This window comes from Pelagicoccus mobilis (assembly GCF_016595505.1).
In the GTDB taxonomy this organism is placed as follows: Bacteria; Verrucomicrobiota; Verrucomicrobiia; order Opitutales; family Opitutaceae; genus Pelagicoccus; species Pelagicoccus mobilis.
Genome location: NZ_JAENIL010000058.1, coordinates 1 through 40,680 on the forward strand (window position 1 = coordinate 1; position 40,680 = coordinate 40,680).

Annotated in this window: 37 protein-coding genes and 3 tRNA genes; 7 read left to right on the forward strand and 33 right to left on the reverse strand. The window is 54.9% G+C overall.

The features are described from left to right. Positions 1–14 precede the first annotated feature (14 nt). The 13 genes from pheS to glgA form a co-directional block, all read right to left on the reverse strand. Positions 15–1,055, reverse strand: coding sequence for a phenylalanine--tRNA ligase subunit alpha (gene pheS, locus JIN87_RS22985; protein WP_200357982.1), 1,041 nt, complete (start codon positions 1,053–1,055; stop codon positions 15–17). 189 nt (positions 1,056–1,244) lie between these two features. Next, the gene (gene rplT / locus JIN87_RS22990) at positions 1,245–1,616 is read right to left on the reverse strand and encodes a 50S ribosomal protein L20 (RefSeq protein ID WP_200357983.1); all 372 of its coding nucleotides are present in this window, start codon (positions 1,614–1,616) and stop codon (positions 1,245–1,247) included. Positions 1,617–1,702: 86 nt separating this feature from the next. Beyond that, positions 1,703–1,897, reverse strand: coding sequence for a 50S ribosomal protein L35 (gene rpmI, locus JIN87_RS22995; RefSeq protein ID WP_200357984.1), 195 nt, complete (start codon positions 1,895–1,897; stop codon positions 1,703–1,705). A 206-nt stretch (positions 1,898–2,103) separates the two neighbouring features. Next, a tRNA-Thr gene (locus tag JIN87_RS23000) sits at positions 2,104–2,179 on the reverse strand. Between the two features lie 48 nt (positions 2,180–2,227). After that, positions 2,228–2,303, reverse strand: a tRNA-Lys gene (locus JIN87_RS23005). Positions 2,304–2,391: 88 nt separating this feature from the next. After that, positions 2,392–3,696 carry a bifunctional folylpolyglutamate synthase/dihydrofolate synthase gene (locus JIN87_RS23010; protein ID WP_200357985.1) on the reverse strand — a complete coding sequence of 435 codons (1,305 nt, stop codon included), beginning with the start codon at positions 3,694–3,696 and terminating at the stop codon, positions 2,392–2,394. Positions 3,697–3,739: 43 nt separating this feature from the next. Beyond that, positions 3,740–4,600 carry an acetyl-CoA carboxylase, carboxyltransferase subunit beta gene (gene accD / locus JIN87_RS23015; RefSeq protein WP_234033579.1) on the reverse strand — a complete coding sequence of 287 codons (861 nt, stop codon included), beginning with the start codon at positions 4,598–4,600 and terminating at the stop codon, positions 3,740–3,742. 47 nt (positions 4,601–4,647) lie between these two features. Beyond that, positions 4,648–5,367, reverse strand: a complete 720-nt coding sequence (locus JIN87_RS23020) for a ComF family protein (RefSeq protein ID WP_200357986.1) — start codon at positions 5,365–5,367, stop codon at positions 4,648–4,650. A 157-nt stretch (positions 5,368–5,524) separates the two neighbouring features. After that, positions 5,525–6,481, reverse strand: coding sequence for a cysteine synthase A (gene cysK, locus JIN87_RS23025; protein WP_200357987.1), 957 nt, complete (start codon positions 6,479–6,481; stop codon positions 5,525–5,527). Positions 6,482–6,521: 40 nt separating this feature from the next. After that, a complete protein-coding gene (locus JIN87_RS23030; RefSeq protein WP_200357988.1) occupies positions 6,522–7,634 on the reverse strand; it encodes a hypothetical protein in 1,113 nt (370 codons plus the stop codon). Between the two features lie 209 nt (positions 7,635–7,843). Then, positions 7,844–9,190, reverse strand: a complete 1,347-nt coding sequence (locus JIN87_RS23035) for a TIGR01777 family oxidoreductase (protein ID WP_200357989.1) — start codon at positions 9,188–9,190, stop codon at positions 7,844–7,846. Continuing rightward, complete coding sequence (locus tag JIN87_RS23040) at positions 9,180–10,601, reverse strand: cryptochrome/photolyase family protein (RefSeq protein ID WP_200357990.1); 1,422 nt, start codon at positions 10,599–10,601, stop codon at positions 9,180–9,182. Before JIN87_RS23040 ends, JIN87_RS23035 begins: the two co-directional genes overlap by 11 nt. Positions 10,602–10,670: 69 nt before the next feature. Further along, complete coding sequence (gene glgA, locus JIN87_RS23045; RefSeq protein WP_200357991.1) at positions 10,671–12,110, reverse strand: glycogen synthase GlgA; 1,440 nt, start codon at positions 12,108–12,110, stop codon at positions 10,671–10,673. 85 nt (positions 12,111–12,195) lie between these two features. Between glgA and JIN87_RS23050 the strand changes: the two genes are divergently transcribed. From JIN87_RS23050 to JIN87_RS23060, 3 genes are all read left to right on the forward strand, one after another. After that, complete coding sequence (locus tag JIN87_RS23050; protein WP_200357992.1) at positions 12,196–14,697, forward strand: ribonuclease R family protein; 2,502 nt, start codon at positions 12,196–12,198, stop codon at positions 14,695–14,697. A gap of 182 nt (positions 14,698–14,879) precedes the next feature. Next, positions 14,880–15,413, forward strand: a complete 534-nt coding sequence (locus JIN87_RS23055) for a hypothetical protein (RefSeq protein WP_200357993.1) — start codon at positions 14,880–14,882, stop codon at positions 15,411–15,413. A gap of 65 nt (positions 15,414–15,478) precedes the next feature. After that, on the forward strand, positions 15,479–15,880 hold the full coding sequence (locus JIN87_RS23060; protein ID WP_200357994.1) for a hypothetical protein: 402 nt from the start codon (positions 15,479–15,481) through the stop codon (positions 15,878–15,880). Between the two features lie 93 nt (positions 15,881–15,973). Here the strand turns inward: JIN87_RS23060 and JIN87_RS23065 are convergent, their stop codons facing one another. The 11 genes from JIN87_RS23065 to JIN87_RS23115 all read right to left on the reverse strand — a co-directional run bounded on the left by JIN87_RS23065 (position 15,974) and on the right by JIN87_RS23115 (position 26,101). Then, entirely contained in the window at positions 15,974–17,398 is a 1,425-nt protein-coding gene (locus JIN87_RS23065) for a trypsin-like peptidase domain-containing protein (protein WP_200357995.1), read from the reverse strand. A 96-nt stretch (positions 17,399–17,494) separates the two neighbouring features. Continuing rightward, complete coding sequence (gene lpxD, locus JIN87_RS23070; protein ID WP_200357996.1) at positions 17,495–18,535, reverse strand: UDP-3-O-(3-hydroxymyristoyl)glucosamine N-acyltransferase; 1,041 nt, start codon at positions 18,533–18,535, stop codon at positions 17,495–17,497. Between the two features lie 129 nt (positions 18,536–18,664). After that, a complete protein-coding gene (locus JIN87_RS23075; RefSeq protein WP_200357997.1) occupies positions 18,665–19,270 on the reverse strand; it encodes an OmpH/Skp family outer membrane protein in 606 nt (201 codons plus the stop codon). Positions 19,271–19,306: 36 nt separating this feature from the next. Then, positions 19,307–21,832, reverse strand: coding sequence for an outer membrane protein assembly factor BamA (bamA, locus tag JIN87_RS23080; protein ID WP_200357998.1), 2,526 nt, complete (start codon positions 21,830–21,832; stop codon positions 19,307–19,309). Continuing rightward, entirely contained in the window at positions 21,813–23,225 is a 1,413-nt protein-coding gene (dnaB, locus tag JIN87_RS23085) for a replicative DNA helicase (RefSeq protein WP_200357999.1), read from the reverse strand. The genes bamA and dnaB overlap by 20 nt, the downstream gene beginning before the upstream one ends. A gap of 27 nt (positions 23,226–23,252) precedes the next feature. Continuing rightward, on the reverse strand, positions 23,253–23,771 hold the full coding sequence (gene rplI, locus JIN87_RS23090) for a 50S ribosomal protein L9 (RefSeq protein ID WP_200358000.1): 519 nt from the start codon (positions 23,769–23,771) through the stop codon (positions 23,253–23,255). Positions 23,772–23,830: 59 nt separating this feature from the next. Further along, positions 23,831–24,277 (reverse strand): single-stranded DNA-binding protein, encoded by a 447-nt coding sequence (locus JIN87_RS23095; RefSeq protein ID WP_200358001.1) that lies wholly within the window; start codon positions 24,275–24,277, stop codon positions 23,831–23,833. A 32-nt stretch (positions 24,278–24,309) separates the two neighbouring features. Next, positions 24,310–24,606: a 30S ribosomal protein S6 gene (locus tag JIN87_RS23100; protein WP_200358002.1), complete on the reverse strand. Its 297-nt coding sequence runs from the start codon at positions 24,604–24,606 to the stop codon at positions 24,310–24,312. Continuing rightward, positions 24,587–25,192, reverse strand: coding sequence for an aminoacyl-tRNA hydrolase (gene pth, locus JIN87_RS23105; protein WP_200358004.1), 606 nt, complete (start codon positions 25,190–25,192; stop codon positions 24,587–24,589). Before pth ends, JIN87_RS23100 begins: the two co-directional genes overlap by 20 nt. A gap of 76 nt (positions 25,193–25,268) precedes the next feature. Continuing rightward, the gene (locus tag JIN87_RS23110; RefSeq protein ID WP_200358006.1) at positions 25,269–25,823 is read right to left on the reverse strand and encodes a 50S ribosomal protein L25; all 555 of its coding nucleotides are present in this window, start codon (positions 25,821–25,823) and stop codon (positions 25,269–25,271) included. Positions 25,824–26,026: 203 nt separating this feature from the next. Beyond that, positions 26,027–26,101, reverse strand: a tRNA-Asn gene (locus tag JIN87_RS23115). 160 nt (positions 26,102–26,261) lie between these two features. On the opposite strand from JIN87_RS23115, the gene JIN87_RS23120 reads away from it, so the two are divergent. Further along, a complete protein-coding gene (locus JIN87_RS23120) occupies positions 26,262–27,764 on the forward strand; it encodes a M48 family metalloprotease (RefSeq protein ID WP_200358008.1) in 1,503 nt (500 codons plus the stop codon). A 16-nt stretch (positions 27,765–27,780) separates the two neighbouring features. Here the strand turns inward: JIN87_RS23120 and hemN are convergent, their stop codons facing one another. Both hemN and hpf read right to left on the reverse strand, forming a co-directional pair. After that, a complete protein-coding gene (gene hemN, locus JIN87_RS23125) occupies positions 27,781–29,178 on the reverse strand; it encodes an oxygen-independent coproporphyrinogen III oxidase (protein WP_200358010.1) in 1,398 nt (465 codons plus the stop codon). Between the two features lie 33 nt (positions 29,179–29,211). Then, positions 29,212–29,589, reverse strand: coding sequence for a ribosome hibernation-promoting factor, HPF/YfiA family (hpf, locus tag JIN87_RS23130; protein WP_200358012.1), 378 nt, complete (start codon positions 29,587–29,589; stop codon positions 29,212–29,214). A 124-nt stretch (positions 29,590–29,713) separates the two neighbouring features. Between hpf and JIN87_RS23135 the strand changes: the two genes are divergently transcribed. After that, complete coding sequence (locus JIN87_RS23135) at positions 29,714–30,691, forward strand: helix-turn-helix domain-containing protein (RefSeq protein WP_200358014.1); 978 nt, start codon at positions 29,714–29,716, stop codon at positions 30,689–30,691. Here JIN87_RS23135 and JIN87_RS23140 read toward each other — a convergent pair. From JIN87_RS23140 to JIN87_RS23150, 3 genes are all read right to left on the reverse strand, one after another. After that, complete coding sequence (locus JIN87_RS23140) at positions 30,658–31,281, reverse strand: carbonic anhydrase (protein WP_200358016.1); 624 nt, start codon at positions 31,279–31,281, stop codon at positions 30,658–30,660. The two genes, JIN87_RS23135 and JIN87_RS23140, sit on opposite strands and share 34 nt — an antisense overlap. 72 nt (positions 31,282–31,353) lie before the next feature. After that, entirely contained in the window at positions 31,354–31,743 is a 390-nt protein-coding gene (locus JIN87_RS23145) for a VOC family protein (RefSeq protein WP_200358018.1), read from the reverse strand. 146 nt (positions 31,744–31,889) lie between these two features. After that, on the reverse strand, positions 31,890–34,385 hold the full coding sequence (locus tag JIN87_RS23150) for a DEAD/DEAH box helicase (protein ID WP_200358020.1): 2,496 nt from the start codon (positions 34,383–34,385) through the stop codon (positions 31,890–31,892). Positions 34,386–34,549: 164 nt separating this feature from the next. Here JIN87_RS23150 and JIN87_RS23155 point away from each other — a divergent pair, with 164 nt between their 5' ends. Continuing rightward, the gene (locus tag JIN87_RS23155) at positions 34,550–35,248 is read left to right on the forward strand and encodes a DUF502 domain-containing protein (protein ID WP_200358022.1); all 699 of its coding nucleotides are present in this window, start codon (positions 34,550–34,552) and stop codon (positions 35,246–35,248) included. Next, the gene (locus JIN87_RS23160; RefSeq protein WP_200358023.1) at positions 35,238–35,858 is read left to right on the forward strand and encodes a hypothetical protein; all 621 of its coding nucleotides are present in this window, start codon (positions 35,238–35,240) and stop codon (positions 35,856–35,858) included. The genes JIN87_RS23155 and JIN87_RS23160 overlap by 11 nt, the downstream gene beginning before the upstream one ends. On the opposite strand, the gene JIN87_RS23165 is transcribed toward JIN87_RS23160, so the two are convergent. The 4 genes from JIN87_RS23165 to JIN87_RS23180 all read right to left on the reverse strand — a co-directional run bounded on the left by JIN87_RS23165 (position 35,855) and on the right by JIN87_RS23180 (position 40,381). Next, complete coding sequence (locus JIN87_RS23165) at positions 35,855–37,780, reverse strand: sensor histidine kinase (protein ID WP_200358025.1); 1,926 nt, start codon at positions 37,778–37,780, stop codon at positions 35,855–35,857. The two genes, JIN87_RS23160 and JIN87_RS23165, sit on opposite strands and share 4 nt — an antisense overlap. Positions 37,781–37,795: 15 nt before the next feature. Further along, positions 37,796–38,440 (reverse strand): response regulator transcription factor, encoded by a 645-nt coding sequence (locus tag JIN87_RS23170; RefSeq protein ID WP_200358027.1) that lies wholly within the window; start codon positions 38,438–38,440, stop codon positions 37,796–37,798. 200 nt (positions 38,441–38,640) lie between these two features. Beyond that, on the reverse strand, positions 38,641–39,885 hold the full coding sequence (locus JIN87_RS23175) for a nucleoside monophosphate kinase (protein WP_200358029.1): 1,245 nt from the start codon (positions 39,883–39,885) through the stop codon (positions 38,641–38,643). A gap of 37 nt (positions 39,886–39,922) precedes the next feature. Then, positions 39,923–40,381, reverse strand: coding sequence for an acetolactate synthase (locus JIN87_RS23180; protein WP_200358030.1), 459 nt, complete (start codon positions 40,379–40,381; stop codon positions 39,923–39,925). Between the last annotated feature and the right edge of the window lie 299 nt (positions 40,382–40,680).

A 40,680-nucleotide genomic window follows, 5' to 3' on the forward strand; every position in this document is an offset into this window, starting at 1 on the left:
CCGCGCTACTGGAATTAAGCGAACTGCGATAGGAATCTCGCGTCGTTCTGGTAGAAATAGCGGATGTCGTCGATTCCGTAGAGGATCATCGCGATGCGCTCGATCCCCATGCCGAAGGCGAAACCGGAGTACTTTTCTTGGTCGATGCCAACAGAATCGAACACCGCGGGCTCAACCATACCGCAACCAGCGATCTCAACCCACTCGCTGCCGAGCTTGGCCAAGTGAGCGGATGAGAAGTCGACTTCGAAGCTTGGCTCCGTGTAAGGGAAGAAGTGAGGACGGAAGCGCGTCTTGGTTCCCTTTCCGAGCAGACGCTCGAAGAAGTAGTCGAGGATAGCCTTGAGGTCGCGAACCGTTACGTCCTCGTCGATGAAGAGGCCTTCGATCTGGTGGAAGTTCGCGCTGTGCGTGGCGTCCACGGTATCGCGACGGAAGCAACGACCAGGAGAGATGATACGCAGGGGTGGCTTCTCCTTGAGCATGGTGCGGATCTGCACTGAAGAAGTGTGCGTCCGAAGCAAGTAACGCTCGTCATCCTTTTTGGATACGTTTCCGAACTGGGCGTCGTTTGGCAGGTAGAAGGTATCCTGCAGATCACGTGCCGGGTGGTCGGACGGAGTGTTGAGCGCGTCGAAGCAGTAGTACTCGGTTTCGACTTCGGTTCCTTCGGTAACGGTAAATCCGATTTGCTTGAAGATGGAGCAGATCTCCTCGCGCACCTTGGTCAGCGGATGCTGGCTGCCGAGCGCGTCATTAGGAGCTGGAAGAGAAGGATCGATCGCTGGACCGATGCGAGCGGCGAGCTCGGCTTGTTCGATACCGGCAAGCGCCTCGTCGTAGAATCCCTGGATCTGGTTCTTGGCCTGATTGATCAGCTTACCAAAAGTCGGGCGATCCTCTTTCGGGACCTTCCCCATTCCCTTCATCACCTTGGTGAGAGCGCCGTTGGGGCCAGTGATTTCCGCTTTGGTGGATTCGAAGCCAGCACGAGAAGTGACGGCTGCCACCTTTTGCTTGGCGGATTCTACGATATTCTTGAGTTCTTCTTCCATGAGAAGGGGTGGATTTCGGTTGGGAGTCAGGAAGGTCGCTTTTTGTCAGCCGCCCTCCCCTGAAATGGTAGGGATTGAAAAATAAAAAAAAGGAGTCCGAGCAGATACTCGAACTCCTTCTAGTGAAAGGAAAAATGTGATGTCCGAGCTCCTTTTTCGAAGCTTCGGAAAACGCTATCTCCGGGTGCCTTACGCTGCAGCCTTAGCCTTCAGGGCTTCCTTGGCCTTTTCGACCAATCCCTTGAATGCAATCGGGTCGTTTACAGCGATATCAGCGAGGATCTTACGATCGAGAACGATTTCCGCAGCCTTGAGGCCTTCGGTAAATCGGCTGTAGCTCATATCTTCAGCACGACAAGCGGCGTTGATACGAACGATCCAAAGCTGACGCCATGTGCGCTTCTTAGCGCGGCGATCGCGGTATGCGTATTGTAGCGCGTGTGCTACTGATTCCTTAGCATAGCGGAACAAGCGAGACTTGTTACCGAAGTGGCCCTTGGCCTGCTTCAGCATCTTCTTGCGACGCTTGTTGTATGCGGGTGCGTTTGTTGCTCTAGGCATGTTGTATTAGCTTTCTAATATTGGATTTCGTTAGGTCGCCTAATTAGAGTTTACCCAATCGAAATAATTCTCGTCGTAACAGGGACTTAGAGGCCGTGGGGCAAACCGCGCATGAGGTCGGCTTGGCGTCCATCGGAGACTGACTTGTCCTTGTTGAGGTTGCGCTTCTGCTTCGTAGTCTTCTGGTGCAGATGGTGACGCTGGCCAGGAGAACGACGACGGAGCTTTCCGGTTCCGGAGAGCTTGAAGCGTTTTGCGATAGATTTCTTGGTCTTTTGCATGACTTTGAAGGAACCGAAGACAAAGATAGAAAATCCCCCGCCTGTAAAGGGGAAAGCTAGGGAATTTTCACTCCTGCGAGATCCTTGTAGGAAGCGGCCTTGTGCCGCGATCAAATCGAGCAATCGCGGTACAAGGCCGCTTTACATAAAGATCGATTCCAACACGAAAAAACCGCCAGTCGAGAGACTGACGGTTTTTAGGAAAGTGGAGCCGGCGATGGGACTCGAACCCGCAACCTACTGATTACAAATCAGTTGCTCTACCAATTGAGCTACGCCGGCAATGTACTGTGCTTATCGGCTCGAGACCGATTAAACTTAACTTCTATTTGGTACCCCCCCGGGGACTCGAACCCCGAACCAATTGATTAAGAGTCAACTGCTCTACCGATTGAGCTAGAGAGGCGTCAAATGGAAGGCCCCGAAAATCTAATTTCGGAACCATCTGTCAACTATGTTTTCGGAATTTTTCCAATTCCCTTCGGAAGCCCCCTCTAAAAATCCTGCAGAGCTCCCTGACCAAGAGGACTTTCCTCGTAAAAACGGTCCCAGATCTCGCCGATCAGATAAATTGATCCACTTACCACAAGCGCCCGATCCGTCTCGCGATCCCGTGAACAAACGCCTTTCGAAGGGAAAAGCTCAGCCACTGTCGCTTCCCCAACCTCCCCTTCGAATCCGTCCGGAACAAACGCCGCCAGCTCCTCGAACCCACAAGCCCGGTCCTGCTCCGGCATCACAAAGGTGAGGCTGTTGGCAAACTTCGCCGCCACCGGCACCAACGCTGCCGCGCGATAAGCGCCCATCACCCCCATCACGACATCTGGCTTCGCTCCTCCGCTACGCCTAGCCAGATCAGCTAGGCTATCCTCCAACCAGCGTGCCCCTTCCGAATTGTGCGACACATCGAAGACGATCTTCCGCCCTTTGAGCTGCGTCTCCTCCCAACGGCCCGGCCAAGCGACCTTCATCAAACTTTCCTTCGCCTTCTCCTGATCCAAGCCGAAACGCTCCGCGACAACATCCACAACCGTCAACGCGATCGCGGCGTTAATCCTTTGATAGCGTCCGTGCAGGTTCGTTTCCGGATAGGATTCCAACTCCTCGCCGAACCGATCCGCCACGCAATACAGCTCGCAGCCCCTCTCATCGCAAATCTCCCGGATCGCAGTCATCGCCTCCGGCTCGAGCAAACCAGCCACTACAGGAACGCCCGGCTTGATTATCCCGCCCTTCTCACGAGCGATCTTCTGCAGCGTATCCCCCAGAATCTCACAGTGGTCCAAGGCGATCGAAGTGATCACGCTTACTTCCGGCGTCAGCACATTTGTCGCGTCCAAACGTCCGCCAAGCCCCACTTCCACAACCGCCACATCCACTTCTTCCCGAGCGAAGTGCATAAACGCCATAGCCGTCATGAATTCAAAGAAGCTCGGATGCAGCTCGGGATCCTCTTCCGCAATCCGTTCGGCCAGCGGCTGCAGCTCTCTAACATACTCGAGAATCTGCGACTCCTCGAGAATCCGACGGTTTACCTGAATCCGCTCCCCTTGCCGCACCAAATGCGGAGAGGTCGACAATCCCGCCCGAAATCCCTGGTCACGAAAAACGCGCTCCAGCATCGCACAAGTCGACCCCTTGCCATTGGTCCCCGCCACATGGATGCAGGGATAGTTACGTTCCGGATGCCCTAGCACCTCTGCGAACCGCACCATTCGGTCGATTCCATATTTCGATCCGCGGTTCTTCAGCGAATACAGCCAATCGCGGGTAATCTCGTAGGAGCTAAGCTCTGGCATGACAAAAAAGAAGGAGCGACCTCGGCCGCTCCCTAGTAAATTGTTACGCGCTCTCCGGCTCTTTCTTCGAGTAGAGCGCCGAAAGGATATCTCTCAGCCGATCCCTCATCTCCGTGCGAGGCACGATTTGGTCGATCAAACCACGCTGAAAAAGGAACTCCGCCGACTGGAAGCCTTCCGGGAGCTCTTCATTCGTGGTTTCCTTGATCACGCGAGCGCCGGCAAAACAGATGCGAGCGCCAGGCTCAGCGATGATGACGTCACCCAAAGTCGCGAAACTCGCTGTCACGCCGCCTGCAGTCGGATCCGTCAAAATCGAAATGAACGGCAACTTCGCATCAGCCAAGCGGCCAAGCGCCGCGCTCGTCTTAGCCATTTGCATCAGACTGAGAATCCCTTCCTGCATGCGAGCGCCTCCAGATGCGGAAACCACGATGCAAGGGATCTTTTTCTCCGTCGCGTACTCGATGGCGCGAGTGATCTTTTCGCCAGCAACCGAACCAAGCGAACCGCCCGCAAACTGGAAATCGAACACGGCGAGCGAAACCGGAATCCCATGGATCTTGCCCACGCCAGAGATGATCGAATCGTTTTCGCCCGTCTTCTTCTGGTAAGCAGCCAGGCGATCCGGATAAGCCTTCGAATCGACGAACTTCAGCGGATCTCCAGCCGCCATGTTCTTCTCCAACTCGGTGAAGCTCCCCTCGTCGAGCAGATGCCCGATCCGCTTGCGAGCGGTGATCGGAAAATGGTAGCCGCTCTTGGCGACGACATTCTGGTTTTGCTCCAGCTCCTTGTTGTAGATGATTTCGCCGGATAGAGGACACTTCTTCCACATGCCTTGCGGAATGTCCTTCTTCTTAACGATTACGGTCGAATACTTCGGTTTCTGGAATAGCGCCATGGTGATTGAGCAATGAGTTTAATTGATTTCGGGTCGCCAAATTCAGCTTAGCCGTGCCCTACAGTGAGAACGTCTATCGCACGAGCTCCCGCACGTCGCAGAGTCGCGGCGCATGCATTGACAGTGGAACCTGTGGTAAAGACGTCATCTACGATAATATAGCGTTGGGCCGGGTCTATGGCACGGTTTTGGCGCAATGAAAAGGCATTTTTGAGGTTCCGAATCCGCTGCCGCCTGTCGAATTGAGTCTGGGAAACGGTATCCAAGGAGCGTTCGAGCACATCTCCCGAAGCGCAGGACGGGAACAGCGAAACAAGCTCAGCAACGATCAGCTCGCTCTGATTGTACCCCCGCTCCCTCAACTTTCTGGGATGCAAAGGCACCGGCACCAACACCGCGTCTTTTACATATCCCGGCAAACCAACAACCCTGTCCGCAAGTCGCCGAATGTCCCGCAATGCCCACAACCCGTTTCTATACTTCAGGGCGTAAAGCAATTCCCTCAACGGCCCTCGAAACAAAGCCATCGAACTCCCCTGCCTAAACTCCGCCAGCAGATGCTCGCAGTGCATGCAATGCTCCCTGGATTCCGTCTCGCCAAAAAACGGAAAACCGCAGGTCAAACACTTGGGATCAGCGATCAGTTGCAGCGAGGGAGAACACCCCCTGCAGATCCCAGCATACTCCGATTCTTCCACCGCACCGCCACAGCCAACGCACTGACTCGGGAACGCGACTTCAAGGGCAGCCTCATAGGCCTGGGTCAAAATTCGGGGAAACTTCAAAACACAAAAAAGCGGACTTCCCGACCAAACAGGAAGCCCGCCAAAAAATCAATAGATGCCTTTCACAGGTAGCGTCCGCTGTCCCCAGCGGACAAACTCGTGACCGCTGCAAACAGCGGCCGCGACCCTTTAAAGCAGCTTAAGCCGTCGCGTTCGCAACTTCGCTACGCGCCTTTTCGCCGAGCGGAGTGGAGATGTAGCGCTCACCGGAACTTGCCGCGATCGTGACGATCGTCTTGCCCGCCATCTCCGGACGCTTCGCGAGCTGAACTGCCGCCCAAACGTTCGCGCCGGAAGAGATACCAACGCTGATCCCCTCCTTGAGAGCCATATCCTGCGCAGTCTGGAACGCGTCTTCGTTCTCAACTGTGATCACGTCATCGATGATCTCCTTGTTGCAGTTCTTCGGGATGAACCCTGCACCGATACCCTGGATCTTGTGAGGACCTGGAGAACCACCGGAAATCACCGGGCTGTTCGCTGGCTCGACCGCAACAGTCAAAAGCTCCTTGCGGCCCTTGATCACCTCGGACACGCCAGTAATCGTACCACCAGTACCCACACCGGCAACAAACGCATCGATCTTGCCCTCAGACGCCTCCCAAATCTCCTCCGCGGTCGTTTGACGATGCACTTCCGGATTGGCCGGGTTCTCGAACTGCTGCGGCATGAACGCCTTTTCGCCGTATTCCTCAAGAAGCTCATTCGCACGCGCGATCGCTCCCGGCATTCCCTTCGGACCTGGCGTCAAAACGAGTTCAGCACCTAGCATTTTCAGAAGCACGCGACGCTCCATGGACATTGTCTCAGGCATGGTGAGAATGAGCTTGTAACCCTTGGCCGCAGCCACGAACGCAAGCGCAATCCCGGTATTGCCCGAGGTCGGCTCGACGATGATGCTGCCTTCGCTCAGCTTGCCCGCCTCTTCCGCGGCTTCGATCATCGCCTTGCCGATACGGTCCTTAACGCTGGAGAGCGGGTTGAAAAATTCACATTTGACGTAAACGTCTGCAACACAGCCTTCTGTCAGGCGGTTGAGTTTGATCAGTGGGGTATTGCCGATAGCGGCAGTAACGTTAGGGAATGCTTTTGCCATAGAGCGGCTTATATGGGTTTCTTACTTTGTTTAGTCAACATTACAGAGACGCGGTTAAATCCCTATCGCGCTCAGCCCCCTCCGACTGATTCCCAACAACATCCCCCGACTCCAAAAGCCCCACTTCAGAGAACCAAGTGGGCATTTCCCCGAGAATACTCAGATTAATGCAAGTACGCACAACTTTGCTGCGCCGAGCCTCTCCATCTTCCGAACTGGACGACTCACTCTTGATCGAATCTCCCAAGCAAACGACCAGACCAAACACGAGCTTCAGGCGGATCAGACGCTCATTCATATTCGTATCCGCCAGCGTCACGTTCTCCTTTCCAACCTCCCTCAAAAGTAATATCGACTGGAAAACCACTTGGCTAATCCACTCACGCTCACGCTCGTAAACCCAAAGAAAACTCTCAACGACACTAGAGTACCCAGCCATGAGCTCGTTGACGGCTTCCATACGCAAGCGAGAGATAGACTGGGCCAAGTTCAACGACGAACTCTCCCCATCCTGACTCAGCCCAAGCTCGCGAAACCGGCTCGCACTCATGCCATCGTAAGCTCGCCAGGATTCGCTAGCCATTTGAACTCGCTTCTCGATCTCAGAAGTTCCGACATATCCAAGGTCATTGGCCCATTCTGCCCATTGCTCATCTATGACTTGGTGCCACTCCTCCGCCACCTCGCTCTGGCTCTGATCCTTTTCCAACTTAGAGCACTCCGCAACATCACATGCAATGCGATCAAGAGCGACGCGACTCGCGACTACGATTTCATTGAATCGCCGCGACGAGTCCTTCATCGCCTGCTCGTACAGGTCTGTAGCCTTTTTTTCGATACGCTCTCTCTCCTCTCGAAACGACTGAAGGCGAGAGTCTAAGTATAGCTTCTTGCTATCCTCAATTTTCCGAGCCTCTCGAGTCGAAAGAACACTATTGGCTGCAGCATTCCTCATCGCCGTAAAGACAGTCGCAACAAACACCAAGCCGAATGCTACCACAGCCACAACGCCCGTCGCATCCGACCAAAAATTGGGAGCGATAAAACTCACAATGCCTACTGCCAACGCAAGCAGAAGCACAACCATAGCAATAGCCCCTCCCATGCTCCGCTGCTGATTTACGTTACCCTTTCCTACCGTCGTTGTATTCATCCTTAGTCCCAAATCCACACGGATCCCCAAAATCCGCAAAAAGGAAACAGTATCAAAAAACACCCTTGAACCGCAATCGAGTGATAGGCCTAGCCTCCCCTCAACGCTACTCACATTCTAGGCCCGTACTAGCGCTCCTCCCTACATCAGAAACAGCCTAGACCAAAGCAGGCGTCCCCAATACAGTTCCTAGGAAATCGCCCCGACGTTCAAAGAACACGAGTCAATAGCCCACTGAGCTCCGGATCCACAAAGGAATATCCTAGCGAATCCAGAATCTCCGGCTTTACCCGACAACTCGACAACAACGCCTCATCCGCCATCTCACCCAACGCGCCTTTCAGCGCCAATGCAGGAGCAGGAAGCATAGCTGGCCGTCTCACCCCACGCCCCAAACAGCGAGCGAACTCACCTTGACGCATTGCCTCCGGAGCAACGAGATTAACCGCCCCTCGAGCCCGCGAATCAGACAACAGCCAGCCAACAGCACCAATCCAATCCTCGACAGAGATCCACGGAAACCACTGTCTGCCGCTCCCCAACGGACCTCCTAAACCAAGGCGAAACGCTGGCAGCATCTTTTGCAACGCACCCCCTCGCGGATCGATCACCACTCCAGTCCGAAGCAAACAAACACGCGTATCCAACGACTCAGCACGGATTGCCTCTTTCTCCCAAGCCTTGCACAATTCAGCTAGAAAACCATCTCCCGGATTTGAGCATTCGGTTCGTTCCGCTTCAGGATCATTCCCATATATTCCCACACCCGATCCACTGAGAAAAACGCCGGGCGGAGATTTCAACGTCCCCATCACATCTACCAGGAAGCGAGTTGAATCCACCCGACTAGACCAAAGCCGCTTTTTACGCTCTTCCGTCCATCGCCCAGAGCTCAAGTTCTCGCCCGCAAGGTGGATCACCGCATCCATTCCCTCCATCGCCCCCCTGTCAATCTCACCTCGATACGGATTCCACACGATATCGTTTTCGTCACGCCCACGCCGAGTCACAACAAACACCTCGTGCCCAAGTCCCCCAAGCAGGGCACGCAACTGCGTCCCCAGAAAACCACTACCCCCAGTGATCGCGACCCTCATGGGCCGAGACTCCGGCAAAAGCTTACCCAATTCCAAATCCCGTTTCGTAATCCAGTGACGATAATCAAAACTCCTCTGCAACTGCTTCAGCACATAACTCTTCCCTAAGCCACCAAACGGAAGCTCAAACTCGATCACATCACGCAATTCACTTTCACCCTCACTCACGGGTACGAACCGGTGCTCATGCCTCCAGGATTTAAACGGCCCCTTTTCCTGCGTATCCGTGAACCCTTTACCGTCTTCACACTCCACATGCACTGCGTTCCAGCGCTTCTTCCCAAGAGGAGTACTTACATTCAGTTCCACCCTTTTCCCAACTTCCAGACCAGGATCCTCCCGCAGCACCTCCAACGTCTGCCAAGGAGGAGCTAGCCGAGTGAACGCGCCCTTCCGGCCATGCCAATCGAACAGTTCCTTGGCAGATGCGGGTACGCGACTTCGTTTTTCAAACTTCATTTTCCTTCATCCGAGCATAGGCCTCCAAAGCTCTAACGCGAGCCTCCGGATGACTAACGATCGGCAAAGGATAATTAACGCCTAAAACGACACCAGCAGCCTCCAAAACGTCAGCCGGAGCCTCCCACGGCTTGAAAAGGAACTTGTCTGGCAATCCAGCCAACTCAGGAACCCATCGCCGCGTGTACTCACCACTCGGGTCAAACCGTTCCCCTTGGCCAATCGGATTAAAAATCCTGAAGTACGGAGCCGCATCCGCCCCGCAACCAGCCACCCATTGCCACCCCATCGTGTTGTTCGCCAAATCAGCGTCGAGCAAGGTATCCCAAAACCAAGCAGCCCCCACCTGCCATGGCTGAAGCAAGTGCTTAACAAGAAATGAAGCCGCCACCATCCGCACCCGATTGTGCATGGTTCCCGTTTTCCAAAGCTCCCGCATCCCAGCGTCAACGATGGGATACCCCGTACGCCCTCTCCGCCAAGCTTCAGCCCAGTCGCCCTTAAATTCCCACGGAAATCTCGAAAACGCAGAGTTCAAAGGTTCCTCTGTCGTATCCGGAAAATGATACAGCAAGTGAGCCGAAAACTCCCGCCAAACCAATTGCCTCAAAAACGGCTCATGTTCCTCCAGACTCAACATACGCCAAATCTGCACCGGAGAAATTTCGCCAAAGTGCAGATGTGGAGAAAGTCGTGAAACAGCATCCTCATTCGGAAAATCACGCCCCTCCGCATAACGAGCGATCCCCCTCTCTACAAACCCTTCAAACAAAGCCTTCGCTCCCGCCTCGCCAGGCGTCCAAACACTACCAAAGCCATCCGCCCAATCCAATTTCGGCAGAAGCTCCAACGATTCGATCTCGCTCCCAAGCGTTTCAAAGCCATGACTCTCTAGCTTCTTTGGTTCCGGCAAGATCTCACGCACAGCGATCGAACGCAGATGCTTCCAGAAGGGCGTAAAGACGCGAAACGGTTTTCCGGACTTGTTCGCTATTTGCAACGGAGAGTGCAGCAAAGCTCCGTTAAAACTCCTCGGTCGCAGCCCCGCGTCAGCAAGCGCTTTCTTCAAGCGAGTATCGCGGTCGATTGCAGCGGGCTCGTATCGCCTGTTCCAATACACTTGGTTCGCCCCAGTTCGTTCACACAACTCCAAGAGGATCGACTGAGAGTCGCCCGCGAGGACAATCAAACTGCTCCCTAAAGCCGCAATCCGGTCCGACAACGCTTCGAGAGAATAATGCAGCCACCAGCGACTCGCCCCACCGGGCGCCCACTTCCCCTCCCCTTCCTCATCGAAAACAAACAAAGGAATAACGGGAGCTCCAGTCTGGACAGCATGAGCCAAAGCGGGATTGTCCGCGACGCGAAGGTCCTGACGAAACCAGACAATAATTGGGGGCTGCTCAGACATGCCATTACTCTGCATCCTGAGCAGCCCCCCTAACAAGGCTTAAGCTAAACTTAGCCTACGCAATTCGATTCAAACGCAGTCCTGATACAACGCTTCGTACTCGGCAGTAACTCGCTTCCACGAAAAGTCGCGCTTCATCGCTCGCTTGATCGCATGCAAAAACGCCTTCTGATCATTGTACAGCGACAGCGAATCTTCCAGAGCTTGAGCATACGCCTCCTCATTTGGCTCGAAGACGATTCCCGTCCCCTCCTTCGGATCGCTCACGATATCAACCACGGTATCCTTCAGACCGCCCACTCCGGAAACGAGCGGAAGCGTGCCGTAGCGTTGGCTGTACATCTGGTTCAAACCGCAAGGCTCGAACACGGATGGCATGATAAAGTAGTCCGATCCCGCTTCCACCAAGTGCGACATTTCCTCGTCGAGCACGATGCAAACCGCGACATGCTCAGGATGAGATTTCGCCCAGCGTCTCAGCGCCTTTTCATAAGTCGGATCACCCTTGCCGAGCAGAACGATACGGCAGTCGTTCTTCACAAAGAAATTCATCCGCTTCAAAAGAAGATCCACTCCCTTTTGCTCAGTAAGACGAGCTACCAAACCATAAACAGGCCCTTCTCCCTTCTTCAGCCCCACCTTATTGAGCAAAGCCTCCTGGCAAAGAGCCTTTCCTGAGAGGTCGTTAGCTCCGTAGTGATTCAGCAGATACGGATCTTTCCGTGGGTTCCAAACCTCAGTATCGATGCCGTTCGCGATGCCGACTAGATCCTCTTCGCGCACCTTCAATGCCCCTTCCAAGCCGCAGCCAAAGCGTGGGGTCAAAATCTCGCGAGCGTAGTTCGGACTGACAGTCATGATCTTGTCGGCGAAGAAAATACCTCCCTTGATCATGCTGATTTGCTCGTAAAACTCGAGACCATCGATCGCATTGAACTCCTCTGGCAAATTAGTGAGCTTGAACGAGGAACGTGGATACAAGCCCTGGAACGCGAGATTGTGGATCGAGAAGAAAGTCTTGAGCGCGAGCGTCATGCCCGTCTCCTGCTCCGCCATGCGAAGAAAGAGCGGCAGCAAACCGGTTTGCCAATCGTGGCAATGCAAAATGTCCGCCTTGATATCCAGCAAACGCATCGCTTGTACCACCGCCTTGCTGAAATAGATAAAACGGGCGTCGTTGTCATCGTAGTCCCGCTCACGCGTACCGTACAGGTTCGAGCGATCGAAGTACTCGTCCCGGCGGATGATGTAAAGCGTCTGACGCTTCCCCAGAGAGATCGCCCAAACCTCGCCACGCAAAAATTGCTCGCCTAGCTCGACCTGAAGCACCACCTTCAACTTAGCGCTCTCAAACTCCTTGGATTCGATGATCTTTCGATAGCCAGGAAGGAAGAACGAAACTTCGTGCCCTACGCCGGCCAGCGACTTAAAGAGGGAACCGCAGACGTCTGCCAAGCCCCCAGTCTTCACATAGGGGAACATCTCGCTTGCTGCATGAACTATTTTCATAGATGAGTCTGATCTAGAGGTTAGGGCTACGAATCCAATAATAAACTGAACGCCCTAGGCCAATATCGGCCAAATACACTATTCAATGAAATTAAGGGAACGAATCATCGCCCTATTGCAAGCAGAGGACTACGCTCCGCTCGATAAATCAGGAATCTCCGCCGAACTTGGACTCGGCAAAAAAGAGCGACGCAACCTCGATTACGAAATTCGCCTGCTCCTTTCGAAAGGCGACATCATCCGAATCAAAGGCGATCGCTTCGCCATTCCCAAAGATGTCGACCTCGTAACCGGCACCATCAAGTTTCGCCAAAAAGGATCGGCCATACTCATACCGGACGGAAAAAAGTCCGACCCGAACCCGACGCCCATCCAAATCGCCGCCGAAGACACTAGCGTCGCCATGCACGACGACAAAGTTGTCGTACGCATCGCGGACGGGCCTCCCGATCAACCCGTCTGGAAACGCCCCCGCAAGCAAGCGGACCCTCGAGCTTCCGAAGGTCCATTCGGACGCGTCATCCGTATTCAGAAACGAGCCCGCGACACCGTCGTCGGCACTCTATGCAAAACACGTTTCTTCCATTACGTCGCACCCGACGATCCACGCATCATCCACGATATCTACGTCCCTCCCCCCGAAGAATCCGGCTTGGACCCGATTCCCACCGTAGGCAGCAAGGTCGTAGCCAAACTCCACGAGTGGGAACAGCGTCACGTAAACCCAGAAGGGGAACTCATCCTCAACCTCGGCCGCACCCATGAGCCACAAGCCGAGCTCATGGCCGTGCTTCACAAGTACAACCTCGATCCGGAGTTCCCCGAGGATGTCCTCAAGGAGGCCAGCGTCGTCCCTCCAAAAGTTACGGAAAAGCAACGAATCGGTCGACGCGACCTTCGGGAAGCCTTCACCTTCACCATCGACCCAGACGACGCAAAGGACTTCGACGACGCCATTTCGCTCGAGTATCCAGACGACAAGCACGTCAGAGTGGGCATCCACATCGCCGATGTCGCCGCCTACGTGCGAGGCGGCACCAAACTGGACAAAGAAGCCTTCAATCGCGGAAACTCCACCTACCTCGTCGGCATCGTAATACCCATGCTGCCCCGCTCCCTCTCCAACGGCATCTGCAGCCTCGTGGAAGACGAAGACCGACTCACAAAAACAGTCTTCGTCACCTTCGACAAAAAGAAACGCAAGATCGTCGACGTCGACTACGCCAACACCGTCATTCGCAGCAACAAACGCCTCACCTACAAGCAAGCCTACGCCCTGCTCAAGAACGACGATTTGCAAGTCGCCCGCGACCTGCAGCTCCCCCCGGCCCATCAGACCGGCTCCACCGGACGAGCGCTCAACAGCCTCACCGACGGCGAACTCGCCAAGCTCCAGAAGAGCGTCCGCGAACTCTGGAGCTTCGCCTCCAAGCTTCGAGACGAACGCTTCAAAAACGGTAGCCTAAACCTCGACATGGAAGAGACAAAGATCTTCGTCGACGAAAAAGGATACGCCGACCGTCTGGAGAAGATCCACAACGACGAGTCTCACCAACTCATCGAAGAGTATATGCTTCTCGCCAACGAATGCGTCGCCCGCGAGATGAAACGCAACCGCCTCCCCAGCATCTACCGAGTGCACGAAGATCCAGACGAGGAACGCCTCAACGATCTTCGTGAATACATGGCGACCTGGGGAATCGAAACCGGAGACCTCAACAACCGCAAGGATCTCATGAAGTTGCTAGAGACGCTGGGAGGCCACCCGCAAAGCCGCCTGCTCCGCACCCAAGTCCTCCGCTCGCTCAAAAAAGCCTGCTACAAGTCCACCCCAGACGGCCACTTCGGACTCGCCAAAAACGACTACCTACACTTCACGTCACCAATTCGTCGATACAGCGACCTCGTGACGCACCGGGTCTTCAACCACTTCCTGGTCAAAGTCAGAGGCGAACCCGCACTCAACGATTCCACACCGCGCTACAACGCATCCAAAGCAGGCAGCGTTGCCGAACACCTCAGCCACACCGAGGTCAACAGCGTCGACGCCGAGCGCGAATCCATCAAGGTGAAGCTGCTCGAGTTCTTCGAACGAGAGCTCGACAAGAAAAAGAAAACCGCCTTCGACGCGATCATCACCGAAGTCCGAAACCACGGCATGTTCATAGAACTCACCGAATCGAACGCCTTCGGCATGGTCCACATCTCCGCCCTGCGCGACGACCTTTATCGCCTCAACGCCAGCGGCACCGCCCTCATCGGCCGCCGCAAGCACAACGCCTACTCCCTCGGCCAAACCATCCAAGTCGAGGTACACAAGGTCGACCGCTTCAAGCGCCAAGTCGATTTCCGCCTCTGCGACAAGCAGAACCCGAACAATCCCCAGCCCAAGGTCATGCCCGTCCATCCGGACGACCTTGGTAGTGAGATAGCCTTCAAAAAGTCGGACAAAGGAAAATCCAAACGGCACAGCCGCGGCAGCTCACCCAAAAAAGGAAAAGCGAAGCCCGGAAAACCGACCAAACGTGGGCGTTCCGCCGCCAGCGCGAAACCCAAACGCAAAGCCTCCCGCAAACGGAAGCGGTAGTCGCCCAAAGAAGGGCGGCTTCGGAAAAGCCGCGCCAGCAAATCCCCGAAAGTTTTTTGGAACTTTCTTAGACGAAGCCTCGGCCTCGCGGCGTTCACCCTGCACAAACGCGCCAAACTTTCGAAGGCATCACGCCGCTTCGACCTTGCGGTCAGAGCCCACCATCCTTCGTTTTGAAGAGCATGAGACACTACTCTTACCAAGAACAATTCAAGCAACTCTACGCCAAATCAGTGGAGCTCTACCGGTCCGGAAAAATGGACAAGAGCGCCTGGTTCGACGCGGACGAGCTCGCGTTTATCGAAGCGAACGGCTGGCGCGTTCAGGACTTCTTCGACTACGGAGAAGACCAAGTGCATGGCGGCGAACCCTCCTACGAGATCGCCCAGTCCATCGAGCAAGTACGTCGCGACTACTTTCTCCACATCCAAAAAGGCGTGCCTTCGGAAAACCGAATCCAAGCCTCCAGCCTCCCCGGCAAACCAGAATCTCTCGACGGCATCCAATGGCTTCCACGCATCATCCAAAAGGCGATCGGCAAGCTAAAAGGAGAGCTGAACGACGAGATCATGTACAGCTGCGGCGGCGACCGCCATTTCCTGCAGACCCATGACATCCACCCCGCGGAATTCCTCCGTCTGGTGTGGGCGAACATGGATAATCACCAAGCGATTGTGGACTTCGTAAAAGCCCGCAGCCCGCTTGCCCAAGCCTAGCCCCTCGAAACGCGGAGCAAAATTTTTGGTAACCGCTTTCTTCGTTTCGAGTATTACATCGTATCATGACCAAGAAAACTCTACTAATTTGCTCCGCTCTCCTCGCCGCTCCGCTCGGCGTCGCATTTGCGGATTCCGCGGAAAAAACCGCGGTCAAGAAACAGCCTATCGCCGAAACAGAAATGTATCAGGACGCGATGGCAGACCTAGCCACCGCATTCAGCCTGCCCAAGGCGATTAAGGCCGTCAGCGAGGAGTCCGCCTCGGACTTCGTCTCTTCCAATCCGCTCGCTAAAACCAGCATTTTGAACGCAAAGCCGAACATCCTGCTCGCCCGCCTCAAGGACAAGGTCGAACCCGGAGTTTCGGAACGCAAGGCCCAGGAAACCAGCAACGCAGCAGTGCTCGTGAGCTCGCCGGAAGGCAAAGCCCCAGCACACTCCACCATCAAAATCAAAAACTCCTAGCTCACCCGCTAGTCAGTCAAAAAAACGAAAGAAGGTGCAGGATCAGATCCTGCACCTTCTTTGTTTTTAAAAGCCAATTCAGATCGGCCGCGTCTACTCAACTTCGATGCCGATCCAGCGATTCGCCCCGCGATAGGAGATCAAGAACATGTTTTTGCCCTCTGGGTTCAACGCTTCCGCCGCATCCTCATAGGTGCTGACGTCCTTACCGTTGATCTTCTTGATAACCATCCCCGGAGCTAACATCCGTACGTACGGGCTATTGGCGTCAATCGCTGTCACGACCACGCCATCAGCGCCTTCGTCCAGTTCGTGCTCCTCGCGCAACTCCTCCGTGATCCCCTCAACAGTAACCCCCTTCAAAAACGATGAAGAAGACGAGCCATGTGAAATAATACGCCCATCCGATCCCCGCTCAGCGAGAACCACCTCCAAGGACTTCCGCTCTTTGTCGCGGATCAAGACGATCTGCACTTCGTCGCCCGGCTTCCGAGCAGCGATCCGAACCCGAAGGTCGTTCGGCGAATCGATGCCCACACCGTCCACCTCGACAATAACGTCGCCCGACTGGATTCCAGCGTCCGCCGCTGGAGTCCCAGCGTTCACTTGGTTTACCAAAGCCCCTTTCAAGCCATCGATGCCGAAAAACTCAGCCTTGTCCTCGTCGAGTCCTTCAATGCCCACTCCCAAAAATCCGCGTGAAACCGAGCCACTCTGGATCAGATCAGTCATAACTGAATACGCGAGATTCACAGGTACCGCAAATCCGATCCCGATGTTGCCCGTAGAAGCGCCGTCAGTCTGGATCAAAGTATTGATACCGATGAGGCGTCCCATCGCGTCAACCAATGCGCCACCTGAATTCCCAGAATTAATCGGAGCATCAGTTTGAATGAAGTTTTCGAACCCACCGCTAATCACTCCCATATCTTGTCGTTTCGTAGCGGATACGATTCCCATCGTCACCGTCTTGCCGACCCCTAGCGGGTTGCCGATCGCGAAGACGACGTCGCCAATTTCAATCTCGTCGCTATCCGTCAAGCGGATCGTCGGGAAGCTCTCCTCGGACTCGATTTTCAAAACCGCGATATCGGTGCTCGGATCCGTACCCACAAGCTCCGCGTCGTAGATCTTCTGGCTATCAAGCTGCACCTTGATTTCGTCCGCCTGAGAAATCACATGATTATTCGTGATGATGTATCCATTCTCGGATACAATAACGCCGGATCCCAATCCGAACTGCGGTGCCTGCTGGCGGCGAGGAGTGATCCCAAAAAGTTGCTGCATGAGCAACTCTTCCCGAGAGTAACTACTCCCCAGCGATTTCGCATAAACGCTCACCACCGCCGGTCGCGCGTCGACTAAGGACTCCGAGTAACTGACAACACCTCCATTGAGCGAGCGATCGAGTGAAGTGTCATCAAATTCAACCAGCCCCTCCACATCGACGTCATCCTGGGCCTGGAGTGCAGGCGAGACGGCGAGCAGGGCGAGACTGAAGCAAGTTAGAATGGGCATAGACTTGGTCATAAGTGATTTCCGACAATATTGATCTGATAAAGTTTCCAGAAAGCGGAAGCGTTCTCGCCTTCAGCTGCTAATGAAAAAACGAATCTAATCTTTCAGCAATTGCGACTCGAGTTGCGTCACCCGCTTAAAAAGATCGGGCAAGCGGCGCGTCAAAATGCGAATCCGCTGGTAGGCCATTAGCGGCATCGCCGGCGAGCCTCCATATTTCTTCCCGCCTTCCAAATCAGAATAGGCCACACACTCACCAGCCAACTGCGCGCCCGCCCCGATCGTGAGATGACCAGCAGAGGCAGCATACCCCGCAAATACGACGTAGTCCTCCAAAGTAGTGCTGCCCGCCAAGCCCACTAGAGCACATAGGATGCAGTGCTTGCCAATCACACAATTATGGGCGACCTGAACCAAGTTATCGATTTTCGTGCCTTCACCGATACGAGTCGGACTCAAGCGCCCTCTATCAATTGTAGCATTTGCTCCGATTTCGACATCATCCCCTACGATCACACAGCTCACCTGCGGGACCTTACGGTGGCGCCCCTTCTCGAACTCATACCCGAAACCATCCGCGCCAAGCACGGCGCCCGAGTGAATGCGTACCCGTTTCCCCAATACAGTGTCACGCTCAAGCGTAACTCGAGATCTCAAAACGCAGCCTTCGCCAAGCTTACAATCCGCGGCGATCACGCTACCCTTCCCGATCACACAATCAGGTCCGATTTCGACTCCTTCGGCAATGGATACAAACGCTTCGATTGTAACGCTCGGATCTATCTTAGCGGCTGGAGACACATCAGCCAGCGGGCTGATCCCCGGTGGCGGTCTCATCCACATCTGCTCCGCCACCAGCTCGCAAAGCTTGGCGAACTCGATGGCCGGACTTTTAACACGTAAGAAAAGCTGCCCGTTCTTCGGTTGCAATTCCAGGCCTTCCTCCAAAATGACTAACGATGCGGCGGACTTCTCCAACTCATCTGCAAAATTAGCCGAGGCGACGAAGGTAGCATCACCCGTTTTGGCCTCCTCCAACGAAGCAACCCCCGTTATGCTCCTAATCCCCAGCTCTCCGTCAAAGGAAGTGTAATCAATGCGATCCAAGACCGCGTTGTAAGGTACAGAAATTTCCATGATTCTTTTGGAATAACGATGAACCGAGACACTGCCGGTCATCTTCGCCTAAATCAATCCGCGAACCGCACAAAAAAGCCCTGTCGCAAGCGCGACAGGGCTCTAAAAATTCGGTTTTGAAAAACAGGCTTACTCCGCTGCTGCAGGAGCTTCCTCTTCTTCGCCCTTGGTCGCGTTGATACGCTCGATCACCTCAGGAGTGATGTCGTAAGAACCATCAGTGTAGAGAACAGGAGCACGACCGTCACCGGCAAGAGCTGTGATATCGATAACCAAAGTCGCGTTACGCTCCTTGGAGATTTCAGTCACGACCTCAGCGATTTCTTGATAGAAAAGGTTCAGCTGTTGCTGACGACGAGCTGCAAACTGCTGGCGAGTCTGAGTTACAAACTGACGAAGCTGCTGCTCCTTCTGCTGGATCTCTTCCATCTTCGCTTGCGCGTCCATGGCAGCTTCCTTCTTCGCTTCCTCCATCAGGATGTCGCTGGTAGACTGCTCGCGGAGATCTTGGAACTCCTCGACGAGAGCTGTGCCCTCTTCTTCGATCGCAGTCGCTGCCGCGCGGGCTTTTTCTTCGTCCTTCGCCATCTCAGCAGCAAAAGCTTCCACCTTGTAGTAGGTAGCCAGAGCTTCGTCGATCTTGACAGTGATGATCACGTCTTCCGCCGCGCTTTGGCTTGTGATTGCCACAAGCATGGCACCGAGAGTGAGGAGTAGGGATTTGAAACGTTTCATTTAAGGAATAGGAGTTTGTTGTTGTGGGAGGAGAGATTAGAATCTTCCGCCAAAAGTAAAGTTGAATTGTCCGCCTTCGTCGTTACCGCCATTGGCCGGATCGCCATCTGTGGAGATTGGCAGAGCGTAGTCGAGGCGAAGCGGCGTACCCATCATGGACATACGGATACCGACACCGTAGTTGTCATTCCAACCCGAGCGGCTTTGGCCGGTGTAGATAGGGTTTCCGAAAACGGGGTGCCCATTTTCTTCGTAAAGGAAGACCTTGTCTCGAGTGAGGCTGAAATCGCCCGCCGCCTTGTTCACGAAGCCGCCATCGTAGAAGGCCGCGATACGGAAGTCGTCAGTGATCCCGAACGAATACTCAGCGCCAAACATGCCGTAAGTCTTACCCCCGATCGCAACCGGAGGGGTGCCTTGCCCATTCTCGTAAATGAAGCCGAACTCCTTAGGGCCAACCTCACGGAACTCGAAGCCACGTAGCGTATTCGGTCCACCGAGGAAGAAGCGCTCGTTCCAAGGCAGCTCCTTGTCTGGGTTTTCGTCAAACTCGTCAACGATACCGGCTCGAACCAGAAATTCGACCGTCTGAGTGAATCGTTCGCTGAGCGGGAGATAGAACGCATTTCTCGTCTCAACCTTGTAGAAATCGAAGTCACCACCGAGAAAGTCACCACCGTAGTGGAGGTCGAGCTCCAAACGCATACCACGGTGAGAGTTGATGATGCGGTCACGCGTATCGCGGATCAGCAACAGGTTCATACGTGAAATATGACCATTACTCTCAGCCAATCGACGGTTCTGACCTTCGAGCTGAGCGAGCTTTTCCTCGTAGTCCGGGTCATTTGGATCTAGCTGGTCTGAACCTGCAAAGGAGTACTCCGTCTTGGTCTGGCTATACGCGAGCTTACCTTCAATCAACTCGATCAATCTCTTACGAAGAGAAACCTCGAAGCCCTTCACATCCGTGTCGTAAGTGAGACCATCGTAGTCAGTCGACTGGTTAAACACCTGGAAACCAAACGCCAATCGACGCTCGAACAGCCAAGGCTCTTCAAAGGCCAAAACAATAGAAGAAGAGCGACCACCAAGCTGCGCCTTCAGACGGAACTTCTGTCCATCCCCCTGGAACGCTCCACGCCAGTTGAAAACATCGAAGTTCGACTGGGTAAGCTCGATAAAGAAGACCCCTTTCTCCAATGAGCTGAATCCAGCGCCAAAAGAGAAGTTACCGGTGCGGCCTTCGCGGAAAGTGACACGCACATCCTTGCGGCCTGGGATGTTCGTAGACTGAGGCGTGACGTTAGTGTCCTCGAAGTAGCGCGTATTATCCAAACGCATACGGCTCGCTTCCATACGTACACTGTCGAAGGTGCTACCAGGAGTAAGGGCAAGCTCGCGAAGAACGACCACGCTCTTCGTCTTAGTGTTACCTTCGATGTCTACCGACTCGACCTGGAACTTCTCACTTTCGTAAACGACGTACTGGATATCGATGTCGCCCGTTTCCACGTTAGGCACGCGTTCCATGCGAATACGCGTTTCCATGTAGCCAAACTGGCCGTAAAAATCCTCTAGACGCTCGACGTCTTCGTCCAGCCTCTCTGGGCGATAGGTCGCCCCCGGCAGGGCTCGAAGCATCAAGCGAAGAACCGAATCCTCGTAAGTCTCGTTGCCTACGAATTCGATGTTGCCGATTTTATATTGCTTGCCCTCGCCTACGTTGATGTCGATGCGCATCCGGTTCTCGCGAGGGTAGGAAAATTGCACCTTGGCAGGGTCGATATCGATATCGAGATAGCCCTCTTCGCGATACACGTCCTTGAGCATTTCAAGATCGTCCTCGAACTTGTCCTGATCATAACGCCCGCTACCAGTGAAGACCGAAAGGAAACTCCACTTCTTGGTCTCCATCTTCTTCTTCAGCTTGCGCTTTTTGACGTTCTCGTTGCCGACGAAATTGACCTGCCCGACCTTGAACTTGCGGCCTTCGCGAATCTTGAAGGTCACAGTCGCAAACCCCGTCACCGGGCTACGATCGATCTGGTAGTCCACACGAGCCTGAGAAAAGCCCTTCTTAAGATAAAGCTCCTGCAAATCTTCCGCAGCCCCTTTAACGCGCGGCTCATTCAGCACCTGGTTGACCACGATCGGTGCCTCACGTTTCAACTTACTGTTACTCAGCTTGTTGTTTCCTTCGAAAATGATCGCAGAGATTCGGAACTTAGGACGGATATCGAAAATCACATCGATCTTCCCCTCCCCAGCGGGAGCGATTCGCGCCTCGATGTACTCGAACAGGTTCGATCGGTAGAGAGAGCGGATATCTCGATCCACCGTCACCGCGTCGTAGAGCTCACCTTCGCGCAACGACATGTTGGCCCGAGCCACCTCTTCATTCACATTGGACAAGCCTGTGAAGTTGATGATCAGCTTATTGATGACGGGAGCGTCAGCCTTCTCTTGTTCCTGAGCGGAAAGGGCTAGAGAGCTTAGCGGGATAAGTACAAACGCGAGGGCAACACGCGCCAGACGGGATAGGCTATTCGTGGGAATCTTCAAAACGGGTAATTTCTCTGATGAAGTTGAGCTTAATTTCGCCGACAGCGCCAGCACGTTGCTTAGCGACAATTAGGTCAGCTCTGTCAGCTGCAACGGAAAAATCGTCACCGGCGTCTTTCGGGCGAGCCAAAAGTAGAACAACGTCCGCATCCTGCTCGATCGATCCCGATTCACGCAGGTCGGAGAGCTTCGGCTGACGTTTTTCCTTTTCTGAGTCACGATTTAGCTGACTGAGAACAATCACAGGACACTTTAGTTCCTTCGCAAGACCTTTAATACCACGCGAAATCTCGGAAATCTGCTGCTCACGAGGGGTACGGGGATCGCTTCCATTAATAAGCTGGAGGTAGTCGATCACTATCATGCCCATGTTCTTATTACGGGCAAAAATGCGGCGGGACTTGGCTCGAAGCTGATTGATCGTCACCTGAGCGCCGTCATCGATCCAAATCGGAGCGTCCTTGAGCTCGATCGCCGCGGCGGCGATCGCTTCTTGCTCATCCTTGTTCACGATACCATCGCGCAAACGCTGCGTACTGACCTTCGCGCGTCCGGTTAGGAGACGCATCGCGAGCTGTTCCGCACCCATTTCCAAGCTGAAGACAAGCACACCAGCCTGGGCAGGCCGCCCCTCGTGCGACATGGCGATTCGCTCTGCGATATTGAGAGCCAAACTGGTCTTACCCATAGAAGGACGGGCCGCGAGAACGATCATTTCAGTCGGCTTCAGGCCACTGAGCATCTTGTCGATCCCCATAAAACCGCTCGAAAGCCCAGTGAGCTCGCCCTTGTTCTCGATCATTCGCTTAACAAGGCTCACCGCCTCGACCACCGCTTCCTTCACTGGGTGGGTCGTGTCAGCGACCTGAGCGTCGGAAATCGCATAGATCTCCTTTTCGATCTCGTCTACGAGTAGCTCGATGTCCGGATTGTCCTTCGAGAAACAGCGCTCGATACTTCGCGAAGCGGTCTTGATCAGGCGACGGCGGGTGTAGTTCTCGCGAACTCGATCCAGGAAGTAATTCGCGTGAGCGGTCGTCTCGATGTGGGCGGTCAAATCCGCCACGTACGTCAGGCCACCGACCTCCTCAAGCTTGCCTACCTTCCGCAACTCCTCGGCCAGGACTTGGGCGTCCAGCATCGACTTGCTCTCGAAGAGACTGCAGCACGTTTCGAAAACGATCTGGTGGGCCGGATGATAAAAAGCCTCCGCCGGCAGCTTCTGAGACAAGCAGCGCGAAATGATTTCGGCTGGGTCCAGCAAACATGCGGCTAGGAGGCCCTTCTCCGCCTCCAAGCTGTGAGGCGGCGTGAGTCCGGCGAGCGAAAGCGGGGCCGGACTCGTTTTCTTGTCGGAGAAATTCCTATTCTCCGAAAACGGCTTGTTCGACATATGGTATCGTCAAGAAGCCGTTGGAGATTATTCCGCGTCGGAAGCTTCTTCTGCTTCGCCTTCGGCTTCTTCAGCGTCGGCTTCGACGATTGGGTTCTCGGAAACCACGTCGATCTTCATTTCGACGGAAACTTCAGGGTGAACCTTAACGGTGAAGGTGTGCTGGCCGAGCTCCTTGATAGGATTGTCGAGGTGGATCTTCTTACGGTCGATTTCGTAGCCAGCTTCCACGAGCTTGTCGTGGATGTGGATAGAGGTAACCGCGCCGAACATACGACCCGCTTCGCCAGTCTTGACCGCGATACCAACCTGAGTTTCGCCGAGCTTAGCTGCTTGCGCCTTGGCGTCGTCGAGCTCCTTGGCCTCACGCTTGGCGCGACGGTCCTTGAGAGCTTCGATCTGCTTGCGGTTGGAACGGTTTACCGGGATCGCCTTCTTGGTTGGAAGAAGGAAGTTGCGAGCGAAGCCCGCTTTAACTGTTACTTGATCGCCTTCGCCGCCGAGACCTTCAACAGCCTCGATGAGTAGTACTTCGCTAGTTGCCATGATGTGCGAGTGGTTAAGTGTATTCTAAAGTTTTGAGTGTTTGCAGACGGGACCAGAGATCAGAAAGGCACGTCTTCTTCGATGTCGCCGCTTGGAGCGGGCGCTTGGTTTGAAGGTGCTGGAGCGGAACGCTGGGCTGGCGTGAAGTTGCCTCCACCTTGGCCTCCGGCATTGTCGCCGCGGCTGCCCATAAGCTGCATGTTTTCAACGATGACTTTGAGCTTGCTGCGCTTTTCGCCTTCCTTCGACTCCCAGGAGTCGAACTTCAGACGACCTTCAATAAAGAGAGGGTTACCTTTCTGAACGTACTTGGAGATGATTTCCGCCTGCTTGCCCCATGCTTCGAGATCAACGAAAGTAGTCTCCTCCTGAGTGTCGTCGCCGTTGCGAAAGACTCGATTGACCGCCATGCCGAACTGGCAAACCGACGTTCCCTTGGGAGTCGTGCGGAGTTCCGGATCACGCGTGAGGTTACCGAGGAGGATTACTCTGTTGAAATTAGCCATAGGATACGGGGCAGGGATTTTGCGAAAGCCAACTAGGCCTTCTGGATCATCTTGTGGGAAACGAGCTTGTTCAACTTCAGCTTCTCGAGGATCGCTGCAGGAACATCGGACGAACCGCTGAAGAAGTACTGAACGTATACGCCAGCTGTGTACTTGATGTCTGGAGTGCGAACGAAGTCCTGGCGGCCGAGATCCTCGACGGCTGAAACTTCCGCGCCGGCAGCTGCGAGCTCGCCCTTGAGGCCCTCGATGAGGTCCTCGACAGACTCGTCGCGACCACGTGTGTCGAGAATGAAGGTTGCTTTGTAATTAGATGCTGTTGCTGTCATCGTTTTTTCGTTTTCGATTGATTTGGTTCATCGCCATTTCCGGACCAAGGCTGAGCAGGAGTTCGAGACTCTCCACGTAGCGATCCATCGAGGCGTTGACGACCGATTCGTCGTCAGCTGAAAAGTTGCCTAGAACGTAGTCCGCCAAGGGCATTTCCTTGTGAGGCTTGCCCCCGATGCCGACTCGGATGCGCGCGAACCGAGGAGCGATTCGAGCAATGATATCGGCAAGACCATTATGCCCCCCCGCACTGCCCGACACGCTGAGCTTAACTTCCCCTACTCCGAGGTTTATCTCGTCGTAGACGATCACCACCTCTTCCGGCGGGATCTTGTAGTAGCTGCAAAGCTTCTGCACGCAGACGCCACTTTCGTTCATGAAGGTTGTTGGCTTCACGAGGATCAGCTTGCCGAGCTTAGAGCTGGCTAGCGTAGCGATCTCCCCCTTCTGCTTTCGCTCCTTCTTCCAAGCGTCCGCGCCATGCTTTTCAGCGAAGGCGTCGACCACTCGAAATCCGATGTTGTGGCGGGTTTTGGCGTATTCGCTGCCGGGATTGCCGAGGCCGACTATCATCCGGTAGCTCATGGGCCGTTCTAGAATTTGAAAAAGAACAAAAAGCGGGCCGCCCTATGCGACGGTCCACCGAAAAGGTCCGTCGTTACTACTTAACGACTGCGAATACTGGCTGCTCTGGGTGGTCCATGTACTGAACACCTTCGAGAGCTGGCAGCTGGCTGATGTGGAGGCTGTCGCCTACCTTGAGCTCAGTTACGTCTGCGTCGATGGAAGTTGGGATATCCTTCGGCAAGCAACGGACGCTAACAGTGTGAGCAACGGTTTCGATTGTACCGTTTTCGTTCTTCACACCCCAAGACTCACCAACTGGGTGAGCTGGAATGTCTACTACGACGAGCTCCTCAGCACCAACTTGCTGGAAGTCAATGTGAGTGTAAGTGTCCTTGATCGCGTGGCGCTGTACTTCCTTGATGATCGCAGTAACAGCGTCCGCATCGTCAGCCTTAAGCTGGACAACAGGAGTGTTGTTACCGATAGCACGGAGCAACATACGGAACTCGCGAGCGTCTACAGAGAGGTTTGCAGGCTCCTTGCTCTTGCCGTATACAACAGCTGGCACGCGGCCTTCGGCGCGAAGACGGCCGGATGATGCAGATCCCGCTTGGTCGCGGGCGGAAGCGTTGATTGTGAGCGTATTCATGGTACGAAAATCGTGTTTGCCGGAGCGGGACTCCGAGTGAAAGGGAGCGAACGCTAAGTGGCCCCGGTCGGAAATCAATCAAAACTTTGCCTAAAACGCAGAAAAATTTGGCAAAAGAAAAACGGCTCCAGTTGAGCGTCTCCAAAAAACGTACGCTGCCTGAGCACAAAAAAGTCCGCCTCTTCGGCGGACAAAAAATAAAATGGCTGCCCCGGTTGGACTCGAACCAACGACCAAGTGGTTAACAGCCACCTGCTCTACCACTGAGCTACAGGGCAAGAATGGATTCGGAAAAAGTCGGTTCGTGGACCTCTTGTCAACTCTTTGCTGAAAGAATTTCGAAAAAACATAATCGCCCCTCTGGAGCAATTGACCGAAGCCTCCAGAACACGCCAAGATCGAGCCGAACATTTTCCAGCTAAGCGAATCCCAAAGATCATGCGCTTCCAACTCACAGTCCTATCCATTGCCATCTCGACAGCATCCCTTTTCCTCGGTGGCTGCGCGACAGAACCGAGCCTCTACACCGGCAAGACCGGCTATTACGGATACACCTGGGAACAGGAGCTGAAACTGGGCAAGCAGTCCGACAAAGGCATCGTCCAGCAAATGGGCCTCTACCAAGACGACCAACTGGCCACTTATATCCGAGACATGGGCAACCAACTCCTTGAGTACAGCGCCATCAAGAGCGAGACCGCTCCCGAGATCTATCGCGACACCGAGTTCACCTTCCGACTCCTCGACTCCCCCGTCGTAAACGCGTTCGCCCTCCCCGGCGGCTACGTCTATGTGACCCGCGGACTCCTAGCCCACCTCGAGAACGAAGCGCAGCTCGCAGTTGTCATCGGGCACGAAATCACCCACGTGGAAGCTCGACACGCCTCAAAACAAGCCCTCGCCCACCAACTCGGCCAGATCGGCTTGCTCGCAGGAGCTCTGATAGGAGAACAGGTCGCAGAAAACAAGCAGCTCGCACGTGATATGGTTAACCTCGGCGGCGACCTCTTCCAACTCGCCTCCCTCAAGTACGGCCGCGACGCAGAGCGGGAGTCAGACGCGCACGGAGTAAAGTACGCCGCACTCGCCGGCTACTCAGCGGCCGAAGGAGCCGCGTTCTTCCGCTCCCTCGATCGTATCTCCGACAAATCCGGTCAGAGCATCCCCTCCTGGATGTCTTCCCATCCCGACCCAGGCGAACGGGAAAAGACGATCCCCCAACTCGCAGCGCAATGGGAATCCACGGCGAATCGGAATGTCGCAGTCGGACGCGAACGCTTCCTTGAAAAGATCGACGGTCTCATCGTAGGCGAAAATCCAAGAAACGGATACACAGACAAAAACCGATTCTACCACCCGAACCTCAAATTCCAGTTCGACAAGCCTCAAGGCTGGAGATTGCAAAACGAGAGCGGAGCAGTCTACCTAACCGACCCCAACAAGACAACGATGCTCGCTTTCACCATCGCCCAAGAAAGCAGCCCACTCGACGCCGCTCGCAATCTACAGAACAAGCTGTCATTGCAAACGACATACGCGCAGGACACTCGCATAAACGGACTCCCCGCTTATTCAATAGAAGGCAGCGTCGCGACAGAGTCAGGATCGCTTTCCCTTCACGCTAGCTTCATCCAGTTCGGGAAAAACGTATTCACTTTTCTAGGATACGGAAATAGCACGACCTTCCCGAACAACATCAGGAACGTACGCTCCGTAGCCAACTCATTCCAGGAGCTCGCCAATCAGCAGGCCCTAAACGTGCAACCCTACCGCATCTCAATAGAGCCTGCCAAACGCTCAGCGCCCTTCCGCGACCTTCTTCCGAGCCGACTCCCTCCCGGCACCGACGCCCAAGACTGGGCCATCATGAACCAGATCGATTTGGGCACCCACATCGAGCGCGGCCGGCTCATCAAGCTGCCAGCCGAGAGAAGATACTAGTCAACTGCGACAAAAACTAAATCGCCTTCGAGAACCCCTGGGCCCCTTTGCCCATGTAAGCATCGAAACGGCAGGCCACATTGCGAATCAACAATCGACCCAGCGGAGTCACCGCCAACCCAGCATCATTGAACGCGAGCAGCCCATCCTCTTCGAGAGGTTTCAACTCCTCAATTTCAGCTGCAAAGTAGTTGTCAAAATCGATCCCATTCGCCTTCCCTCTTTCACCGAAGTTTAGCTCTAGGTCGCACATGAGACGCATGATCACCTCGCGACGAACCTGATCGTCTCGCGTTAGAAGGTACCCCTTCTCGAGCGGAATAAAGCCTTCATCCAGCATGCTATAGTACGTATCCAAATCCTTGTGATTTTGGCGAAACGCGTTTTGCGACTGACTGATCGAAGACATTCCAAAAGCGCAGATATCAACGTCAGCATGCAAACTGTAGCCCTGAAAGTTTCGCTGCAAAGTCCTCGCTTGCTGCGCCTTTACCATCGGATCGTCAAGCTTGGCGAAATGGTCCATACCAATATGGGCGTAACCTTGCCCAGTCAGCTTCTCGACCGTTTGGATCAATATCTCGATTTTCGAATCAGCATCCGGCAAAGGCGAACGCTCCAAAATCTTCTGGGCCGGCTTGCTCCAAGGAACATGAGCATAAGAAAAGACGGCCAAACGATCCGGATCGTAAGTCAAAACCTCCTCCAAGGTGTCCTTGAAGCTTTCCTCAGTCTGGTGAGGCAAGCCGTAGATCAAGTCCACATTGAGTGACCCAATCCCAGCTTCTCGAAGCCAGCTAATCGTCTTTGCGTTTGTCTCCGTCGGCTGAATACGATGGATCGCCTTCTGAACCTTTGCGTTCACATCCTGCACGCCAATCGAAGCGCGATTGATTCCAAGCTCCACAAAGGCTTGCACCTGCGCCTGCGACAAAGTCCGGGGATCAAGCTCCACGCTTATCTCAGCGTCCTCGTCAAAAGTGAACGCCCGCCTCAGCATTCGCGAAAGGCGATTAATTTGCGACACTGACAAAAAGTTAGGCGAACCGCCACCGAAGTGCAGCTGGACTACCTTCCTGTCCGAGCGGACGAGACTCGCATAGCGCTCGATCTCGATCTCCAGATAGTCGAGGTACTTATCCGCCAACGCGGTGTTGGTCGAAATAATCTTCGCGCACCCGCAAAACCAACAAAGGCTGCGGCAATAAGGCACGTGGATGTATAACGAGAGCGGACCTTCCGCATCCTCCAGATCCGCCAACAACGCCGACCGACTGCTACGATCCTCCACCGTCTTGAATTTCAAGGCGGTCGGATAAGATGTGTAGCGCGGTGCAGGCTGGTTATACTTGCGAATGAGCTCCGGGTTTAAGCCCAGATCCTCACGCGAAATTTCGCTCGGCGTAGTCAGCATCGTAGTGGATCGGTTATTCGTTAATCGACTGGCTTAATCCAAAGTGCCCGTTTTCGGCAGATCCGCGTCAAGCTCGACCGGTCCAAGATTGCGTCGCTCCGTCACGCGACGACGGCTGCGCTTGCGGATCAGGCGGTCCAGCTTTTCGCTCAGCTCGGCGATCGCCTTGTACAAGTCATCGGCTTTTGCGGAGACGTCGAAATGGTCGCGTCGGTCGTCCACGTGTCCCTTTGCAATAAATTCGTCATGATGGGTGCTGGCATGACGCTCCAGCTCGAGCTCAACCTTGATCCGCCCGATCCCCGCGTCGTGCTCGTACAACTTAGCCGCCATCTCGTTGACTTTGGCTTTTATAGCGTCCGTCAACTCAAGACGGCGTCCTACTATCTCTACATTATGATTGGAGTTCATACTTTAACTATCTCAAAAACAGCGTTGCTGCCCTACTCGGATCTGGATCATTCCTGATCGTTTCTGGCTAAAAGCGAATTAATTACAATTGACTCTTCATTAGCAAGCCTGATTTCTTCCGCGCATGCCGAAACGCCGAAAATCACGCTCCGCCTCAACTGTGGAGTACGCCACTCCAGAGGAGAGCCGAGAACTGGCAAAACGCATCGGAGCGACCCGCCTATTCGCCAAATACGAACGCTCCTTCACCGCCGCGTCCGGCCTCCCGCTCACCATTCGCCCCTTGGGCACCTTCCGCATGCCGGCGACCGGACACAAAAAGGAAAACCCATTCTGCGCCCTGCTTTCCACCTCCCGCAAAGGCTGCCTCGCCTGCCTGCTGGCCCAAGGCGAACTTGAAAAAGCGGCCACCCGCAACGCGACCTCCATACGTTGCTTCGCCGGCCTCCAGGACAGCCTGGTTCCCATAAAGATGGGCCGCAGAATCGTGGCCTACCTCCAGACCGGCCAAGTCGCGATCGACAAGCTCGACTTGTCCGACTTCGACCGCACCCACAGCGAGCTCATCCTGAAAGGCATCGAACTCGACGCCCGCACCACCCGAAAAGCCTATCTAAAAAGCGTCACCCTAGGACGCGACGCCTATCAAGGTTTCCTAAAAATGCTCGAGATATTCGCCGAAAGCCTAGGCGCCGCCGCCAACGCTCTTCGAATCAACAAGGCCGAGAAAGCCGGAAATCCCGCCGCCCAAAAAGCGATCCGCCACATTCGCCAGAATCTCGACCGCCAGATCACCTTGCCCCAGATCTCCCAAATAGCAGGAGCCTCCATCCGCCATTTCAGCAAGATTTTCAAAGAGGAAACCGGCCTCACCTTCGTCGACTACCTCACCCGCGAGCGCGTGGAACGGGCCAAGAAACGGATCCGAGAAACCAACGCCCGCATCAGCGACATCGCCTTCGCGAGCGGTTTCGAATCGATCGCCCAATTCAACCGAGCCTTCCGCCGCATTTGCGGCGAATCCCCCAGCTCCTATCGCCTAAGCGCCAACGGGCTAAACGAGCCAAATCAGGAGAAGTCAGCCCAAGCAGAGCTCGCCTGATCGTACTGCTCCAATTTGCCGGCCCCGATATTGTAGAAAAGCGAGTGGATTTGCACCTTGTCCGCTTCCAGAGCTTCAGCGACGTCCGGGTAGGAAGAGAGACGAGCAGCCTGCTTGACGACGTTCGTCTTGGTCACCGACTCCAAGCTCTGCTCCGAATCGTCCTCGAGAGCCGAGACGCCGTACTCCACCCAAGAAGAAAGCATCCGATCCATAGGCCCCTTGCCCAAGTTCATCAACGCCTTCACCCCGCCGCAATCCGAGTGACCGCAAACCACGATGTGACTCACCTTCAAGGCCGCGACCGCGAAGTGGACAACCGATCCAACCGACGCTTCGTCCGCCGCAAGCGGAGGCACCATATTCGCCACATTGCGCAAGATCAACAGTTCGCCCGGGTCAGCGCCTAGGATCTTCTCGGGCATCACGCGGGAGTCCACGCACCCGATCCACAACACTTTCGGAGATTGGCCTTTAGTGGCCAGGGTCGCGAACAGGTCCTTCTTTTCCGCGTACTCCGTGTTCAAATAATTCTGATATCCCTCCCGCAACGATTCCGGGAGGCTGCTTGATTCTTGGTTGGCTGGCATCTAAGGCCACCCAGCTAGAAGAACTTGCTTTCGGAGAGAAGCAAAATCGCTCCGACAAACACGAATTCAGACCTAATCCTCCACCGGCATATCGCCCATCAAGGCCAACGGATTCCCCCAAGGGTCAGCAAAGAACGCGAGCCAAGAAGACTTGCCCATGAAGTCCTCCACGATGCAGCTCGGCCCGCTTTTGAAACGCACGCCGTTCGCCTTCAACTGAGCCGCCACTTCATGGACCCGGCCATCCACCCGAAAGTAGATCGGACAACCGATCGGCTGCTCCTTCGCCTCCTGCACGAGGATAGAAAGCTCCCCGCAACGAAGCATCATGGTCTGGCCAAACATCGACTCGACCTCCACCCCAAGGGTGAATTCATAGAAAGTTCGAGCCTCCTCCAGGTTTCCGACACGGATTTCGAGCTGACCTATCGAGGTCAGGATGGGTGCGAGCGTTTGGGTCATATACGTGTGGTGCCAGGGATTTCGGTCAAGATCTGGGTGATTCACCCCTTCATCGACGCTAGTGAAAAAGACCTGAAGCCCTTCTCTTCAATATTGGAAGTAATCCCTAGAAGCCGATACGGGCAATCACAGTGCAAGCCGCCGCATCACTTGCTCTGAGCCAACGCCAAGAGGCCTTGCAGCGATTGCACTCCGCTCGCCAGCAAATCCGGCCCCGCCTTCGAGTCGCTCACAATCGAATCAAACAAGTCACGCTTCTCCCGTTGCAGCGACTGGATCTTCTCCTCGATCGTCCCCTGGGCGAACAAACGGTAAACAAACACCGTCTTCGTCTGGCCGATGCGGTGCACCCGATCGATCGCCTGACTCTCCACCGCCGGATTCCACCATGGGTCCAACAAGAACACGTAGTCCGCCGCATGCAAAGTGATCCCCACGCTGGCCGCCTTCAAACTCACCAGCATCGCGGCCGTCTGATCGGAATTCTGAAAATCACGCACCGGCGCCTCCCGGTCGGCAGTCGACCCCGTCAACTCAAAGATCGGCAGTTCCGGAAAGGACTCCTCCACCATCTCGCGCGCCCGCTTCAAGAAACGAACGAACTGACTGAAAATCACCACCTTGTGCCCCGTTCCGAGCACCTCGATCAGCTTCTCCAACAACACCATCAGCTTGCCGCTGTCCTCCACGCTCGCCTCCATCCACGGAAGAAGCTGAGGATCGCAGCTCACCTGACGCAAACGGGTCAACAAGCTCAAGGTCGCGAAACGGTTCCGCCTCAAGGCATCGCCCAGATTGTCGCCAAAACGAGCCAAGCCCTCCTCGCAAATACGCTGATACTCCCTCGCCTGCACCGGCGTAACAGGACACTCCAGATCCACGATCACCTTCTCCGGCAACTCCAAAGCGACCTCGCTCTTGGTCCGACGCAGCATGAACGGCTTTATCTGAGCCCTCAAACGCGCCTTGAACGCCCCTGGATTTTCCGAATACAGCCGCTCAAAGCTATCCCGAGATCCCAGCAATCCAGGCATCAGGAACTGGAAAGCAGGCCAAATATCCAACGGCTTGTTCTCGATCGGCGTACCCGTAAGAGCTACACGGCGCTTCGCCTGGATACGGCGACAGCTCCGCGAGACCTTCGAGTCAGGATTCTTGATAAACTGAGCCTCGTCGATAATCGCAAAATCGAACGCCTCGCCCGCAACGCGCTCGATCCGGTTACGCAACAACGCGAAACTGATGACAGCGACATCCAGCTCCTCTGCCTTTTTCCCCGCCTTCCTGCCATACCTGCCGACCCTCATCTCCGGGGCGAACTTGGCAAACTCCGAAAGCCACACCGGCACCACGCTCGCCGGACAAACCACCAAAGTACGCTTCCCCTTCTCCCGTTGAGCCAAAACCAGAGCGATCACCTGCACCGTCTTTCCCAAGCCCATCTCGTCCGCCAGCAAGCAATGGCAATCGTGACGCAAAAGCCGCGACATCCACTCCACCCCCTGACGTTGGTAAGGCCGCAGGCATTCCAACAAATCAAGCTCCGCTTCCGAGCGAGGATTCAACAAGCCCTGACGCCACTCACCCAAATCCTCCGAAAGCTCAGCCCCCTCTTCGCCTTCCCCAAAAAGCGAGAACAACTGGTAAAGCTGCCCCGCTCCACTCGCGTCCGTCTCCACTTCCTTCCAGGCGCTCAAAGCCCGGTGCGAATCTTCCGAAAGCTTCACCACGCCCAACTCAGGCACGAGCATAGGCTCTTCCCCGCGCGCCAGCAACTCATCCGCCAACCCGCTATCAAGCAGCTTCGCCCCCGAGTCGAAAACCCACTGGATATCCAGCCCCCCCGAGTCCGCACGACTCGCCTTAGGCTTGAGCTTGATCTCCACCACCCCCTGCTGGATGTGCTTCACGTTCTCCCTCTCCTCGGTCGAAAAGCGCTGCTTCCAGCTCGGCCACACCGATTGGATGAAAAAAACGATCTCCCGCAAATTCTCCAGCAGATAGCCGCCAAACTCAGGAGAATAGCCAAAATGCGACTTTCGCGCCCGAGCAGCGAGCATGATCAGCCGCCCTCGCTCCTCCGAATTATTGGCCCGCGGCGCCCCGTCCTCCTTGCTCAAAGCCGACACCCGCGTCCCATCCTCGCTCAACCAGTAAGCCTCGCAGATCAATCCCTTGAAATGCGTATCGAGTACCAGATGCAGCATCCGCACCTCCGAGTCGCTCTCCGCTTTGGACGCGCCCTTCCCCGCCTCCAGCGGCAGTTCCTCCTCAAGCTCCTCATCCTCGAGCCCTTGCTCAAGGAGAGACAAATCCTCATCCGCCAACAGCTCCTCGATCTCCAGCAACCCCGCCACCGCGATCGCTCCGCCCAACACAGGATCCGAAGTCGACGAGCGCACCTTCAGCTCGTGCCCCGTCCACTCGACCACCGAATAGCTCTCCACCGCGCCGAGCTTGGAATTCACGATCACGTCCGAATCGTTGAGAGAAATCTCGCGAATGCTTCCTTTCTTATAGATGGAACGCCCACGCTTCAACTCCGCAACATCGAACGCAGCTTCCCAGTCCTCGCCCAAGCGAGACTCCCAAAGCTCCAGCGAACGGCGCGAATACAGGCGGTTTGCTCCTTTCCAACTCATAATAGCACGTCTAAAACCCGCCACCTTGAAAAACGCGCCCAGCCCACTCAACGCTTTTTCTCGAATCAGCACTACAACGCGCCATTTACGAAACCTTCTCCGTTTTGGCGTGTACCTGAGGAGACAAATCGCCAACAATCTGAACACCAGTAAACTACGACTCCATGTTCGCTAAACTTCGAAAGTCATTCTTCTCCGGACTCGTCCTCCTCGCCCCCATCGGCATCACCTTCTTCGTATTCAATTGGCTGGTGGTCAAAGTGGGCGGCAGCGTCAAGGAACCCATCCTGCACCTGCTCTTCATCCCGGACGACCTCATCTCCAAAGAGGGACTGGCCATGCTCTGGAACACGCTGGCAACTCTCATCGTGGTCCTCTGCATCACCCTACTCGGTTTCTTCTCCCGCTATTTCATCGCCAAATACCTCTTCGCGATCGGCGAACGCTTCCTCAACAACGTACCCATCATCAACACCGTCTACACCTCCGTGAAGCAGATCGTAGACACCTTCAGCTCCCAAAACCGGGCCGTCTTCCAAAAGGTCGTGCTCGTCGAGTTCCCCAAGCAAGGCTGCAAGGCCATCGGATTTCTCACCGGAAACGCCAAAGGGGAAATCCAACACAAAACCGACGAGCCGCTTTTCAACGTTTTCGTTCCAACCACCCCGAACCCAACGAGCGGCTTCCTCGTGATGATGCGACAGGAGGACGTGCAAATCCTCGACATGACAGTAGGCCAAGGCATGAAGCTGATCATTTCCGGCGGAGCCGTCGCCCCCATCTACCCGCCCGTGGAAGAAAGCCTGGAAATCAAGAGCCCAAACGAATCAAAAGAGAAGACTCAGCCCCAAGATGCCGGCTGAAAAACTCATCCTCCCCCAGGCCATCGTCCTCAAGCAAACTCCCTCCGGAGAACGCTTCACCCAAATCCACCTGCTCTCCGTAGACCTCGGCCTATTCAGCGTCCTCAAACGAAACCGGAGCAAGGCCAACGGATTCACCATCGACCTCTTCGATCAAGGAGAAGCCCACATCGACCACAAACCGGGCGAAACCGCTAATCGGGGGTTCCTCACAGACTTCGTCGTATCCAAAAAGCGGAGCGGCTTAGGAAAAAGCTACCGTTCGCTTCAAGCCGCTTCCTGGCTCTCCGGCCTTCTTCTGCGCAACCCTATGCACGAAGAAAGCAACGAGGACCTCTTTCACCTGGCAGAACGCGCCTTCGACGCCCTAAGCGACGGACGCCCCCCTCACGCCGTAATGCTCAAAACGCTCTACGTCTTCGCCCGGGACGAAGGCTATCCCGTCCTCGAAGACTGGGCCAGCAAACTGGGGCCACAAATTGCCGGCTCCGTCGCAACACTGCTAAACACGCCGCTCGCCCAAATCCAACTAGAACGCGAAACGCAACAAAACGCCTACGCCTCACTCGCCCACTACATCGAGCACCACACGCACATCCACTTGCCCTAAACGAAGCTCGACGAATCCATATACAGCTCCAGCTCCTCCTTAAACTCGGAGTAGGCGCCTTCGATCAAAAGCTTCCAGTGCTCGCCTTTCAGCGGAGCCCGCCCATCGCTCGCGACAAGCTCAAGCCCCTTGGCCAAATCCAAAATATTGCGAGCCCCGAGCAAGGCTAACGCCCCCTTCAGAGAATGGGCACGCATCCCCACATCCTTGCGATTTCCGCCGCCAATCGAATCAAGCAAACTCGCCACTTCCGCATCTACGATGCCAATCGCCGTGGCAACGATTTCCCTGCGATTGGTATCCGACGTTTTCATACGATCGATATACGCTTCCAGAACAGAGAAATCGACATTGTTGGAACGTTTCGGCTCTGACGCCTCCTCAGCAAGCGGATTAACCGCCATAAAAGAGTCCTCCTCGACCACCTCCGACTCCGAGGAATCAAGCGTAGCAAACTCGCTATTCCCGTCCGAATAAAGATAACGATCGAGAACACTGCGCAGCTGCTTAAAGTCGACCGGCTTGTGAACGACCTCGACCATCCCCGCCTCTATGCAGCGTACTTGGTCGCGTCGAAAAACCTTAGCCGTTACGCCAATGATCGGTACCGGAGGCTGCAAACGAGTGAGAGACAATATTTTTTCCGTAGCCTCGTACCCATTCATTTCAGGCAGCATCACATCCATCAGAATCAAATCGTATTTCCCGTCCTGATACGTTTCGACCGCAGAACGCCCATTATCGACTCGATCGAACTTCGCTCCGTAGTCCTGCAAGAAATGCCCTAAAATATCAGCGTTTAGCTGGTTATCCTCCACTACGAGAACTCGCTTCGACTCATCGCGGCGCTCCGGCTTGATCTCCACCTCCGCAACCTCGGCATTCGGGGAAGCGAAACTAGCAGGCTCCGCCGATTCGCTGCTCGGACGCAGGGGCAAGGAGATCTCAAACAGGCTACCGCCTTCCTTAGGATGCAGCAGCTTCAAACTGCCCCCCATCTTGGTCACCAGCTCTTTACTGATCGCGAGCCCCAATCCAGTTCCCTCCGGGGTACGGCTCGGCTCGCCCAATTGAAAAAACGGACGAAAGATAGCATCACCCTGTTCTTTCCCTACACCCGACCCCGTATCCTGAACTCCAATACATAGGGTTTCATTTTGACACGAGACACTCACCGAGACCCAACCATTGCTTGTGAACTTGATCGCGTTTGCGATCAGGTTGCTCAAAACCTGCGTCACTCGCATCCGGGGCAGCAAGGCGAGAAAATTAGCGTCCTCCCCAACATTCAAACGAAGCTCCAGCCCTTTCTTGCGAGCCCGTTCACGGAAAAGACCTACCACCTCATGCACGAAGTGATCCACGTTTACCGTTTCCGCGTGGAAGTTGATCTTAGACGTCGCCACTCGCGAGTACTCAAGGATGTCATTAATCAACCCCTTGAGCATGTGGTTGCACGATTGCAGCTTATCCAAGATAGCATGCTGATCCGCATCCATCTGCGTGCCGCTGAGCACGTTGGTAAACCCAATCACCCCGTTCAGAGCCACACGAAGCTCATGACTCACTGTCGTTAGAAAATCCAGAGCTTCCTTGTCGACCGGCTCGACGGACGGAGCCTCCACCTTCGCAATGGAGATCTCAATACACACCAAATCATGCGGAAGCGCTAAACGCTCGCACGCAAACTCCACTTCTTCGATCTCGCCGCTGGCATGTTTGAGATAGCCGGATCGCTCGACCACCTCCCCTGCCTCCGCAGGAAGAAACTTAGAGGCATCCTCGACGACCAAGCTCTGCCAATCAAGCTGCGTATCCGCCGCCTCAACACCCAAACGCTCAGCCAGAGCCTCAGGTAGCCTTACGACGCGTCGCTGAGCGTCGACTAGAACCGTGTATCTCATCTCCGCGCCGCTTTCCATTTGGATTAGGTTTTCTTAAAGCGTAACGAGCCCTGTACGAACCGCGAAAAGCGTCACCCCCGCGATATCGAAAATCCGGAGCTTCTTCGAAATGTTGCTCCGATGAGATTCGACCGTCTTGATACTCAAACCAAGATTCTGGGCGATCTCCTTGTTCGTCATACCAGAAGCGACGAAAACAACGATCTGCTTTTCACGATCGCTCAACGTCTCCAGTAGCTCCTTCTGATCGAGCACGTCCGGAGAATCCGTCGTGGTCTGAGCGGACGCCTTTACGAAAATGTTGCCGTTCGCCACCGCCTCGATCGCCTGCTCGAAAACGGAAAACTCTTCCTTCTTGTTGAGAAAGCCAGTGACTCCCATCTGCAACAACGAGCCGATTCGCTTCGGATCCTCGACCGAGGAGATGATCAAAATCTTCGCCTCGGGCTGCTCGTTGATCAGCCGCTCCGCCAACTCCTGCCCCGTGATCCCCGGCAATCTCAAATCGAGGATAACCAGATCCGGACGATGTTGCTCGCAGAGTCGGTACGCTTCCTCCCCCGTGGCGACCTCGCCGATGATTTCGAAGCCAAACCGCTGGCTGATGATGCGAACGAGAAAGTCACGAAACAGCGTTTCGTCTTCTGCAACTACGACTTTGAGTGTTGGTTTTGACATCTGATAGGCGCCAATGAAGGGGCAGCAAAAGTGGCACTAAGGGTAAATCGAGGAACGGCAAATTAGCAACCGATCAAGGGAAAGAGCCCCGAACAAACGGGGTTAGGACGATGTTGGTACGAAATACGTCGTTTCTGCGCAAGTTCCGTCTTTGCACAAAAGCAACAGAATTGAGCTAGCAATAACACCTAGAGCCTCGATCAAAGCTCTAGACCTCGGCGAATTTCGGAACCTTTGAAACGGATCGTGATGCGGAAAACCTTCTTCATACGGCAGCGGATCTGCCCCGTCTCCAGATCAAAGGTCTCCGGAATTTCGATCTTATGCAAATCGACCGACGCATGATAGCCACGCTCCGAGAAGATATCGATGAGCATCGCCATCGCATGCTGATTATCGAGCAAGGGATCCTCCGAGTTGATATGCGCCGAACCTGTGATCGCGTGGTGGAGAACGATCGGCATGATCTTGTCCTCGATGAAATCGATCACACTGTGGAAAAGGTCCGTATCCTCCATCTCATACTTGTCGAGACGACGGACCAGCTGCTGACGCGCGTGCTCCACGATCTTGCTCGCGATCGGCAAACGATGCAGCGAGTCGAAGGTCCGCGGATCAAGCTCCAAAGAGCTTTGGTACTGAAGCTCCTTGATGATGTTCTGGCGAACTTCCGGCAACCCGCCCTGGGCATTGATGAAGTGGTAGTGGAAAACTTCGCGCAGAGACTGCAAGGCATCGTAAGTCGCTTCCTTGAACACCCGATAACGCCGCTGGGCCGCCTTCGGATCAAGGTCAGTAGCTCTCAGCTCCTTGACCTCTCCGATTCCAGTTTCACGCACCTCCTCGTTGTGCTCCGCAATTTCGCGGCCACGCTTGAGCTGACGCTCCACACTCTCCTTCTCGTCGATGAAGAGCATCATGATGTGAATCAGCGGCTGACGGAACTGGCTACGGTATTCAGTATGGAAATACTCAGCCCTCAACTGAAGCATCTTGTGGTAGAGCATCTTCATACACTCCACCTGCACGAACGTACGAGGGAAGCCGTCCAAGATCGCCCCGTCCTCGTAATCCGGCTCCAAAAGCTTTTCCAGCAAGATACCGATCACCTCGGTGTCGCCCACCATGCCGCCAGCGTCCTTGATCTTGCGCATCTCCGGCGTATCCAGAAGCGAGCTCACCACGATCGGCTCTGCCGTGAGACCCCTGACATCTTGAATGAACGGCGTATTCGTTCCCTTACCCGCGCCCGGCGCACCACCGAGCAAAATCAGCTCCTGGGGAAAATGGAGGCGAGTCCGCCCGTACTTTTCCTCCAACTTGTTCCAGACTGTGTTGAAGATGATTTGGGCGTCCTTGACCTCAAGGTCTTGGTGACGGACTGCAGTATCGGTGTTCGCCTCTCCTTCGGAGGCCTCGCTTGGCTTCAGCGTTTCATCGCTCATGTAAGAACAGGGTGGATAACGAGATAGAAGAGAAATACTAGCGCGAAATGTCGCGTTGGTTCAAAACACGGATTCCTCGCGTATTCAGGATGTCTATCGCAAGCTCCATATCCTCAATACTTATCGCTAAAGCCGACTTTCCGCTCGGACGGCTCACAAAGGCATAAATGTAGTGCACGTTGATCTCGGTCTGCAGCAAGGAGGCCAAGACGCGATTGATGTCATGCTCGCCAGCAATCTCGACCGCCAGCACCTCCGTCTCGCTAAAAGTGATATCGTTCTGCCACAGCAAGGTCTTAGCCTGCTGCGGATCATCCACCACCACCCGCGTGATGGCGCAATCCGTCGTATCAAGCGTCGTCAACGCCAGCACGTGAATCTCATGCTCGTCAAACAGTCGGCAAATATCAGAGAGACGCCCCACCTTGTTCTCCATGAAAATGGAGAGCTGTTTTACCGGATCCGGTACAGAAGTTTCGATAGCAGGCTGTTCCATCCAAGTCGCGATTCTAGATGCAGATTACAGGGAAACCGCTATTACTTAAGTACCTACGCCCAATTAGCAAGATTTCACGACGCAATCTCCCCAGTAAAGCGCTTCAACCACAGCCCTGCTCCAGCCCCCGCCAGCTACGCTCCGCCCCATCTCCACTCGCTTGAGCTCGTTTCGTCGTTCACGAGCGAAACGAGAAGGCCTGACACCCGATGGGTTCGCTCCCCGCCACAACTCCTTACATCACGCGCAGCTGGCTCGCCAAGCCGTAGCCTCGCTCGCGAGCGAAGGCTGGTACTCCC

Coding starts and splice junctions, on each gene's coding strand:
- hemN (WP_200358010.1), bottom strand. CDS start 29,178: ATGCTGACTACGCCGAGCGAAATTTCGCGTGAGGATCTGGGCTTAAAC.
- rplI (WP_200358000.1), bottom strand. CDS start 23,771: ATGGCAACTAGCGAAGTACTACTCATCGAGGCTGTTGAAGGTCTCGGC.
- JIN87_RS23035 (WP_200357989.1), bottom strand. CDS start 9,190: ATGAAGTTTGAAAAACGAAGTCGCGTACCCGCATCTGCCAAGGAACTG.
- rplT (WP_200357983.1), bottom strand. CDS start 1,616: ATGCCTAGAGCAACAAACGCACCCGCATACAACAAGCGTCGCAAGAAG.
- JIN87_RS23010 (WP_200357985.1), bottom strand. CDS start 3,696: ATGCCAGAGCTTAGCTCCTACGAGATTACCCGCGATTGGCTGTATTCG.
- glgA (WP_200357991.1), bottom strand. CDS start 12,110: ATGAAAATAGTTCATGCAGCAAGCGAGATGTTCCCCTATGTGAAGACT.
- JIN87_RS23160 (WP_200358023.1), top strand. CDS start 35,238: ATGCCGGCTGAAAAACTCATCCTCCCCCAGGCCATCGTCCTCAAGCAA.
- lpxD (WP_200357996.1), bottom strand. CDS start 18,535: ATGGAAATTTCTGTACCTTACAACGCGGTCTTGGATCGCATTGATTAC.
- JIN87_RS23150 (WP_200358020.1), bottom strand. CDS start 34,385: ATGAGTTGGAAAGGAGCAAACCGCCTGTATTCGCGCCGTTCGCTGGAG.
- JIN87_RS23170 (WP_200358027.1), bottom strand. CDS start 38,440: ATGTCAAAACCAACACTCAAAGTCGTAGTTGCAGAAGACGAAACGCTG.
- cysK (WP_200357987.1), bottom strand. CDS start 6,481: ATGGCAAAAGCATTCCCTAACGTTACTGCCGCTATCGGCAATACCCCA.
- JIN87_RS23180 (WP_200358030.1), bottom strand. CDS start 40,381: ATGGAACAGCCTGCTATCGAAACTTCTGTACCGGATCCGGTAAAACAG.
- JIN87_RS23095 (WP_200358001.1), bottom strand. CDS start 24,277: ATGGCTAATTTCAACAGAGTAATCCTCCTCGGTAACCTCACGCGTGAT.
- pheS (WP_200357982.1), bottom strand. CDS start 1,055: ATGGAAGAAGAACTCAAGAATATCGTAGAATCCGCCAAGCAAAAGGTG.
- JIN87_RS23050 (WP_200357992.1), top strand. CDS start 12,196: ATGAAATTAAGGGAACGAATCATCGCCCTATTGCAAGCAGAGGACTAC.
- JIN87_RS23110 (WP_200358006.1), bottom strand. CDS start 25,823: ATGAATACGCTCACAATCAACGCTTCCGCCCGCGACCAAGCGGGATCT.
- JIN87_RS23030 (WP_200357988.1), bottom strand. CDS start 7,634: ATGAATACAACGACGGTAGGAAAGGGTAACGTAAATCAGCAGCGGAGC.
- JIN87_RS23140 (WP_200358016.1), bottom strand. CDS start 31,281: ATGCCAGCCAACCAAGAATCAAGCAGCCTCCCGGAATCGTTGCGGGAG.
- JIN87_RS23145 (WP_200358018.1), bottom strand. CDS start 31,743: ATGACCCAAACGCTCGCACCCATCCTGACCTCGATAGGTCAGCTCGAA.
- rpmI (WP_200357984.1), bottom strand. CDS start 1,897: ATGCAAAAGACCAAGAAATCTATCGCAAAACGCTTCAAGCTCTCCGGA.
- JIN87_RS23055 (WP_200357993.1), top strand. CDS start 14,880: ATGAGACACTACTCTTACCAAGAACAATTCAAGCAACTCTACGCCAAA.
- JIN87_RS23165 (WP_200358025.1), bottom strand. CDS start 37,780: ATGGAAAGCGGCGCGGAGATGAGATACACGGTTCTAGTCGACGCTCAG.
- JIN87_RS23065 (WP_200357995.1), bottom strand. CDS start 17,398: ATGCCCATTCTAACTTGCTTCAGTCTCGCCCTGCTCGCCGTCTCGCCT.
- hpf (WP_200358012.1), bottom strand. CDS start 29,589: ATGAACTCCAATCATAATGTAGAGATAGTAGGACGCCGTCTTGAGTTG.
- JIN87_RS23120 (WP_200358008.1), top strand. CDS start 26,262: ATGCGCTTCCAACTCACAGTCCTATCCATTGCCATCTCGACAGCATCC.
- JIN87_RS23135 (WP_200358014.1), top strand. CDS start 29,714: ATGCCGAAACGCCGAAAATCACGCTCCGCCTCAACTGTGGAGTACGCC.
- JIN87_RS23100 (WP_200358002.1), bottom strand. CDS start 24,606: ATGACAGCAACAGCATCTAATTACAAAGCAACCTTCATTCTCGACACA.
- dnaB (WP_200357999.1), bottom strand. CDS start 23,225: ATGTCGAACAAGCCGTTTTCGGAGAATAGGAATTTCTCCGACAAGAAA.
- JIN87_RS23040 (WP_200357990.1), bottom strand. CDS start 10,601: ATGTCTGAGCAGCCCCCAATTATTGTCTGGTTTCGTCAGGACCTTCGC.
- accD (WP_234033579.1), bottom strand. CDS start 4,600: ATGGCGCTATTCCAGAAACCGAAGTATTCGACCGTAATCGTTAAGAAG.
- JIN87_RS23060 (WP_200357994.1), top strand. CDS start 15,479: ATGACCAAGAAAACTCTACTAATTTGCTCCGCTCTCCTCGCCGCTCCG.
- JIN87_RS23075 (WP_200357997.1), bottom strand. CDS start 19,270: ATGAAACGTTTCAAATCCCTACTCCTCACTCTCGGTGCCATGCTTGTG.
- pth (WP_200358004.1), bottom strand. CDS start 25,192: ATGAGCTACCGGATGATAGTCGGCCTCGGCAATCCCGGCAGCGAATAC.
- JIN87_RS23155 (WP_200358022.1), top strand. CDS start 34,550: ATGTTCGCTAAACTTCGAAAGTCATTCTTCTCCGGACTCGTCCTCCTC.
- JIN87_RS23175 (WP_200358029.1), bottom strand. CDS start 39,885: ATGAGCGATGAAACGCTGAAGCCAAGCGAGGCCTCCGAAGGAGAGGCG.